We start from the raw sequence: 57,671 nt of genomic DNA, 5'->3' as shown, positions 1-57,671 counted from the left end.
TGCTTCTTTGAATTGCTCAATCCTTTTTTGAAAAAAAGCAACAAATTTTACAATCTCAACCTTCTCTGGTCGAAGTAGAGAATCAAATACTTCAAGTGTAAACTCTTTTTCTTGTTCAATCATCAAGTCCAATACTTTTGACGCATCTTGTTTGAGCGTACTTAATATTCTATTGGCCTGTAAAAAATTCGGGAACTTAGAGGTAAACTCCCCCACTTTTGCATTCCAAAATTTAGGTGCAGTACTGTAAGGTGTTTTATAGAATTTAGACCTCCTATTAATAGTAACTCTAAGATTAATTGGGTAAGTTCCATCACTTAATTTTGTCTTTTTTAATACAATTTTTAAACTCGTTTTCATCATAAATAATTTTAAAGTACAACATACGTACAACAAATCGGTACTTATCGTGCAAATAGATGAAACAAAAATATTTTAAAAATCTTGCAACTAGCTAAAAATCAGTCGATTTGAAATAAAATGCAATTAAATACAACATTCATTTCTCCGGCTCATAATCAGTAAGTCCCTGGTTCGAGCCCAGGTGGGACCACAAAAAGCATTCTTAATTGAATGCTTTTTTTTGTTAATAGTAATTTTTGATATACATCTATCACAAATATCAAGGTAGTTTCTTTTTATTTATTCATACTATCTATTGTCTCTAAAACCGTATTTACCCAATCCGTATCTTCTATAGACACAATGATAGTATTAAATCCATACTGCTTTCCTTCTCGTTGTACTCCTAAAGAGTCGTCGATATGAATATCAATTCCAAACTCTGGTGGATACTTAGAGATTCTCTTAGCTTTACTACCTAATCTACTCTCGTGTAACTGTTGATTAACTACAGTCCCCACAGAAAACCCATAAGCCCAAAACATACGTTTTATCTTAGTCTTGCTCCGATATGAAGTCGTATAGACGCAAACCTCATATCCTCTATCTCTTAAAGTTTTAAGCAATTCAAGAGTTCCTAACCGCAGTCTTTCTACGCCAAAGATTCGAGTCATTAACGTCTCTTTTTCTAATGGAAATCTACTATTAGAAATCAGAGTATCATCTAAATCAAAAGATATTTTCATTTACTTACAAAATTAAAAAATTACTTATATATAAAACTTCCCCCTCTTATTGCGATTTAGGTTAACAATTCATAGCCTTTTATATCCGATTCTAAATATCCGATTTCCATAATGCTATCCTTTGTATACAATCCTATTCAACATAAATTATCATATTATACCTTCTACTCCAAAAGTATGTTAAGATAAAAGTATAGTAAATAAAATAATCCACATCAATATTCCCAGTCATCATCACATGTAATGTAGAATTATTATAAAAGTAGTATCTATATTTATATAGTCTACGCTTCTAATATTTAAAGCATTTCACCGTTGATATAAAACTTAATTAGAAACAAATAATCTAAACAAATATTCACCAAAAGTATCTATCAAACACTCATCAAATATACTAATATCAATAAACTTTTGCCCGGCTAGATATATACTTTAAAAACACTTTTAATAACAAGTTACCCATAATAAGCTCTTTCTTATAAAAAAGTAAATTAACACATTAAATAATTGTTAATATGATAATTATCACAGAATACTTAACGAAATAAGTTGACTTTTCCTACCTTACATTTTTTAATAAATATTACATGAAATTTAAACCAATCCATTCATTTCATATTCCAGTAATGGGACTAGCCTATACGATTGATAGTCCTGTAAGAGTTGCGCAATATGGTTTATCTTCTACTATATCTGTAATGGACGATGAATTAATAGAACGCATGAATCGTTTTTACTGCGAGAAATTTGAATTGCCTTATCAAGAAATCTCTAAGAAGATTGAGGATTTTAGAGCAAAGCGTATTACAGCTTATCTAAACACATTAGATACAATTGTCAAAAACAAATTTGAAAACCTAAAAAGAAGTATTCTAACTAGCAAAAAGGAAATTGAAGAGTATATTGATATGTTACCCAACCTTTCGGAGGTAAGACAAAATATGCAAAAACATATCGACGAGAAGTTGTCTTTTGACAATCTAAAATCAATAGTTGAAAACTATCTTAATCCAGGAGAGATCGACGTTAATATAATGACAAAGGTCGATCGTGAAAATTTTGACAAGAACGAAGCTCTACCAGCCAAATATAATGATGCACATGCAGCTCTACGAGGTTTTGCACTAAGTAATTTGAATTCGTCAGTAGTATTGTCTGCTGGTATGAATCCAAGATTATTTAGTTACTTCGAAGAATTTGAAGCTTTTTATCCTACCTCAACAAATCAATTAGATAAAAAGATTATATTAAAAGTTAGTGATTTTAGATCTGCATTAATTCAAGGCAATTTCTTAGCAAAGAAGGGTCTTTGGGTATCTGAGTATCGCATTGAATCAGGTCTTAACTGTGGTGGTCATGCATTTGCAACCGATGGTTTCCTGATGGGGGTAATTCTTGATGAATTCAGACAACGTCGCGAAGAGTTAATTGATTCTACACACGGCATTCTTTGTAAAGCTCTTGAGCTCAAAGGAAAACACATACCTTCTTCGCCTTTAGAGTTAAAAATTACCGCTCAAGGTGGTGTAGGAACGTCAGAAGAACACGATTTTTTAATCAATCATTACAAACTTGACTCTGTAGGATGGGGATCTCCATTTTTACTTGTACCTGAAGCCACTTCTGTAGACGAAGCTACTCGTAGATTATTAGCTAATTCAAAAGAAGAAGATTTATACCTAAGTGATATTTCGCCTTTAGGAGTACCATTTAATAGCATTAAAGGAACAACAAATGATCTTTTCAAATCACAACGTATTACGAGTAATAAAGCAGGAAGTTCTTGTCCTCGAAAATATTTAGCATTAAATAAAATGCACTCTGACGAAGGAATATGTACAGCTTCTAGAAAATATCAAACTATAAAAATAGAAGAACTCAATTTAGAAAAAGAACATTTAACACAAGAGCAATATCAGGAGGCTTATAATAAGATAACTGAAAAAGCTTGTCTATGTATAGGTTTAGCAAATGCATCACTATTAGATCACAACCTGCCTATAAAAGGAGAGGCTCAAGGAGTAGCAATTTGCCCAGGTCCTAATATCGCTTATTTCACAAAAGAAGTTTCTTTAAAGAAAATGATTAATCATATTTACGGTAGAGATAATGTGATTGATACTACAGACAGACCTAATTTTTTAATTAAAGAATTGAGAATGTACATTGACCATTATAAGAAAGAGCTAAAATCAGTGCTTACAGATAATACCCCCATAAAACAGAAAAAACTGCAAAAAACAAAAGAAAATTTATTAGCAGGTATTAAATATTATGAGGAATTATTCACTAATGAAACGCTCTACTTTTCTAATAGTAAAGATTGTATTCTAAAAGAATTAGCATCAATAAAAACAGAATTATCAAAAAAGTTACTTCTACAATAAGTATCTGAATAAAATATAAAACTCCCTTTGCGAATTTACACACAAAGGGAGTTTTTTTTATTTATGTAGTCATTCTATCTATCAGAAAGTCATAAAACTTATCACTTAACGGACAAGCAAATAAGTCAAAAACATGTACTGCACCAGGCACAACCCATAATTCGGTAGGGACACCTGCCCTATATAATTCTTGTGTGTATGCTATAGCTTCATCCCTTAATGGATCAAGCTCACACGCAACAATTGTGGTCTGAGGTAATTCCTCAAAAGCATCGAAATTCAACAAATCAGCATAGCGATCTGATTTTGTTTTATAATCTTCTCCATAGAAGTGAATCCACGCAGCATCTGCATAAAAAGTATTCCATAATGGACTATCTGAAAATTCAACCATAGAAGGGCTATCCATTCTATTAGTAATAACTGGATACAACAGAAATTGATGCTTTATGTTATTTATCTTATTATCTACTGTCATCTGCACTACTGCCGCAGCTAAATGAGCACCAGCACTTCCTCCAAATAAGGTTATTCTTTCACTACTGATGCCTAATTCTTGTTCACCATCTGACATAATCCACTTTAATGCATCAAAACCATCTAAAATTGGTATAGGAAAAGGATATTGAGGAGCTAGACGATAATCAACTGAGACTATAGTTGCCCTTAAATCTCTTGTCATTTTAAACATTAAATCATCTACTTGTTCAGGAACACCAAATACATATCCACCACCATGAAAATATAGAATAACATTTTCCCTTACTGCTTCTATATGTTGATAAATATGCAAGCGTATATCATACTCATCATAGGAACTAGAAATAAAAAAATCCTTTACTACCAGACCTTCAGGACATTTCTAAAAATTATTCTTAGAAAAAGCAAGACGATCGTCTCTAATGATTTCAGGATGATATCTAAAATCATCTCTATCAAATTCCAGAGGATAGGGAAAACTATCTAAACTCTGTTTTAGGCCTTTGTCAATTCTATTTACATCCATTTATTATAACTGTTCCATTGTATATCCAACAAAATAACTTCATTTACTACAAAAAATTAGGTAACCACTAAATTATTTTTCAATAGTAAGATTACCATTATTTTCATTCACATCCCAAACCAATTCACCATTATACCATATTTTACTTTTTCGTATTGTATTATTATCTGGTCTTATTACCTCCATTTCTATCTTATCAACTTCACTCTTTGATAAAGATAAATAAACCTCCATTCTATTGATATCAGTTGTTTGATGTAATTGACGTATATTAATATGATAGATTTCCTTTCCACCTTCATTGTATGAATCTATAAGTTTATCATTACTTTCTAAACCTAAATTCATTTTTTGGGTTTCATTAATTATATAAAACAACCTTATATTCTCATGTTTATAAGCGTTTTCATTCATAGGATTTAACAAATCTTCACCAGATTTATTTTGCATTCTAAAACTAAATGCTAAATCTACAAAAGCATTAGGAGGGTCTACCTTATCATCTGTATTACAACTAACTACAGCATATATTATCAAGAACAATGTTACAATACGTTTCATTTCTAGTTATTTATTTTGGTGTAATTTCAATTTAATAATAGGTGAAAAAAAAATGAATTTATATACAAATTTAAGTTACCTAAAGTACAAAAATCAAAACCAATAAAAAGATAAAATACAGTAATAACACCTATTAATTACATTGTTGCTAAAAAATGACAACCTATATTGTCATAAATACAAATAACATTAACTGTATCAATAGTGAATAAGACAATTCTCCTACTTACTTTCAAGCCAATGAAAACGGGACTTGCGAGAGATTGCTCCAACACCGCTTCAACACTTCTTCAACAATCCCTTATATAGCGGCGTCTTGTTGAAGGAATGTTGAAGCGGTGTTGAAGAAGTGTTGAAAAAATGGTTAACTATCATCAAACTTTTATTATATGATTTCAATATTAATATAAGGGGAAATCGATAGACAATCACAGTTAAGACTTCTCAATTGATCAAAAGTTTATTGCTATTTCAGTTATCTCTAACAAACAATAAACAAATAATAAAATCGTTATAGTTGTACGGTAAATAATATTTATATATTTATTTTTGAATTGATTCTAGAATACAATAAAGAATTACATTGTGTTTAAAAAGAGTTATTTAAATTGTATTAAATTTGCAAGTAAATTATCGGAATAAATAAAAAAGAATTCTATAAAAAAATTGAAATGAAAAAAATTTTACTACTATTTCTAATCTTATCATCTGTTACTTCGTCTTATGCACAAAAGAAGTCTAAAAAAGATGATAAAAAAGCTGAAATAAAGATTGAGTATGTTGATATTAAACAAATCTTAGAAAACAAAGAAGGTTTAAATTTATCTCAACATCAGGTAACAGCTTTAAATATTAAGAATGAATATATCAAACGTGATCTTGCTAAACTTAACTCTAAAAAGACAATGGAGAAAGTTGAAAAAGACATGCATGAAAGAGAATTAAAAAAATCTTACGATCTTTTTATTAAGAAAACGCTTAATAATGATCAGTTCAAAGAATGGACGATTATAAAAAAGGAACTCCTTCAAGAAGGTCAAGAAGAGTTAACTCTAAAAGAAGCACTCAAAAAACTTGACGTAGAATATAAAGCTGAAGTAAAAGAAATCTATAGAAAATACAAAACAAATCGTAAGATCTATTATGCTCAACGCAATATTGCAAAGAAAAATTACGAAACTAAAAAAGTAAAACTAATAGAGAAGTTTGAGAAAAAAGATCAAGACCCAGAAGAAGAAGAAAAAATATTAAGTCTTGAAGAAATAGCAAACTTGTATAAAGAATACGACGAATATTACGGAGGACAATCACAATCTACCCCTCTTGACTATCTAGATATCAAGGAGGAATATAATGATGAAAATCCTGAGTCAACAACTACAGAAGAAATTTATTATAATGAAGAAGGAGATTATTAATCTCCTTTTTTTTGACCTTTCTAGAACTACTATAGTATAATTTAATACTAAAATGTCCGAATTTTACCAAAATGTAATCCATATAGTTGTATTGGTATTGTTTTTTTTTGCGAAATTTGCACAAAAATTATACTATGTCTTATATCAATAGAGTACTAGGTGGGAAATGCCCTAACTGTGGCAAAGTCAAATTATTTCATGACAAAGGAAATCCTTTTACTTTCCGCATGCCTAAAATGACACACGAATGCAGTTCATGTGGATATAATTTCCATAGAGAAACTGGTTTTTACTTTGGAGCCATGTATGTAAGTTACGCTCTTACGGTTGCAGAAATGGTAGCAGTAATGGTACTTAGACTTATAATCAACTATTTATTTGGCACCAATATCACTATGTTTCACGCATTTATAGCAATTGTGATAGTTATATTTGCACTTTGGACTTTTAATTATCGTGTTGCACGTATTATGTATTTAAATCTTTTTTATAAAAAAGAGTAGGTTTATTAAATAAAAGTTCTTTATATTTGCCCCACTTGAAACAAAAACGGGTGTAGTTCAAGGGTAGAATAGCGGTCTCCAAAACCGTTGATGGGGGTTCGAATCCCTCCACCCGTGCATATTAAAAAAGCTCCTTTTTAAGGAGCTTTTTTTATTCATATCGCTTTTGAAATTCTTTAAGGGTACAACCAGATTTCTTCTTAAATACTTTTGAGAAATAAGAATAGTCTTCATAACCTAGATAATTAGCAATATCATTAAAGCTTTTATCTGTATACATCAACATTCTTTTTGCTTCCAAAACTACTCTATCCAGAATAATATCTGTAGTAGTTTGGTTAACCTGTGTTTTACAAATGCGATTTAAATGTTTCTGAGTCATATTCATCCAATCAGCATAAACAGCTGCAGATTTTTCTTTCCTAAAATTCTTCTCTAGCAGATCTTCAAAAAACTGAAAGTGATTATAATAAGGGGCGCTTTGCTGTACTCGTAATGATTCACCTTGCGCTAATACGCGATTAATCTCTATATAAAAAAGCGAAAGTAGATTTACTAATACTTGATTGCGTTTCCACAATTGAGAGGCTACTTCTAAAAGCATCTTCTTAAAAATATATTCAATCTCATTGCGTAAAACACCATCAATATATAATCCATTAGGTGCGTATATTGATCGAAATATAGGATATTCACGCACAGTTTCTCTTACAAAATAAAGGTCTAAGAATTCTTGAGTATGAAAAAAAATATATCCATCAATGTCAGCTGATAATTGCCAACTATGTGTTTGACCAGGAGCAAGCAGAAAAACACTTCCAGGACAAATATCATAACTATTAAAATCTATCTCATGCTTGCCACCCCCCTGCGTAAAAATCATGCAGACATAAAAGTTATGTTTATGGGGTTTATCGATGTGCTCATGATTGCTTATTAAATGTTTAGGAATTGTATTTGCATAAAAATCTTTTCCTAATTGATCTTTATTTAAATCATCCATTTGCAATACAACAATATCTCCCATAATATAAATTTATTATACAAAGATAAAAGATGTTTTAAACAACAGTAAAAACTAATCAACAAGAAAGTATTATCATAAAAATAGCCTAACAGCTTTCATTACTACAAAACTCATTTTTATTTCACTGATAAGAAATATAAAACAACAAATTATTTGTATTTTTATCCTTTTACGATGAATAATTAAAAACGCATCTATCAAACAATTAATAATGAAATATCAAATATTTTTATTTATAGCCATCACTCTTGGGATGACTTCTTGTATGCAACAATCTAATAATAACCTATCTGAACTAGACAAGAAATCATCGAGAGAAGTAAGCTTATCGTCAAAAGTGGTTGGAGATACAATTTATCATATTACATCGCAAAAAATATGGGCTGATGGCGCACTTATAGCAGAAAAAACAGATACAATTAAGACTGTAAAAGAAATAAATAGCTGGGGAGATTCTGCTCCAACCTCTTTGATAAAAGCTCCAATATTTGTTACAGTAGAATAATAGTAATTATGAAAAAAAGTAGTAAAGCAGTTACACTAGTTTTAATCTCTGCAACATTAGCATCATGTGCAAAAGTGTCTAAAGAGGAAGAAAGGCAACGCGTTTTTATGAGGGCAGATAACTCTGCACCATATACAGAAGTGACTGATCAATACGAGCAACAGCGACGAAGTGGTGGTATGGGAATGGGAAGTGCACTACTATGGTACATGGCCTTTAGACCGATGATAGGAGGAGGAATGGGATATACTAGTAATGGTATATCTACACAATCTAATGTAGGCAAAAACACTGCAAAAGCAAATGCAGTAAAAACTCAAAAAACAGCAAGAGGCGGCTTTGGTACGACTGCCAAATCACAAAGTGCTTCTTCATAAACTGAAAATGAATATAAAATACTTAACAGTAGACAAAGACTGGGAAAAGCGTCTCGAAAATAATGGTTTTGGTTATCACACAGATGAGAATAAGACACCTTATTGGGTAGAGAATTACTATTATAGCATTACAGAAAATTTTGCAAATGAAATATACGAAGCGACTGCAGAACTATGGACGATGTGCCTAGAAGCAGTTGACTATGTAATATCAAATAAACTTTACGACGAATTTCAGATCCCCTTATTCATACAAAACCATATTGAAAATTCATGGGAAAATGATTCACCAAGTATATATGGTCGATTCGATTTTGTTTATGATAAGAAACTAAACCAATTGAAAGTTTTAGAATTCAATGCAGATACACCTACTTCCCTATTTGAAACTGGTGTAATACAGTGGCAATGGATGCAACATTATTTTTATAAGAGTGTAGACCAGTTTAATTCAGTTCACGATCAACTAATTCATTCATGGAAAGAATTAAAACCTTTCTTAAAAGGAAATACACTGCATTTCAGCTGCATGCGTGAAACACTTGAAGACTTAACTAATATAGAATACCTTAGAGATTGTGCAATTCAAGCTGGTATCAACACAAAATTGATATACATAGATGATATTGGATGGGATGGTGAAACATTTACTGACTTAGAGGATGAAATCATTACTAATATTTTTAAATTATATCCTTGGGAATGGCTAGTTTATGAACCTTTTGCTTTACATATCCCCAATGATATGGCACAAGCTAACTGGATAGAACCATCGTGGAAAATGATATTATCGAATAAAGCTATTCTACCAATCTTATGGAAGCTTTATCCTAATCATCCACTACTATTAGAGGCTTATTTTGACGAACCTAATGGGATGACAAATTATGTAAAGAAACCATTACTCTCTAGAGAAGGAGCAAATATTACACTATATAAGGATAATGTAATAACAGAAGCTACTCCAGGTGAGTATGGTGAAGAAGGATATATATGCCAAGCATTAGCTAATCTCCCTCATTTTGATACAGGTTATTCCATCATTGGAAGTTGGATTATCGGCCAAGAACCATGCGGAATTACCTTTAGAGAAAGCGATAAACAAATAACAACAGATAAAAGTAGGTTTATACCACACATAATAGAAGATTAACTTAACGACCGATTTGTAACTTAAAAACAATCGGTCGTTTTTAATTTAAATAACAATGACACCTGAATTTATATACGATAAAAAATACGATAACATTACTTTTGAAGCTAATGGCATATCATTTAGAGAATTTGAAAACTGTGTATTTACAAACTGTGATCTCACTCAATGTTCTTTTTTAGCGACCATGTTTATAGACTGTGAGTTTATAAACTGTAACTTTAAAGAAGCTGAATTAAATCTAGTTGCATTGCGAAATGTCAATTTTGAAAATTGCAACTTGACTAAAGTTAACTTTGCAATGATTGATCAGACAATTTTTGCATTCACGATGAATAACTGTAACCTAGAATTCACACAATTCTATGGTCTAAAATTGAAGAAGCAAATTTTTTCTAATTGCAGTCTTATCAGTGCTGACTTTATGGATTGTGATTTAACAATGGCAATGTTTGACAACTGCAATCTTCATCGTGCTGTTTTTACAAAAGCCAACTGTGAGCGAGCAGATTTTTATACAAGCTATAATTACGATATCGATCCAGAGCATACGAAAATTAAGAAAGCTATATTCTCAAGAGATGGATTGGCAGGATTATTGACCAAGCATCAACTTGTATTGAAATAAAAATAGTAAATATTGAAAAAGAAAAACTAATTTAGTTTCCTATAACACTAAGTAACAGATGAGAGTATCTAAAAAACAAATATTTGGAGGGACAATTATATTAATTATAATTGTTATTTATTTTAGTGGAGAGCAACTTTTAAATTATTTTATTAATAAACATCTTCCACAAATTATAGCGGAGAAAAACGATACTCCATATAATTTGACGTATAAGAAGGTTAACTATTCCCTTGCTCTTAGAAGATTAATTGTTAAAGAAGTCGCTATTTCACCAAAAGATACTATTGATCCAAGAAAAACCACCATAAAAGGAAACTTAAAGGCTATTGAAATCCAAGGTGTAGCAATATGGGAACTAATAAGAAAACATAATTTAAGAGCAAATAAGATTGCATTACTAGCCCCAGACATTACTGTATGGAAATCTAAAGATTCGCTATCGAGTAATACTCCTCATAAAAAGATAGAAGTAACAAATAGTATTGACATATCTAGTATTGTGGTAAAACAAGCTCACGTTTTGCTAAAAGATGCGAAAACAAAAGACAGGCTCAACGAGGTCTATAATTTTTATGCAGATATTCAAGGTGTTTATTTTGGAGCTGAAACAAAAGAGAAACCGATTCCGTTTACCTATGAGAAATATCAGCTCTCTTGTGACTCTATTTATAATAGACTTAATGATAAATTAAACTTTACTATTGGTAATATTGAGATTACCCCGAGCTATTTTAATGCCGCTCAATTAAAGATTACTCCATCTGCCAACACATCTAAGCAAATAGATGGTGAAGATGCTAATATAGTAAACTTAAATATTCCAAATATTAAATTAGAAGGAACAGATTGGGGATATAAAAATGACAAAGATTTTTACTTAAAAATATCTTCTATCATTTCTAACTCAGCAGAATTTGAAATTCTAAGTAAAAAAAGCAAAACACAAGAAGAAATAGAAAAAGCAGAAAAAACAATTCTACCACCATTAGTCCCTTTTGATTTAAATATAGATAATATATCTATTCGCAACTTTAGCTTAAATTCTTTAGGAATATGGGACACAAAAAACACTACAATATTATTCAATAAAATCACTAATAAAGTAAATGACAAATTTACAATTGAAAAGATTGAAGTAGAAGGACCAACAATAACACATACACCTTCAAATACACCAAAAAAAGACATAAAAAAACAAAAACTAAAACAAATATCAGATCATATATCAGTTGATTCCTTAGTATTAAAAAACGCTAATTTCATTGTACATGATGCTAAAGAAAATAAGTCAACTATTGAAATTAATGCTATAAATTCTACTATTGAAAGTATTGAAATTAATGCCTTAACTACGTCTAATAAGATCCCTTTTACTTATGGAAAAAGTACTTTATCCACTGGTAAATTTCATTATGACACTGGTAAATATTATGATTTGTACTCTGATTCAATAGTTGTAGATAATAATAATTTAAAAGTAACGAACTTCATACTTAAGCCCAAATATAGTAGAGCTAAAATGGTAAGTATGTTTAAATATGCCGACGATATTTTTACCTTAAATACAAAAGAAATCAGTATTGACAATTATAAATGGGGCTTCGATGAAAGTGGAGAATTTTATTTTAATACTAAGCTAATCTCAATTGAGCATCTAGATGCTAACATATTTAGAGATAAAAACCCTCCACACAATCCAAGTATAAAACCGCTCTTTAGTAAAAAATTGAGAGACTTAAAATTTGCAATGTTTGTTGATGAACTTCAGATTAAAAAATCGAAATTAGTATATGAGGAATTAGATGTAAAGTCTGTTGCTCCTGGTAAAATAACATTTAGCAATTTTAATGCGACGATTAACAATATAGCAAGTGGCTATAAACAAACAAAATTACCATTGACTACAATAAAGGTAGATGCTAGTTTTATGAATGCTGCTCCCCTACATGTCGATTGGAGTTTTAATATCCTAAATAAAAAAGACCAATTTAATATTCGAGGAACTATTAATAATTTTCCAGCGACAGCAATGCAACCCTTTTTACAACCTTATGTAAAAGCTTCTACAGACGGAACGCTTGACCTTGTAAAATTTAATTTCAATGGGGACAACAAAACAGCCAGAGGTACTTTTGAAATGAAATATGAAAACTTAAAAGTAACTTTATATCGCAAAGATGGAAAAGCTAAGAAAAAAGTATTATCTGCCTTAGGGAATCTATTTATAAGGGATTCTACAAAAGGAGAAGTAAAAACTAAAAACATTAAGGAAGTCGAAAGAGTTGAAGACAAGTCATTCTTTAATTATTTATGGCTTTGTGTACTTCAAGGTCTAAAACAAACAATACTGTAAAAAATAAAACAACATAAACTTTATATATAATGAAAACAGCATTAATCACAGGAGCTACATCTGGTATTGGAAAAGCAACAGCAGAAGCTTTAGCTTCCAATTATAGATTAATTCTTTGTGGAAGAAGAACAGATAAACTCAATGAGATAAAAGAAAACTTAACTAAAGTTACAGATGTTCATATCTTAACTTTTGATGTCAGTAATAAAGAACAAGTTTTTAATGCTATTAACAGTTTACCTGTAGAGTGGCGACAGATAGATGTATTAATTAACAATGCAGGTAATGCACATGGTTTAGCATCATTTCAAGAAGCTAATATAGAGGATTTAGAAGCAATGATTGATATCAATGTGAAAGGAGTAATCTATGTCACTAAAGCGGTTCTACCTCTTATGCTACCCATCGGAAATGGTCATATCGTAAACCTTTCATCTACTGCAGGAAAAGAAACCTATCAGAATGGAACTGTTTACTGTGCATCTAAATCAGCTGTTGAAGCCCTATCCACAGGAATGAGGTTAGATCTTGTTACAAAGGGCATCAAAGTAACTAATATTGCTCCAGGAGCAGTTGAAACTGACTTTTCCCTAACAAGATTTAAAGGTGATCAAGAAAGAGCAGCTAAAGTATATGAAGGCTATCAACCCTTGCAAGCACTAGACATAGCGAATGCTATTCATTATGCTTTGATGCAACCAGAACACGTACAATTATCAGATATAACTATCTATCCAAAGGCACAAGCTAGCCCTACCGTATTCAACAAAAAAATACAATAATTTATTAATGACCAAAACTGTTTTGACCTAAATTTGTACCATCAAACAGCTATAAAAAACAAGTGTTTTAAAATGAAAAGATTAGTAACAATTTGCCTTTTTATGGGGATAAATTGTAACATTAGTTGGGCAAACAAATTATTCTTATCCTCAATTTATAAGGACTTAACTGAGAAAACGGATACAATATTTATAGATTTAAAAAATGATCCAGACTTCAAGTTTAAAAACAACTTAAGATGGTATCAAGACTCAGAATTAGCTTTATTTGGCATTAAAGATAATAGTGGTAAATTATTTATAGAACCTATGTTTACCCAGATTGAATCTTTTATTGATGGAATATCTATTGTTACTTACGACGACTTGCAAGGAGCAATAAACAATAGGGGCGAAATAGTCATCCCATTTCAATATGAAGAACTACAAACGAGTAGTGAATTTATGATTCCATTTTATGAAAATGGCAAGTGGGGATATTTTAATACTTTAGGGGAACAAATAATAGAACCTATTTATGAATATGTAGGTGGTTTTTCTGATGGCTTATCATTAGCATCTCAAAATCAATTATTTGGTTATATTAATAAGAAAGGGAAAGTCGTAATACCTTTCCAATACGATTATGCTAGCCATTTTGAAAATGGTGAAGCGAAAGTAGAAATTAAATTTAAAGCCTTTACAATTAATAAAAAAGGAACAAAAATAGCAGATTAAAAAAGGGAGATGAATTTCATCTCCCTTTATAAAAACAACTAACTAAAAATAAAATTTAATTAATCTTAGCTATCTTATAATCCATTATATTTTACTCCCACTGAAAACCATCTTCCTGGCATAGGTACAGCTCCTGCTTCTATATATGTCTTATCAAAAATATTCTGAGCATCTAGATAAAAGCTATATTTATTCATTACATAATTAACTCTGATGTCAGTTAACCAATAACTCTTGTAACTAATACGCTCATTAAAACGGTTAGCAATAGTAGCACTAAAATTATTATATCGATAATTCACAGAACCTACAACTTGATGTTTTAAACTTTCTATCGCATATTTAGATATCTTGTCTATTTCTTTATTCTCTACTTTTGGAGAAAGATAAGTATAGGAAGCTCCCAAATTCCATTGTGAAATTTCATTACCAATAGTATATTTTAATGAAGTATTAATTCCCTTTGTTTTATTTTTTGAAGCGTTATATGACTGATATGGCACTGTAATATCCTCTCTAATCCAATCAATAAAATCAGTAATATCTCTATAAAAAGCAAAAGCTTCAGCTTTAAACTTATTATTACTGTATTTAGCCCCTAACTCTATTTGATATGCCTTTTCTGGTTCTAAATCAGGATTACCTATATTTCCAGGTCTTTGATCTAAATAAAGGTCAGTAAAAGATGGAATTCTACTAGCTGTTCCTGCATTAAATACAACTTTCCAATTCTGATTAACAGCATAACTTGCATCAATACCAGGAAATACTTCCCAACCATATTTAGTATTATAATTTACATATGCTCCCAAGTTAATATCTAACTTATCGAAATATTCCTTTTGAAATTCTGCATATAGCCCATAATTACTTTTACTGTGATCTCCAATATTAGTAGAATTTATTTCTTCATATCGCATTTCTCCACCAAAAGAAAACTTACCAATATCTGCTAGATATTCACCTCGTAAATTAGAAGTAATAGCATGTGAGTAGTGTCTACTTCTCGCTACATCTAATTTATGTCTAAAATAACGATAGTCATCAAAATTATAACGATAAGCAACACTAGGTAACAAAGTGAAACGTTCTCCTAAATAATGACGTGAACTTATGTTAAACATTGTAGTAGATACAATCTCTTTTGATTCCTTATCTCCCGGAGCAGCATAAAAACCATTTGCACCAAAAGAACTTCTAGCATATCCACCTAATACCATTATTGCATTATTATCATTTGGAACAAAATTTCCCTGATAGAACATTTTATTATTATGATGGGCTGTATTGTAACGATAACCATTTCCCGAATCATGACTCCCAAAAAGCATGTGATTGTCTTTCTCTCTTACTAAAGTACCTCCTACTTGTATACCTCTGCTATTAAATACTTCTCCATGATCACCATCTTTATCCTTTTTAAAGCTACTCCCTACATAGGTATGAGCAAATAGTCCATCTTTCTTAGGATTTTTAGTTACAATGTTAACCACGCCTGTCAAACTATTTATCCCATAAAGTCTTGCTGATGGTCCTCTGACAATTTCAATACGCTCTATAGCTTCTAATGGTATAGGTATGTTTAAGCTATTATGCCCTGTTTGTGGATCAGAAATTTTTTGTCCATTTAATAATAAAACATTCTGTTCAAAACTACCACCATCAATACTTAAATCAGCTTGCGTACCAAAAGGTCCTCTCTGTCTAATATCAACTCCAGCAGCATAACTCAATAATTCATTAACAGAGGCAACTGGCAATTGTGCAATCTCTTGCTGACCTATAACTGTAATATTCCTGTTCTTTAATGTGCTAGGCAATTGTAATCGTTGATTATAAATTACAATTTCCTCCATATTCAACTGTTGCTCTTTATTATCTGAATCGTTAGTTTGTGCAAATACACCTAATGTGGCGAATAATGCAACTTGGCTTAGAAAAATTTTCTTCATCTACTTTTAAATAATTAAACTTAATATAGTACTAAGTAATGTAGTACATTGATTTGTTGTCTATTGTAGAGCAAAACTACATAGGAATATTTCTGTCATTATAGTCCGGTTATAAAATAGACAACATACCGGTTATAATTGTATTCTAAAAACTATCGGAAATAATAGTAGCGTTCTATAATTATTAAGCTATCAGTTAAAAACCACAACGCTTAAATATTGTAAAAGAGGTCGTCTTGACCTTTGTAATATAAAGAAAGGCAATAGAAACTTGTACTGTCAACCAAACAAAACTTACAATTATAGATATCATATACTCCATTTGGATAGTATTGAATTAGATATAGTTCCCCACTAGTTACTTCCAAAAAGAGGATTCAAATCAAAAACCATTTCATGAAGTAGTTAAGGCAATATTATATAAATGAAAAAGGCAACGTGATTTCATCTTATTATCGCTCATCCAATTCATTACAGCCGTTTTCTTTTTAAAATTTTTGAAAGATAATCATTTAATTATTGAGAGGTCTTTTTGAATAGAAGTGCATAAAACGATTCATGGAATATTTAATTCCACATATACCTCAATTACTATAGAGGATATGATTTTTTCAAGACTTCTTCAAGACTTCTTCAACAAATAGCCTTCTATATGGAGTAATCATGGGGCATTGTTGAAGAAGTGTTGAAGGATTTAGCTCTAATGCCTGTAAACACTGACCTTAACAAGCACTACGATTTTACCTTAAAATGGCTATTTTTAATGTAACGTATTGTAATTTAAGTAGATATATTTTTTAACATTTAAAAAAAGTGAGGTGTTTTTTTGTTATGTACACGATGATTAAATGGCACATTATTGAGTTGGATAGCATGAAAATTCAAGGCTTATATTGTTATAGAACTAAAGGAATTTCAGAAAACTAAAAAATTAAGATGAGTTCAAAACATACTATAATCTCTTATCTAAAATAAACTGCATACACACAATATAGAATAACACTAAATAAGTAGTTTATGTCTTACTGCAATTCAAGAGCATCGCTGATAACTATTAATAAAACAGTGGATTTCAAAGACTTTAAATAGATTAAAAGAATACTAAAATACTGATCAATAAAGCTATAAATATACATCTGTCAACTTGTCAGTTCTTATAAAAAAATCTATATTTGCCCTTTAAAATACAAACTCCCTTTTAACACTATTATGGAAAAGGTAATTGATGAAAATAAACAAGGTACAAGTCTAGAGCTAACAAAGAAAGTTACTAACACTAAGAAACTTTTTATAGAAAGTTATGGGTGTCAAATGAACTTTTCAGACAGCGAAATTGTAGCTTCAATTCTGTCAGATGCAGGATACAACACGACAACAAATCTAGAAGAAGCTGATTTAGTATTGGTTAATACTTGTTCAATACGTGACAAAGCAGAGCAAACAGTACGCAAACGCCTAGATCAATATAATCAAGTAAAAAAGAAAAATCCAGGAATGAAAGTAGGTGTTCTAGGTTGTATGGCCGAACGACTAAAAAGTAAATTCTTGGAAGAAGAGAAGATTGTAGATATGGTAGTAGGTCCTGATGCCTATAAAGATTTGCCAAATCTACTAAAAGATGTAGAAGAAGGAAGAGATGCAATCAACGTTATTTTATCAAAAGATGAAACATATGGCGATATCTCTCCAGTTCGTTTACAAAGTAATGGTGTAACAGCATTTGTATCAATCACAAGAGGTTGTGATAATATGTGTACATTCTGTGTTGTACCTTTTACAAGAGGTCGAGAGAGAAGTCGTGACCCTCAAAGTATTATTGAAGAAATTAAAGATTTAAACGAAAGAGGATTTAAAGAAATAACTCTATTAGGTCAGAATGTGGATAGTTATCTATGGTATGGTGGAGGATTGAAAAAAGATTTTGATAAAGCAACTGAAATGCAAAAAGCAACAGCAATAGACTTTGCTCAACTTCTTGACCAATGTGCAACTGCTTTTCCAAAAATGCGTTTTAGATTCTCAACATCTAATCCACAAGATATGCATATCGAAGTAATCGAGGTAATTGCTAAGCATCACAATATCTGTAAATACATCCACCTACCTGTACAATCAGGAAGCACACGTATTTTAGAAGAAATGAATCGTCAGCATACTAGAGAAGAATATATTGCATTAGTTGATAAAATTTACGAATTAATTCCAGATATTTCTTTATCTCAAGATATGATTACTGGATTCCCTACAGAAACAGAAGAGGATCACAAAGACACATTATCATTAATGGAACATGTGAGATATGACTTTGGGTTTATGTTTGCATATTCTGAAAGACCTGGTACGCTAGCTGCTAGAAAACTTGAAGATGACGTTCCCGAAGAGGTTAAAAAACGCCGTTTATCAGAAATCATTTTTACACAAAACAAAATAAGTTTAGAAAGAACACAACGTTTTGTAGGTCAAACTGTAGAAGTATTAATTGAAAAAACTTCTAAACGCTCTGATAAAGAATGGTCAGGAAGAAACTCTCAAAACACAACAGTTGTATTCCCGAAAGAAAATTATAAAGTCGGAGATTTTGTATTAGTAGAAATACAAGACTGTACATCAGCAACCCTAATCGGTAAAGCTGTAGGCTATTCGCCAATGCAAGAATAATATATTAATCTTCTATAAAGAATTAATAAGGAATGGAAAATGTTCAAGCTGTCAAACAACGATTTGGAATAATTGGTAACGATCCGAAACTCAACAGAGCAATTGAAAAAGCAATTCAAGTAGCTCCCACTGATATTTCTGTTTTAGTAACAGGTGAAAGTGGAGTGGGGAAAGAAAGTATTCCAAAGATTATTCACTCATTATCACACCGAAAACACGGAAAATACATTGCCGTAAACTGTGGAGCTATTCCAGAAGGAACAATTGACAGTGAGCTATTTGGACATGAAAAAGGGGCTTTTACAGGAGCTGTTGGTTCACGTGAAGGTTACTTTGAAGAGGCAAATGGAGGTACAATCTTTTTGGACGAAGTAGGAGAACTTCCTTTAACCACACAAGTACGATTATTAAGAGTGCTTGAAAATGGTGAATATATTAAAGTAGGTTCTTCAAAAGTTCAGAAAACAGATATAAGAATCATTGCTGCTACCAATGTCCACATGACAGAAGCTATTGAAAAAGGTAAATTTAGAGAAGATTTATACTATCGTTTAAGCACTGTAGAAATAACTTTACCACCGCTAAGAGAACGTGGTGAAGATATACATTTACTTTTTCGAAAATTTGCCTCCGATTTTGCACATAAATATAAAATGCCTCCGATAAAACTATTACCGGAGGCTGCTGCATATCTAATACGTTATAGATGGGATGGAAACATAAGACAACTAAGAAATGTTGCAGAACAAATATCTGTCTTAGAACAAGATCGTACAATATCGTTACCTATTCTACAATCTTATTTACCTAATCACGATAGACAAGTCCCTTCTGTTATAAATGGTAAGAAATCTGATTCAGATTTTTCTAATGAACGTGAAATACTTTATAAGGTATTATTCGAAATGAAAAATGACCTTAATGATGTAAAGAAATTGACATTAGAATTATTAAAGCACGATAAAAATCACGTACAAGAAACTAATCCTGGACTGATTCAAAGAATATATGGTCAGAAACCAGCAGCAGATAGCAAAGAGATAACAGAGCCTTCTGATATAACAGAATACAACATTGTTCCTTTACATGAACATATTAACGCATCTAAGTCCTTACACCCTTCATTTCAAGATGAGATTAATAATGACGACGATGACGATGATTATTTAGTAGCTGAAACAGTGGAAGACGAACCTCTTAATCTAGAAGAACAAGAAGTAGAATTAATTAGAAAAGCCCTTGACAGAAATAAGGGCAAAAGAAAAGCTGCTGCAGATGAGTTAGGAATCTCTGAACGTACTCTATATCGAAAAATCAAACAATACAACCTATAATTATGAAAGTTAAATATCTATTTTTTGTATTAATTACGACATTGACACTTGGTAGCTGTAAATATTATAACTTTACAGGAACAGGAAAAATAAATGCAGACTCATTTCAAGTAAATTATTTTCAGAATAATGCAGAGCTTGTTGAGCCAGGTATTGAAAGAACCTTCACATTAGCTCTTCAAGATCTGATTCAAAATCAAACAAGTTTAAGTTTGACAAATGAAGGGGCTGATTTAATTTATGAAGGTGAGATAGTAGATTATAGAATATCTCCTATGACAGCAACAGCTGATCAAAGGGCTGCTCAAAACCGTTTAACTATCACAATTAACGTGCGTTTTATAAATAAAAAAGAGCCTGAGAATGATTTTGAGAAACGTTTTTCTTTCTATTATGATTATGATGCTAATACACAGCTTATGGGGGCTAGCTTAACAGAAGCATTAAACGTTATTTATGAACGTATTACACAAGATGTTTTTAATGAATCATTAGCAAAATGGTAATCAAAAAGAAGTAAGTTTGAATACAGAACAAATAAAATATTTACTACATAATCCAGAATATGTTGCAGGTAATGATGCAGTAATTCTGAAAGAATTGCTATTGGAATATCCCTATTTCCAATCAGTAAGAAGCCTCTATTTAAAAAGCTTGTATCTTCAGAAAAGTTCTTTATATAATTCAGAGCTAAAAATCACAGCTGCACATACACTTGATAGAGATATATTATTTGAATTTATTACTTCACAAGAATTTATCTCTTATAAACCAATACAGCTAGATTCAGAAGAAGAAATTGAAACGCAACCAATATCTTCACTAGAGATAAAACAAGACGATATATTACCTTCTAATCAACAAAAAGAAGATATAACTATCGTAAACCAAACAGTAGAACAAGATAATACTGATAAAATAACAACAGAGGAAAATCATTCTCAAGAAGAGGAAAATTCAATAAAAGAAATTGAAGAAAAACTTAATATTGGAAAACCTTTAACTTTTTCAGAAGATGAAAAATTCTCTTACCAAGAATGGTTAAAACTAGCGCAACATTCCCCTATTGAACGAGAAAATGGAACTACTTCAACAGAAAAAGAAAAAAATCTGAAGAAGAGAAACAAAAAAAATTAACATTAATTGACAAATTTATAGAGACAAATCCTAAAATTGTCCCAACAAAAAAACCACTGTCAGCTCCCGTAAACATTGAAAACTCGGTACAAGAGAACAATAGTTTGATGACAGAAACATTAGCAAAAATATATTTAGAGCAACGGAAATATCAAAAAGCAATACAAGCTTATGAGATTTTAATTTTGAAATATCCAGAAAAAAGTAGTTTCTTTGCAGACCAAATATTAGATATTAAAGCGTTACAACAACATAATAGTTAATAACCATGAACACATTTACAATATTTTTAGTACTAATCGCAATTGTTTGTTTCTTACTAGTCGTAGTAATTATGGTACAGAATCCAAAAGGAGGAGGTTTAGACTCATCATTTGGTGGCTCTACTGTTGTTGGTGGAGTAAAGAATACAAACGATTTCTTAGATAAAAGTACATGGACATTAGGAGCAGTATTAATTATCCTGATTTTAATGTCAAGCTTAAGCTTTAGTGGAGGAGCAAGTGGAGATTCTAAATTATTAGATCCTAATGCGTCTGTAGACATGCCTTTAATGGATGCCCCTACTCAAGAAGCACCACAAACAACTAATGGTGCGTCAGACAATGACAATTCTACAGAAGCACAACAATAAGTCAATAAATTTTATATCATAAATGGATGCCAGCTGTCAAGCTGGCATTTTTTTTTACCTAAAACTGCCATCTAAAGATTTGGCACGCTTTGTGAATAATCTATAACCGTTATAAATAAAAACTAAATTCAATTTCATAATCATAAACTATTAAAATTATGTCATTAAACATTAAACCACTTTCAGACAGAGTTCTTATTGAACCATTGCCAGCAGAGACTAAGACTGCTTCAGGTATTTTTATTCCAGATACAGCAAAAGAAAAACCATCTAAAGGAACGGTAGTTGCAGTAGGAAACGGTACTAAAGACCACGACATGACTGTTAAAGTAGGTGATACTGTTCTTTACGGTAAATATGCTGGAACAGAGTTAAAATACGAAGGTAAAGATTACCTAATTATGCGTGAGGACGATATTTTAGCTATTGTTTAAACAAATTGAATCATTAACAACTAAATTAGAAAGAAATGGCAAAAGATATTAAATTCGACATTGAAGCTCGTGAAGGTTTAAAACGCGGAGTAGATGCATTAGCAAATGCTGTAAAAGTAACATTAGGTCCTAAAGGAAGAAATGTTATCATCGGAAAATCATTTGTTGCACCAACAGTAACTAAAGATGGTGTATCAGTTGCAAAAGAGGTTGAATTAGAGGATACATTAGAAAACATGGGAGCTCAGATGGTTAAAGAGGTAGCTTCTAAAACTAATGACCTTGCAGGTGATGGAACTACGACAGCAACTGTATTAGCTCAAGCAATCGTAAAAGAAGGATTGAAAAACGTAGCTGCAGGAGCAAATCCAATGGATTTAAAACGTGGAATTGATAAAGCTGTTGAAGTAATAGTAGAAGACCTTAAAAAACAATCTCAAGAGGTTGGTGGATCAATGGATAAAATCAAACAAGTAGCTTCAATTTCAGCTAACAATGACGATTTTATCGGAGAATTGATTGCACAAGCTTTTGAAAAAGTTGGAAAAGAAGGTGTTATCACAGTTGAAGAAGCAAAAGGAACTGAAACATTAGTTGAAGTTGTTGAAGGTATGCAATTCGACAGAGGATATTTATCTCCATATTTTGTCACTAATTCAGAAAAAATGGAAGTTGAATTAGACTCTCCATATATCTTACTATACGACAAGAAAGTATCTTCTTTAAAAGAACTTCTTCCTATATTAGAGCCTGTAGCACAATCTGGTAAACCATTATTAATTATTGCTGAAGATGTTGATGGAGAAGCATTGTCAACTTTAGTAGTGAATAAATTAAGAGGTGCATTAAAAATTGCTGCTGTAAAAGCTCCAGGATTTGGTGATAGAAGAAAAGCAATGCTTGAAGATATTGCAATCCTTACTGGAGGTACAGTAATTTCAGAAGAACAAGGATATTCATTAGAAAATACAACTTTAGAAATGCTTGGTACTTGTAAACGTGTAAGCATTGATAAAGATAATACTACTATCGTAAGTGGAAGTGGTGACCCTGAATTAATTAAAAACAGAGTTAACCAAATTAAAGCTCAGATGGAAACAACTACATCTGATTACGATAAAGAAAAACTTCAAGAAAGATTAGCTAAGTTAGCTGGTGGAGTAGCTGTACTGTACGTTGGAGCTGCTTCAGAAGTTGAAATGAAAGAGAAAAAAGACAGAGTTGATGATGCGTTACACGCTACTAGAGCTGCTGTAGAAGAAGGAATCGTAGCTGGTGGTGGTGTTGCATTATTAAGAGCTAAAAATGCATTAAGCACAATCAAAGCTGAAAATGATGACGAAGAAACTGGTATCCAAATCGTAGCTAAAGCAATTGAATCTCCTTTGAGAACAATTGTAGAAAATGCTGGAATGGAAGGTTCAGTTGTCGTTGCTAAAGTTCTAGAAGGTAAAGGTGACTTTGGTTACAATGCTAAAACAAACGAATATATTGATATGTTACAAGCAGGTGTAATTGATCCTAAGAAAGTAACTAGAGTAGCTTTAGAAAACGCTGCTTCAGTTGCAGGAATGATCTTAATCACTGAATGTGCATTAATAGATATTAAAGATGAAAGTGCTGGAGCTATGCCAATGGGCGGAGGTATGCCAGGAATGATGTAATCTTATATCCTTATAATACAAAAGGTCGACAGTGATAGCTGTCGACCTTTTTTTATACGTTTAATTCAAGGAAAAACCTCTTGCTCGTCCTTTCGATTCTTAAATATAAATAATAGGCACACATAAGTAAAATGAAAAAATCATCTATGAGTTAATGAGATCAATACATCGCTATAAAGTTTCTTAACTGCTCCTCATAAGAATTTAAAATGATTACTTTCTATAGGTAATATAGATGTTTAAAGAAAAAAAGGCTCTCTCTTCTTTTTTGGTACTTCTATAAACAATCTTCAATGCTTATGAAATAAAAAAGGCAGTAAATAATCAATATTTACCGCCCTTACCTTAGTGTTTTATCTCTTTTTAATTCTATAAAAAGTTTATAATCTATTCCAAGTAGTTACAAATTATAATGTACTGATTTCTTTTAATTCTGCAATTGTCTCTATTGGTGTTTCTGATTTAAAAACAAAACTACCAGCAACTAATGCACTAGCTCCTGCCTCTACTAATGCTTTAGCATTTTTACTAGTTACTCCTCCATCAATTTCAATAATAGCAGAAGATCCCGTAGCATCAATCATTGCTTTTAATTTTTTTACTTTATTGTATGTATTCTCAATAAAACTCTGTCCTCCAAATCCTGGATTTACACTCATAATAAGTACTAAATCTAAATCTTTAATTACATCTTCTAATACATTGACATTTGTATGAGGATTTAATGCTACACCTGCTTTCATCCCTTCCGCTTTTATAGCTTGAATCGTTCTATGCAAATGGTTACATGCCTCATAATGTACAGTTAAAATATCAGCGCCTAAATCTTTAAATGTTTTAATGTAACGATCAGGATCGACTATCATCAAATGCACATCTAAAGTCTTTTTTGCATGCTTTCCTATAGCCTCAAGTACTGGCATACCAAAAGATATATTTGGCACAAATACACCATCCATTATATCAATATGAAACCAGTCAGCTTGGCTTGCATTTATCATCTCAACATCGCGTTGTAAATTACCAAAATCAGCAGCAAGTACTGACGGTGCAATCATTGTATTCTTCATAATATTGTGTTGTTTAAGCAAAGATAAAACTAATTTTAGATAACAAAAAAATACTCTTGCCAACCAATGTTAACAAGAGTATTTTTATTATTCTAAAACTTGAGCTTCAAAAAGCTCTGAGAAGTATTTAATAATTTTTTCTCTTACTTCATCCTCATCAACATAATCAACTCCTAACTCAACGTTTAAAGAGGTGACTCCTTTGCCTTTAATTCCACAAGGAATAATATTGTCAAAATAGCCTAAATCAGAATTTACATTTAGAGCAAAACCATGCATAGTTACCCATCGTGATGCACGCACTCCCATCGCACATATCTTACGTGGAAATGGAGTTCCGATTCCTAACCACACGCCAGTTTCGCCTTCACTACGACCTGCTTCTATTCCATAGTCATTTAACACTAATATCATGGTCTCCTCTAGCAAACGTAAATATTTATGAATATCGGTAAAGAAATTTTCCAGATCTATAATTGGATATCCAACGATTTGCCCAGGTCCGTGATAAGTAATATCTCCACCTCTATTTATTCTATAAAAAGTAGCACCTTTAGCCTTTAACTGTTCTTCATTTAAAAGTAAATTTTCAATGTGTCCACTTTTTCCAAGCGTATAAACATGAGGATGTTCTACGAATAAAAAGTAGTTCTCTGTTGGCTCCTCTGTTCCTTCTCTTCTATTTCTAACTTTAACGTCTAATATTGATTGAAAAAGTTGTTCTTGATAATCCCATGTATCTTTATAGTCTTTCTCACCAAGATCAATTAACTTAACTTGCTTATTCATTATAAAAAAGTTATTATTTACTATATTTTGGATTGTTTAAAATAACTAATGCGCCAATTACCCCAGGTACCCACCCTGCCATAGTTAAAAGTGCAACAATAAGTATTGATCCACAGCCTTTATCCAAAACTGCAAATGGTGGCAAAAAAATAGCTAGTAAAACTCTCCAAATACTCATACTAAATATATTTATCTACAAATTTCGACAATTTTTAGTAAAGAAAACAATGAATTTGGTCGCTTCTTTTAATGACGTTACAAATTATTCAATAACTATAAGAATTAATTAGTATTTGCTTCATTACTAATTGTCGCATTTTCAAAGATTAGCTATATTTGCCTTTTAAATTAATTTACAGTTATTATGCAACTTTCAGAACAAGAAATCATCAGAAGAGAAAAGCTGAGCAAATTACAAGAGCTTGGTGTGAATCCCTATCCTGCAAATCTATTTCCAGTAGACCATACGTCGAAGCAAATAAAGAACGATTTTGAAGAAGGTAAGAAGGTTATCGTGGCTGGTAGATTAATGTCTTCAAGAATTCAAGGAAAAGCTTCTTTCGCAACTATTCAAGATAGTGAAGGTAAGATACAATTATATATCAATAGAGATGAACTTTGTCCAGGTGAGGACAAAACTTTATACAATGAAATCTACAAAAAGCTTATTGATTTAGGCGATATCATTGGAGTTGAAGGAGAGTTGTTTACAACACAAGTAGGAGAAAAAACAGTTCGTGTAAAAGGATTGACTTTATTAAGTAAATCTTTACGCCCTTTGCCTCTTCCAAAAACAGATGCAGAAGGGAATACATTTGATGCATTTACTGATCCTGAATTGCGCTATAGAATGCGCTACGTAGATTTAGTTGTAAATCCACAAATTAAAGAGACATTCATCAAACGTACAAAATTGTACAAAGCGATGCGTGAATTCTTTAATGACGCAGGATATATGGAAGTTGAAACTCCTGTATTACAAGCAATACCAGGGGGTGCAGCTGCACGTCCATTTACCACACACCACAATGCATTAGATATTCCATTATATCTAAGAATTGCAAATGAATTATATTTAAAAAGGCTAATAGTAGGTGGTTTTGATGGAGTATATGAATTTGCTAAAAACTTCCGTAATGAAGGAATGGACAGAACACACAATCCTGAGTTTACAGTTATGGAGATCTATGTAGCTTACAAAGATTATAACTGGATGATGGATTTTACTGAACGTCTATTAGAACATTGTGCTGTTGCTGTTAATGGTTCTACAAAAGCTACTTTTGGTGAACACGAAATAAACTTTAAAGCTCCTTTCAAGCGTATTACTATGGCAGACTCTATTAAAGAGTTTACAGGTTTTGATATTACTGGTAAAACAGAAGATGAGATCCGCAAAGCTGCCTTAGAAATGGGTATTCCTGTTGATGAGACAATGGGTAAAGGAAAACTTATCGATGAAATATTTGGTGAGAAATGTGAGGGTAATTATATCCAACCAACATTCATTACTGATTATCCTAAAGAGATGTCTCCATTGACAAAAGCGCATAGAGATAATCCAGAACTTACAGAACGTTTTGAATTAATGGTATGTGGTAAGGAGATTGCTAATGCATATTCTGAACTTAATGACCCTATCGATCAAAGAGAGCGTTTTGAAGCACAAATGGCTTTAGCTGACCGTGGTGATGATGAGGCAATGTTTATTGATCAAGATTTCTTACGTTCTTTAGAATATGGGATGCCTCCTACATCAGGAATGGGTATTGGAATGGATCGTTTAATTATGTTCTTAACTAATAATCCTTCTATTCAAGAAGTTCTTTTCTTTCCACAAATGAGACCTGAGAAAAAGGCTCCAAGTGTAGAATTAACAGACGAAGAAAAAATCATTGTTCAAATTTTAGAAAACAATGACAATAAAGTTGAAATTAGTTCTTTAAAAGAACAAGCTGCTTTAAGTGGTAAAAAATGGGATAAAGCGATGAAAGGGTTAGCTTCTCATAATTTAACTAAGGTAGAAACTGAAGGTGATTCAAAATATGTCATCTATCAACATTAATATAATAAACTAATCTAGTTATAATAGAAGCCCCAATAAGAAACTTATTGGGGCTTATTTATTAAAACTCAGGATTATTAATAAAATCATAATCTGTCAAAGTGTGTAAAAAGGCTATTATAGCTTTCTTCTCCTCTACAGATAAAGGAATTCCTAATCTCTTTGTTTCTTTATTTCTTAACTGTGAATCTAACGAAGGCGAATCTATCACTCCAGAATCATAAAAGTCTAGAACATCTTCTAAAGTAGCAAGACTACCATCATGCATATAAGGTGCTGTAACAGCAATATTTCTCAAAGAACTCACTTTAAATTTATAACGATCTTCTTCTTCACCAGAAACTTCTTCTCTTCCTTTATCATTTAATAGATTATTTATGGGTAATCCATTATTTATAAAACTATTATCTGTAAACAAATCACTGCTGTGACAAGATGAACATTTCTGACTGAACAATTCAAGGCCTTTTCGTTCTAAATTGCTTAGCTTACCTCCTTTCTCTTTCCTAATATATTTATCGTACTTAGAATTACTTGATATTAATAGCGTCATATATTGTGCTAGTGCTTTAAGCATACTTGTAGAGGTTATCTTAACATCATTATAAGCAGCTTTAAACATTTCTTGATATTCCGTATCAACTCTTAATTTATCAAGTATTGTAGGCAATGTTTCTCGCATTTCAATTTCATTATGAATAGGCACAATAGCTACCATCTCAAGATTATTAGATGCACCATCATAAAAATATTCAGCATTAAATGCCATATTTTGTATAGCAGGTGCATTGCGCTTCCCAATATGTCCATCTATTCCCACACTAAATATTTTACCTCCATCAGAGAATGCATATTCTTTAATATGACAAGATGAGCATGAAATTGTATTATCTTCTGAAAGTCTTGTATCATAAAATAGTTTCTTTCCTAATTCAAATCTAGATGATGATAATTGATTCCTATCAAATTGATAGGTTAACTCTGGGAAATTAGAAGGTTTGTCCCAGTCTATAACATCTTCAACTTTATTTGCAATATCGCTACATAATTCATCATCAGTACAATTACTAAAGAGAAAGCCAACAAGAACAGCAAAAGTAAAATTCTTAATACTCATAATAAGATTTAAAAAGAAGTACTACGGAAATAGAAATTCTCCGTAGTTTTTAATTGAATTATAAAGTTTCTTGTTATTCTACTTTTTCTATTTCGAACATTGTCAAAGCATTATCCATTATTTGTGGAGCCTTCACAGCGTCCACCATGATAACTGCTTTTTCTTTTAGAACTATTTTGTGTGTACTATCCAAAAGCTTAGAAACTTCTACTCCTACTGTAACAATCGGTGACTTTTTATTACTTACTTCAATAGTCTCCTTACTTGCTAATTCTCTAGATTTATAGTTATCTAATTTACTGCCGTGACTTCCTATATGGAAAGAGAAGCCACCTCTGTCTCCTGAATTTTCATACTCTCCTTGAAAGTTAATAAATTTATATCCTGTAATCCATCCCCAGATTAAATCATGTTTAGCACATAAATCCCAAAAATCCTGCTGTTCCTCCTGTCCTCTTAAGTACTTCTCTTGATCAACTCCTACACCAAATTTTACTTTCGTATATCTTCCAGCAGGTACATTTTTTAGTACTATTTGCATATCATTGGTTTCAGAATCTATGATAAAGTAACTATCATTTTTTGTATAAGTGAATACTTTTCCTTTATTGTCCGTCAATTGAAAATTGCTAATAATATATTTTAAAAAAGTAACATTTATTTCCTCACTATTGCCATTAGCTTTATACGTTTGTCCATATTCTAATTCTTGACCATACATTTTATGCTCAAAATTGAAAATAATATCGTTACTCCCTTCTAATTCTACTTCCTTTGTTGAATTATCGTCACTACTACATGATGTAAATGAAAATACAGAAATTAATAATACTGCTATATAAGATAATATTTTGTTCATTGTAATTATTTTTATAAGTTAAATATTGATAATAAAAGTCCTTTCCGATATGCTCGGAATAGGTAAAAAACTGACAAATAATTACTTATAAAATTGGAGGCTCAAATACGGAAGCACTAAAAAGAAATTTATAAAGATTAAAATAAAAAGGAACTATATTCTTCTTTCTATTTATAACATAAAATCTTTTAAAATATGCCTCATAGTTCTGTGAAGCAATAAACTCATATAAGATAGTAGGCTTTTCTGACTGAAATGGTGACTTATGAGATAATGACTTGTCGAGTTCTTTTGCTAGATGACACTTACCATTACAATGCATTTCTGGATTATCAATATTCTCACACAATACAGTAGATATATACTCATAATTAACCATATATTCCACCACAGGCATTACTGGGCGAAATATAAAAACAATAGTTAATATGATATATATATTTTTCACGTCACAAAAATAAAGAGAGGTTACTATAAATTTTAAAAACTTGATAGTTATAATCTATCTATTCACACTTCTTGTAATAAAAGGCTTGATTATCTAAATCAAGTAAATGATTTTCTATAATTTTCAGGAGTGATCCCCTCTTGTTTCTTAAAAAAAGTTACAAAATAAGAAGTACTCTCAAAGCACAACTCGCTAGCTATTTCATTAATATTATAAGTGGTAAATTGCAGTAGTCTTTTAGCTTCAACAATAATACGTTGCCTAACAATTTGACCAGCAGTAACACCTCTATCTTGCTTACATAGTTTATTAAGGTAATTAGGAGTAACACAAAGTTTTTCAGCGTAAAATGAAGGTGTCTTAGCCTCTTTAAAATAAACTTCTACTAAATCTAAAAAAGCCAATACACGCTCGTTTGATATCCCCTTACCTTTCTCACAAAATAGATTAGTAATACTTTCATTATACTGCAATTCACACAATAAAATGTTTAAATAAGATCTAAGTACTTTATGTTTAGTTTGTCGAGTCGATTGATATTCAGCTTTCATAAAATCTAAAAGCAAATCAATTTTTTCTCTTGAACTACTATCTAAGACCTGCAGAGATGAGGCATTAAGTTGTAAAAAATCAAAATAATTTAATACATTATCATGATAGCGCTTAGAAAAAAAGCAATCTTCAAACGCTACAAGTGTTCCTTTAAAATTGCTTCCAAAGGACATTTTGACTATATCATTTTTCTTTATGACGTAAATACATCTTTCGTTATCAATAAATTCACAGGCATTAATTGTTACCGAATAATCTTTTTTATTTGCTATTAATAGCATATAAATATTTGAACGAAACTCGCTAGATAATACTGGATAATTATTATCGAAATTATCAATATCAGCAATGAAAAAAGAAGATTGATTATTAGTAAAATAATTGATTGAAAAGGATTTTATAATCTTAGATGACATAATAAACTTTTAATTAATACATTACATAAATAATTTTACCGCTGTACAATAAATACGCAGGTAAATAATATAAAAAGTATAATATTAATTAAACGAGGGGAGGTCGTAAGTTTATAGTAACAAACACAGCACTGATAGATTCTTTATAGATGTCACTAACCTTTTTTATATTTGATACTATTATTTTATGAAGTTCTATATGTAATACCGTATCAAAATACATTAATGAAAAAGCAATATCACATACTTTTTTAATTGCGTCTTTACCTTGTTCTTCCTTAACTGCTTGTGCTAATTGCTTCATTAAATAACATTGTCCGTTACAATGCATTTCAGGAATATCTTTATTTACACATAGCACAGTAGATATATACTCATAATTAACCGCATAGTCAATTAAGGGTACTACAGGTCTAAAAACCAATAAAGTCACTATGATAAATAAAAACTTCTTCACACTACAAATATACAACCAATAAAACATAAAAAAAGCGTTACTAAAAATAGTAACGCTTTCTATATTAATTATCCTAAATAAGTTTTTAAGATTTTACTTCTCGAAGTATGTTTTAATCTGCGAATAGCTTTTTCTTTAATTTGTCTAACTCTCTCACGTGTCAAGTCAAACGTCTCTCCAATTTCTTCAAGTGTCATTGGATGTTGATCGCCAAGACCAAAATATAAACGTACAACATCAGCCTCACGAGGTGTTAATGTTTCTAAAGCTCTTTCTATTTCAGTACGTAAAGATTCATGTATTAACTCTCTATCTGGGTTAGGTGACTCTCCAGAACGCAAAACATCATATAAATTAGAATCTTCACCTTCTACTAGAGGAGCATCCATTGATAAATGACGTCCTGAGTTTTTCATACTCTCTTTTACATCATTTACTGTCATATCAAGTTCTACAGCAATTTCTTCAGCTGAAGGTGGACGCTCATTAGATTGCTCTAACAAAGCATACATCTTATTAATTTTATTAATAGAACCGATTTTATTCAATGGTAAACGTACAATTCTTGATTGCTCAGCTAAAGCTGACAAAATAGACTGACGAATCCACCATACTGCATAAGAAATAAATTTAAAACCTCTTGTTTCATCAAAACGTTGAGCCGCTTTTATTAAACCTAGGTTTCCTTCATTAATTAAATCGGGAAGTGTCAATCCTTGATTTTGGTACTGCTTTGCTACAGAAACCACAAAACGTAAGTTTGCTTTAGTAAGTTTCTCCAAAGCTCTTTGATCACCTGCTTTAATTCGTTGAGCTAACTCAACTTCCTCATCAGCTGTAATCAAATCTACTTTACCAATTTCTTGCAAGTATTTATCCAATGATGCCGTCTCACGATTGGTAACCTGCTTGGTAATTTTAAGTTGTCTCATATTATTTCAATCCTTTTTTCTATTATATGTACTGTCACATTAGTTATACGTAGACTTCCGTCAAAAAGTTACAACAGTAACACTTTATTTATCTACTTTAACATATAATTACCAATTACCTCATTTATACCTTACAAATAGAGACACTATTCCTCATTACTAATGCTCTTAGTAATTATTGATACGACTTAATTCTTTTTCATCCATTTCTACCTCATCTAGATAACGTTCTAAACTATCATCTAATTCTTTCATCCATTCTGTGTGATGTTCCTCAGCAGTAACACCTGTCATAACGGATGTATAAACTTTATCACGATAGCTTAAGACATCTTCTTCCTTATCATTCATCCAACTTTTAAACATTAAAGCTACTTTGTCCAAATCAAAGCTTGGATAATCAGTCATCTCAATAAGTTCTCTAATGTATTCCGTTTGAAAATCTACATGCTCATAACCTGTTAGTGCTTTACTTTCTTCCTCCATCCATTTTGCTATATCGACATCCCTTTTTTCTTTAGAAGGCAAATCTATACGGCCTAACATATAATCTCTAGCAAACCAAGCTTGCGCATCAAACATATTAAACGTATAATATTGGTCTTGCATTCCCAAGTAGATTAAGCGCTCATTCTCATTAAATATTACTCCTTTATATAAATTGCCTGGATACAAACTATTTTTAGTTTTTAAACGTAAATTATCTGGTAAGAACGGAAACTTGTGTTGATAACCTGTGCACAATATTACAGCATCAAACTCTTTTGAGGTTCCATCTTTAAAAAAAGCTTTATTATCTTCAAAGTGTGTTACCAGTGGGCGTTCTTCTATCCCCTTAGGCCATTTTGCTCCAATAGGATTCGTACGATAAGCGATAGTTACAGATTTACTACCGTGTTTAAAACATTGAACACCGATATCTTCCGCAGAATAGCTACTTCCTATTAATAAAATATCCTGATTAGCAAATTGATCTGCCCCTCTGAAATCATGCGCATGCATTACTGTACCTGGAAAATTATCTATCCCTTTAAAATATGGCATATTTGGTGTAGAAAAATGTCCTGTACCAACCACTAGATAATCAAAAGTTTCTTCAAAAGTTTCATTGTTTACTAAATCATCAAAAACAACTCTGAATTGTTTTGTTTCCTCATTATAATCAACCCATCTAGCTACGGTATTAAATTTAATATAGTCACGTGCTTTACTTTGTTTAATACGTCCTTGTATATAATCAAATAATACTTCTCTAGGAGGATAGGATGATATAGGCGCTTTAAAATGATCCATAAAAGTATAATCTGCAAACTCTAAACATTCTTTAGGACCATTAGACCATAAATACTTATACATACTTCCGTGTAACGGTTCACCATATTTTCCTACTCCTGTACGCCAAGTATAATTCCACATTCCACCCCAATTATCTTGCTTCTCATAACATTTAATTTCTGGTATTTGATTACCTTTTTTTTGTTCCGACTCAAAAGCTCTTAACATAGCAAGCCCACTTGGACCAGCTCCAATAATTCCTACTTTAAAATTTGACATAAATACATAATAATTTTGTCCTCGTTTATTTTTACAAAAAACGAAGAAATTAATAAAATGGTTGTTACTGAATACTCAGCCGAGATAAAACAATAGCTATTGTTTTACAATGGACACCTATTATTAATAAGTGCTAAAAATGAAAAAAGTATAACGTCTTATACTTTTTATAAGGTTGGATTATTAAAAAAATCCAATATGAGATGGAGACGATTTAAGTAGCTTTATTAGCCATTAAATAACAAATAGAAAAAGTCTCCTTTTAGTAACGTAGCTAATATAGTAATTTTTAATTACTTATCAAAAAAAACAGTTCATTTTATCAATGACATTAACATATTAGTGCATCATAAAATAACATAATGCGACTTATATGTAGGGGTAAAAAATTAATATACTAATTGATATAAGCAAAACAGGCTACCTAAAATAGGTAGCCTGTTATATTAAAAATAATTTTTAATTACTTTTTATCTTGACTATTGTCAACTTTTGTTGATGTATCATCTTTTTTCTCTTGACGAGGTGGACGAGGCATTAAAGCCTTACGAGATACTTTTGGTTTTCTTGTTTTAGGATCAATACCTAAATATTTTACTTCTAAAACATCTCCCATTTTTAATACATCAGAAACATTTTCAATACGTTTCCAATCTAATTCTGATACGTGTAATAGAGTTTCTTTACCTGGTACAAACTCTACAACTGCACCAAAATCAAGCATCTTAACCACTTTAACTTTATAAACTTCTCCTTCTACAGGAACAAATATAGTGTTAGCAATTGAAGCAATAGCTTTATCCATACCTTCTTGGCTAGTACCTAATACTTCAATAATACCATGATCTCCTTCCTCATTGATAACAATTGTTGTTCCAGTTTCTGCTTGAAGCGCTTGAATATTTTTTCCTCCTGGTCCTATTACTGCACCAATAAAGTCTTTTGGAATCTCTATTGTAATAATTTTTGGAGCTTTAGGTTTTACTGTTGCATTTGGTTCAGCAATAGTATCTACTAAAATACCTAAGATATGCATACGTCCATCATGAGCTTGTTTTAAAGCTTGCTCCATAATATCGTAAGCTAAACCTTCAATTTTAATATCCATTTGACAAGCAGTGATACCTTTATCAGTTCCTGTTACTTTAAAGTCCATATCCCCTAAGTGATCTTCATCACCTAAGATATCAGACAATACTGCCCAACGACCAGTTTTTGCATCAGAAATAAGTCCCATTGCAATTCCCGACACAGGGCGTTTAATTTGAATACCTGCATCCATTAATGCTAAAGTACCTGCACAAACTGTTGCCATTGAAGATGAACCATTAGATTCTAATACTTCAGATACTAAACGAATTGTATAAGGACAATCATCTGGTAACATAGTTTTCAATGCACGTTGTGCTAAATTTCCATGTCCCACTTCTCTACGAGACACACCTCTTAAAGGTTTTGCCTCACCAGTTGAAAATGGAGGGAAATTATAGTGTAAGTAAAATTTTTCTTCTCCTTGTTCACTAGGAAGATCAATAACATTAGCTTCTCTAGATGTACCTAAAGTAACAGTTGCTAATGCTTGTGTTTCTCCTCTAGTAAAAATAGATGAACCATGTGTAGAAGGTAAATAATCAACTTCACACCAGATTGGTCTAATCTCAGTAGTCTTACGACCATCAAGACGAATACCTTTATCTAATATTAAATTACGTACAGCCTCTTTTTGAGTTTTATTAAAATATTTGCTAATTAAATCTGCTTTTTCTGCTATTTCCTCTTCTGAGAATAATGCTAATACTTCTTCTTTAACAGCAGCAAATTTTTCGCTTCTTTCATGTTTAGCACTAGCGTGAGACGCGATATCATATAATTTATCATAAGCAGCAGTATGGATAGCAGAAGCTATATTCTCATCCTCCTCTTCACCTTCATACTCACGATACTCTAAATTTAATGCAGCACGCATTTTTTCCTGAGCTTCGATTTGACCTTTAATTGCTTCATGAGCAAATTTAATAGCTTCAATCATTTCAGCCTCAGAAATTTCTTTCATTTCTCCTTCAACCATCGCAACAGAATCTTTAGAAGCTCCAATCATCATATCAATGTCAGATTCTTCTAATTGCGCTCTAGTAGGATTAATAACGAATTGTCCATTTACACGTCCAACTCTTACTTCAGAGATATAGTTATAAAAAGGGATATCCGATACTGCAAGTGCAGCTGAAGCAGCTAAACCAGCTAATGCATCAGGCATAACATTTTCATCATGAGACATTAATTGAATCATAACTTGTGTTTCTGCATGATAATCATCTGGGAAAAGTGGTCTTAAACAACGGTCTACAAGACGCATTGTTAAAACTTCTTGATCGCTTGGACGAGCCTCACGTTTAAAAAAGCCCCCTGGAAAACGTCCAGCAGCAGAAAATTTTTCTCTGTAATCTACAGTTAATGGTAGAAAATCAACACCAGGGTTCGCTGTACGAGCTGAAACTGCTGTTGCAAGCAACATACAATCTCCCATACGCACTACTACAGAACCATCTGCTTGTTTTGCTAATTTTCCAGTTTCGATTGAGATACTTCTTCCATCTCCTAAATCGATAGTTTCTTTGGTTACCTTAGGAATCATAATTAATTAATACTTTAGGGTTTCTGTCTCTCCGAAGAGAGACATTAATAATTGTGTGTTGTGTGTTGTTGTGTAGTTGTATGAAACCCAATGAAAAACCAGACTTTTTCTGCTAAAAGGCTAAAAAATAAAAAGAGGCGCACAAGGGCACCTCTTCTCTATTGATTATTTTCTAATATTCAATACTTTAATAATCTCACGATATCTATTAATTTCAGTTTTCTTTAAATAGTCAAGAAGTCTTCTTCTTTTACCTACTAAAAGAACTAAAGAACGCTCAGTGTTATAATCTTTACGATTTTTCTTTAAGTGCTCAGTTAAGTGAGATATTCTATAAGTGAACAATGCGATTTGCCCTTCTGCAGATCCAGTGTTAGTTGCTTCTCCTCCATGTGTAGAGAAGATTTCAGCTTTTTTCTCTTTTGTTAAATACATGCCAATATTATTTAATGATTTTTATGCAGAATCATAGTACTTCTATAATTCGATGCAAAGGTAATTTTATTTTTCAAATTCCATCTATTAAATGAATATTTTTTTTCTACTTCAAAGAACAATATACACTTCACGTTAAGCATAAAGCTTAGACACCTCAATATTCAATGCTTCTAAGAATAATTTATCCTCATTGGTAAAAGCATTCTTGGTATGAGAATCTATATCTATCTGACCTATATTTACACCATTAACAAATAATGGTACTACAATCTCTGATTTTACAGTTATACTACACGCTATGTAATTATCTTGTGCTAAAACATCATCTACAACAAAAGTTTCATTACTGACAGCAACCTGTCCACAAATTCCTTTTCCAAAAGGTATGACAGTGTGTTCTGTAGCTTCTCCCACATAAGGACCTAAGTGTAGCGTTCTCGTTTCTTCTTTTGCAAAATAAAACCCTACCCAATCATAATATACTATAGAGTCATACAATAACTCACAAACTTCCTTAAGTTTATCATCATTATCTAAATCACTACGACTCAAAATCAATTTTGCTCTCTTTAATATAGCATTATAATCGCTTTCCATATATAACTTTAATATTCTTTATGTACTAATGTACAAAAAATAGCTCCAACAATGAAGTGCTATTTTGCTTTTATTACTAATAGCAACTATTAAAAGTCAAATCCAGAATACATCTGTAAAACAAAAAACATAAAATATTACATGAATTAATTAATTCACTCTAAGCAAGAAAGCACGTATAGTAATATAATTCTCAAAAAAGTTTAATGAAATAAGCCAAATTCAAGCTACAAAGAAAAGAAAATAGGAACCATAGTTAGAAATAGAACTATTAACAATAATTGTAAAGCTATAGTAGTACGAGACAATGTATTTTGGGTAGTGATGCCGCAGTGATGCCGCTATGATCCCGCAGTGATGCCGCAAAAAGTACATATTATAGCGGCATCATTGTGGTATCAACTTGGAATGAATGTGCTATCAATATTAATTCTATTGTCTAAACTACCTTTAATTTTAAAACTAACGATGCTATTTTCAAAAACAGAAAAGAATCCAAAATAAAAAAGCACTAATGCATAACATTAGTGCTTTCCTCAAACAACAATATGTAATTTTGTAGCCAAACTCACAAACCACAAAATCAATTTTCCTTTTTATAGCAATTTTTTTACTCGTATAACTTTAATAAATATTTTATTAAATCAGTAGTTGTTAACATTCCTACTAATACACTGCCGTCTAATACTGGAAGTGCTCTAAAATCTTTATCGACTAATATTTCAGCAGCATCTTTAATATTATCATCTGCTTGGATAGTTATCACTTTTTTCACCATCACCTGTTCTAGTGAAAACATATTATATACCGTAGTATCAATTACTGTATCATTTTCATCTACTGTATCAGCTAAACTTATTTTCAATAAATCCGTATAACTTAATATTCCTACTAATGTATTCCCTGATACTATAGGTAAATGACGAATCTTATGTTTCTTAAACAATTCTTCTGCTTTTGTCAAAGAATCCGTAAGATTTAAAGTCACAATATTTGAAGTCATAATAGTCGAAACGGGTACTCTCTGCCTCATATCATAACCTTTATTATTATAGTACAAATGTAATTGTGCTTATTTACTTAAAATATGATTTTTATCAGTAATTACATATTTTTTACATTTTCACTTCACAAAAAACAGAATTAAACGATTACTTGATGATTATTAGCTCATTACCCTATCTTCAATAATAATATTTTTAGTTTTTATTAACAAGTAAAATTGATTTTACACCATCTATAAAGTAAAAAAGATAAATTCTAATGAAACTTATGATTTAATTATACGCAATAAGCGACTTCCTATGTATGAATAATAATAGTGAATAAAACAAAAAGGCTAATCAACTATAATTGTTAATTAGCCTTTTCTCGCGTCCGTGGGAGGTTTCGAACCCCCAACCCTCAGAGCCGAAATCTGATATTCTATCCAGTTGAACTACACGGACAACCTTATTTATTATTTAGATAAAAGTGACTTTACTACAGTAGAAATCGTCTTACCATCAGCCTTACCAGCCAATTCCTTAGATACAATTCCCATTACTTGCCCCATAGCTGCCATTCCTTTATATTCTCCTTCAGTAATAATTTTTGAAACTACCGCTTCTACTTCTTCAACAGAAAGTTGTGCAGGTAGAAAAGCCTCTATTATTTTAGCTTGAGCAACTTCAGGTTCTACTAAATCAGTTCTACCTTGCTCAGTATAAATAGCTGCACTATCTTTTCTTTGTTTAACTAATTTCTGAAGAATTTTTATTTCATCTTCTTCAGTAATTTCAGTTTGAACACCTGATTGAGTTTGGGCTAATAATAACTCAGACTTAATCGCTCTAAGTGCTTCTAACGCTACCGTATCTTTAGCTTTCATAGCATTTTTTATAGCTTCTGTAATCTTAGATTGTAAACTCATATCAAATTTTTTATTTGATGCAAATATATGAAAAAGCCTGAAAAAAGTGACTTTTTTCAGGCTTATAAATTTATAATAAAATCAAATAATTAATCTACATTATCATGTAAAAAAGAATTATTAGATCTTAATTTATTTTCATTACTACTATCAACTCCAAATGAAGTTCTTGATTTTTGTACTGAATCATCTACACTTTCCAAATTCACACCTGATCTTTTATAAGCAGGTTGAGCTTCTAAATCATCAATCTGAGCATTAGTTGCAGTACTACTATTAAATTTGTAGTTAAAATCTTTCATTTTTCTACGGCGTTCAGCTGATCTACTTCTTAAAGCAAATTCCTCAATACTCATTTCAACAGGATTCACTTCATCTGATTCATCAGTCTCTACATTTGATATAACTTCTTCTTCTATATTATTAGTTACTTCTTGACTTGATTTCACACTTACTCTAAACTCCTCTTCTATTTCTTCTTTATGTTTAGATGTAGGCTTAGCCGCTTTCAATTCCTCCTCTTTGTCACTATAATCTTCTAGAGTAAAATAGATAATTTCTTCTTTCTTATTATCATTGAAGTTTCCATTGGTATCTACAATAGTATTGTGCGTTTCCTCTTCTACATCGTAAGCAACTGTTTCTACCACACGTTGTGTAGCTTTTACAGTATCTTCAACACGTTTTGGAGCTACAATAACAAACTCTGGATCTACTACATTAATATCACGAATATCACGTACTTTATTTACAGGTTTATCAGATGATTCATTAGGAGTTTGAACTACTGTTTTTTTTAAATTTTCTTGCGGACTAACAATTTCAAAAAAAACATCCAAATCTTTTGCTTTTTCTAAATTAGCTTTAGGTTCTGCTACTGGCATATCTGCAGCAAAAGTTAGATTAGTTTGCCCTCCTTCATTAGATGAAAAATCATCTTCATTTTCCTCTTCGTCAAATGCTTCATCTTCTAAAGCAAAAACTTTACGTTCCTCAACAATAGGTGCTTGTGCCTGTTCTTCTTCATTTTTATGTAAAGGCTGATCTGGAGTAGAGTAAACAAATGAATTAGTAGTGCTATTTAAAGATAAATCTCTAACCACTTTTTGCTCTTCTTCAAGGGCGTGTATAATAACTTTTGGTTCACTTGTAGTAACAATTGTTTTTTGTTGCTCTATATTAAATCCAGTTGCAATAATTGTTACAGAAATAGCTTCACCTAATGTTTCATCCTCACCAACTCCCATAATAATATTAGCATTATGTCCAGCCTCAGTTTGAATGTGATCATTAATTTCACCTATTTCATCTATGGTAATTTCAGAAGTTCCTGATACAATTAATAACAATACGTTTTTAGCACCAGAAATCTTATTATCATTAAGCAATGGAGAATCTAATGCATCAACAATAGCATCTTTAGCTCTGCTTTCACCTGAAGCTGTAGCAGACCCCATAATAGCAGTACCGCTATCAGATAATACCGTTTTTGCATCTTTTAAGTCAATATTTTGTGTATAGTGATGTGTAATTACCTCTGCTATACCACGTGCTGCTGTAGATAAGACCTCATCTGCTTTGGAGAAACCAGCTTTGAATCCTAAATTACCGTAAACTTCACGTAATTTATTATTATTGATAACAACAAGAGAATCCACTTGTTTACGCAATCTTTCTACACCTTTTAAAGCTTGTTCTTGTCTAACCTTCCCTTCAAATTGAAAAGGAATAGTAACAATACCAACAGTAAGAATATCACGCTCTTTGGATAATTGTGCAATTACAGGAGCTGCTCCTGTACCTGTACCACCACCCATACCTGCAGTAATAAATACCATCTTAGTATTAACATCAAGCATCTTCTCAATATCTTCAATGCTTTCTAAGGCAGATTGTTGTCCAACTTCAGGGTTAGCCCCAGCTCCTAAACCTTCAGTTAAATTGACACCTAACTGTATTTTGTTTGGAACAGGACTGTTTTCTAATGCTTGTGAATCAGTATTACAAACAATAAAATCTACTCCTTTGATTCCTTGTTTAAACATGTGATTTATAGCATTACTACCTCCACCACCTACACCTATTACCTTTATAACGTTTGATTGGTTCTTTGGTAAATCAAACTTTATTCCTCCGAAATCTGTATTCTCCATATACGTATCGTTTTATTCTTGCTTTTCAATAAATTCCTTAATCTTTCTAACAAAATTCCCTAAGAAACTGCGTTCAAATCTGTCCACTGTTGTTGCAGATTTATCATTGTTTTCCTTAGTAGAAACCTCATGATCATATTGAAACTTTGTTTCAACTTGTTCAATTGGTTTCAGTTCCTCTTCTCTAGGTGCTTGATAAGCTTGTTGCTCTATTTTTTTCTCTTCTTCTTTTTCTTTTTTCTCTTGCTCTTTAATTTCGTCAAAAGAAATAGCACCTTTTATTTGATTGCGTTGACTTTCCATAACCAAACCAACAGCTGTAGCATATAAAGGACTAGAAATTTCTGGATTAGAATCCCCAGCCAAATGCTCGTTAGGATAGCCAATACGAGTATCAATTCCTGTAATATATTCTACTAACTGTTTTATATGTTTTAGTTCAGAGCCACCACCTGTTAAGACAATTCCAGCAATTAATTTCTTTTGCGGATTCTCATAACCATAGCTTTTTATTTCTGAAAATACTAATTGTATTATTTCATCTACTCTTGCGTGAATAATCTTAGATAAATTCTTAAGCGAAATTTCCTTTGGTTCTTTACCTCTCAATCCAGGTATTGAAACAATCTCATTATCTTTATTTTCACCTGGCCAAGCTGATCCAAATCTTAACTTTAATATTTCTGCTTGTCTTTCAATAATTGAACAGCCTTCTTTTATATCTTCTGTAATAACATTACCTCCAAACGGAACGACTGCTGTATGTCGAATTATACCATCCTTAAAAATGGCTAAATCAGTTGTTCCACCACCTATATCAATTAAAGCAACACCAGCTTCTTTTTCTTCTTGACTTAAAACTGCCTCTGCTGAAGCTAGAGGTTCTAGTGTAATACCAGATAATTCTAATCCAGCATCTTTAATACAACGACCAGCATTTTTGATTAATGCTGCCTGCCCTACTACAACATGAAATGTCGCTTCTAAACGACTTCCATACATTCCAATAGGCTCTTTTATACCAGGCTCACCATCAATCTTAAACTCTTGAGGTAATACGTGAATAATTTCTTCACCAGGAAGCATATTCAATTTTTGTACTTGATTGATTAATTGTTCAATATCCTTATCTCCTATTACTTCATCAGGATTTTGTCTACTAATGTAATCACTGTGTTGAATACTTCTTATATGCTGGCCAGCAATTCCAACAACCACTTTTCTAATCTTACATTCTGCCTCCGCCTCTGCTTCTGCAACGGCGTGTTGTATAGATTGAATCGTTTGCGTTATATTATTCACTACACCACGTTTAACTCCTAGACTCTTTGCTTTTCCAAGACCAAGAATCTCGAGTTTCCCATACTCATTCTTTTTTCCAACCATCGCAACAATCTTTGTTGTTCCGATATCTAAACCAACAGCTATATTTTCTTTTTCCATATTCAACTTACTATTTGGTACAAACCACTTGCTGGGTAAACTTTAGGTTTATTGTTTTATAATTATCAAAGTCAACTTTTTCTTTAAATCCGTATTGTACAAAAGCTTTATAATTCGCTAACTTTCTTTCCATTTCATCAAATGTTCCAAACAAAATGTCATACTTATTTGTACGACTAAACAACATTATTGTTTCATCTCCCTTAATAGTAACACCTGTTATATCTTTCTTCAAAAATTCATCATTATTCAAAACTTTGAGCATCTTCATTAATTCTCCTTCATTTGCTTTTGTAATAACTCCCGTTACTAATGGAACTCGCTCTGTATAATTACTTGAAAGAGGCATTTTTTTTACCATTATCATCTAAATAATAACTTTCATTATCTGTAATAACTCTTCCAATCGCCGTTTTCTGCCAAACATCAACTTTTAATTTACCATCCACAGTTACATAAACGTCTGCGTCTCTGACTAATTCATTTTTAAGTAGAGCATTTTCCAAATTATTCAAATCTAATATAGTTCTATTAATCACGGAAGTATTTGGAAAGTTTTTTTTTAACCAAATTGCGAACTTCCATTGGAGTAACAAAATGTCTATCCTCTCCTTTAAAAACTACGTCAACGTCATCTATACTTCTATTATCATTTCTTTTATTACTAAATGAATACAACAAAATAGCAATTGCACATACACACAATATGCGAACATCTATCCATTTAATTCTATTTAGTATTTTTTTCATTCTTTATGCTTTTAAACCTTCTTTTATTCCTTTAACCATTTCACCAATATCTCCTGCCCCAATTGTCATCACAACATCTGCTTTTGAATTCTTAATAAAATCAAGCAATTCATCTTTTGTTACCAATGTTTTGTTTTTCGATGTAATTAATTCAAGTAACTTAGTAGATGTTATACCTTCAATAGGCAATTCTCTTGCTGGATAAATATCTAATAATACAATATTGTCAAATGTTGATAATGCTTCGCCAAACTCTATCATAAAATCACGTGTACGAGAATATAAATGTGGCTGGAATATTGCTAAAATATTTTTATCACTATACATTTCATGTACTGCTTGGCTTACTGCTTTTATTTCTGTAGGATGATGTGCATAATCATCAATGTAAATCAATTCTTCATTTCTAATTTGATATGAAAATCTTCTTCTTACACCTTTAAAAGAAGCTAATCCCTCAACTAATTTCTCTTTATCTACACTATAGTCATATGCCATTGCAAATGCAACAAGTGCATTTGATAGATTATGATGTCCTGGTAAGCCAAATTTTACATCACGAATTATTTCAATAGGGGTTATTATATCAAATATGTACCACCCGTCTTTTATTACAATATTGTCTATACGATAAGAACAATCTTTATGAAAGCCAATTTTGATTCCTTCTATAGCAACATTTTCCGTCACAAATAGCTTGTTCTCTTCTTCCACCTTATTAGCAAAATCATTAAACGAAACTAGCATTTCCTCTGCCGTTCCAAAAATATCTAAATGATCAGCTTCTGTAGAAGTAATACATGCTACATTAGGATTCAACTTTAAAAAAGAACGGTCAAATTCATCTGCTTCTACTACTGTTACACTTGTTCCACTACCAATTAAATTGGTTTGATAGTTCTCAACCACTCCTCCGACGAATGCTGTAACATCTATTCCAGCTTGAAATAACAAATGTCCTAATATACTTGTAGTTGTTGTTTTACCATGAGTTCCAGCAACTGCAAAACAATAAGTATCTTTAGTAATAATACCTAAAACTTCAGCTCTTTTTTTGATTTGAAAAGAATGCTTTTTAAAATATCCCCATTCACTATGGTCACTAGGTATTGCTGGAGTAATAACAACAAGGGTATTACTCGCATTTAAATATTCACTATTTATAAGATCAACATTGTCTTCATAATGTATATTTATACCTGCTGTTTCTAATTCACGAGTTAACTGAGTTGGAGTCTTATCATATCCACCTACATTTTTTCCTAAAAACTTAAAATAACGAGCCAAGGCACTCATCCCAATACCTCCTATACCAATAAAATAAACGCTCTTTATTTCCTCAACTAACATATATTTACTTTTTTATTAAAGCTATTATTTGATCAACAATATCTTTTGTTGCATTAGGTAAAGCCAATTTTTTAAATTGTTTTCCTAATTCTATCATTTTATTATTATCTAAAACTAAATCACTAAAAATCCTTTCAAACTGATCTAGCTCATTTTCTTTAATCATTACTGCACCACCATGCTTTACAATGCTGTTAGCATTCTTTGTTTGATGATCTTCTGCCACATTAGGTGACGGTATAAAAATAACAGGCTTACCTATTATTGCTAATTCAGAAACTGATGAAGCTCCCGAACGTGATATAATTATGTCAGCACATGCATAAGCCAAATCCATACGATCAATAAATGGAGCTACTTTTATATCTGTACTTTCTGATTTTTTATACTCGTCGTAATATAACTTTCCACATTGCCATAAAATCTGTATTCCCATCCGATTAAAGAACGGAATCTCTTTTTCAATAAGTTGGTTAATTCGTCTAGCACCTAAACTTCCTCCTAAGACCAATAATACTTTTTTTGTTCTATCAAGACCAAAATACTGAAATGCCTCTTCTTTTTTATCTTCAACCGTTAATAAATCTTTGCGAACGGGATTTCCTGTTTTTAGCACATTTTTACCTGGAAAAAAGGAAGCCACCTCGTCATAGGCAACGCATATACATTTTGCTTTCTTACCTAAGAAACGATTTGTAATTCCTGGATAAGAATTCTGTTCTTGTACAACTGTCGGTAATCCCATATCCGAAGCCACTTTCACTACAGCTCCACTTGCATATCCTCCAGTACCTATAACCACATCAGGTTTGAATCTTTTAATAATCTTCTTTGATTTCCATAAACTACTAATTAGTTTAAACGGAAATGATAAATTATCTATTGTCAATTTTCTTTGTATCCCTGAAATCCACAACCCCTCTATAGGATAACCAGCAGCAGGTATTTTTTCCATTTCCATCCTTCCTTCTGCACCTACAAAAAGGATTTCAGCATCAGCATAACGAGACTTTAACTCATTTGCAATTGCTAATGCGGGATAAATATGTCCTCCCGTTCCTCCTCCACTTAATATAACTCTTGGTGCTTTCATCATTATAACTCTACTACTTCTTTTTCAGCTAATGCTTCTTTTAATCTTTCTTCTTCTATTTTTTTAAGCTCCTCTTGCAGACGCTCTTCTTTATCTTGCTTTTCTAACTCTTGTTGCTGAATCTCTTGCTCTTTCTTAGTTACACTTAAGATAGCTCCCAGTGCAAAACATGTCATCCAAATTGATGTTCCACCACTACTAATTAATGGTAAAGTTTGTCCCGTTGTTGGAAGTAACGATACAGCAACTCCCATATTAATCAATGCTTGAAACGTAAAAAAGAAACCAAGTCCAATCACTAATAGTTTACCAAACAAAGTGGGTGCCCTATGTGCAGCAACCAAAAACCTAAAGAATAATAATAGATAAACAAATAATACTGCTAATGCTACTATTAAACCATACTCTTCAACAATAATCGCATAGATAAAATCGGAAGATGATTGAGGTAAAAAATTCTTCTGAACTCCTTTACCTGGTCCCACTCCAACTATTCCTCCTAAAGCAATAGCCATTTTTGCATTCTCTACTTGATATAAATCTTTTGTCCCATCATCTGGACCTGCAAATCGATCTATACGACTAATCCAAGTATCAACACGGTTAGGAAACATACCTGGAAAAGCTTTTGCAGTTAATACAAAAATCCCCATAAATACAATACCTAATCCTATAATAGACATTAAGTATTTTAGAGGATATTTACCTACGAAAACTAAAATACACACCATCAAAAAAATCAATGCTGCCGTCGAAAAGTTTGCCGGTAATATTAGTCCTACAATAATCAATACAGGTAGCCATAATTCTAAGAAAGATGGCCAAAACTCAACCACACTATCTTTAATTTTAACTAAATATTGAGCTACATATATCAATAGAATAATGGAGGCTGTAGAAGATGGTTGAAACTGAAACCCTAGAATACTTACCCAACGACTCGCATTCGCTCCTCCTATCGTAGTCCCCTTCATAAGAGTATACAATAGCACCAACCCTATAATTGGTAATCCAAAGACTCCTATAGCTCTGAAATATTTATATTCCATTTTATGACTAAACCATAGAACTCCTAGACCAACGGAAATATGAACTAAATGTTTCAGTAAGTAATATCCTGTCTGTTTACCTGTTCCTACAGTATATACAAGATTTGTACTTGCACTATATACAGGCATAAACGAAAAGAAGGCCAATAGTATTACTAAAGCCCAAATCGTTTTATCGCCATATAAATGTGCAAACAACTGTTTCATATTTATCTATAAATTATGTACTTCTTCTTTAAATTGAGTCCCTCTATCTTCGTAACTTTTGAATAAATCAAAACTAGCACAAGCAGGTGAAAGTAAAACTGTATCTCCACTTTCTGCTAAACTTTGAGCTATTTTTACAGCATCCTCCATCGTTTGCACTTCTACAAATCCATCTACCACATTTTCGTATGCTTCACGTATTTTAGAATTGTCAATACCTAAGCATACAATACTTTTGACTTTTTCACGTACTAATGCCATTAACTCATTGTAATCATTCCCTTTATCAATTCCTCCTACTATCCAAACGGTTGGAGTTTTCATACTTTCCAATGCAAAGAAAGTAGCATTAACATTAGTAGCTTTCGAATCATTGATATACTGAACATTGTCAATCTTAGCTACTTTTTCTAATCGATGTTCTACACCTTGAAATTCAGAAAGACTTTCACGAATCTTTTCTTTTCTAATTCGCTTCAATTGAGCAATAGTCGTAGCAGCCATTGCATTCTTCACATTATGCAATCCTTCTATACCAAGATCCTCAATAGGTAAAATAATCGTTTCCTTATTCATAGTGACAACAATATTTTTATCTTCAACATAAGCCCCTTCTTCTAACTTTTGAGTTAATGAAAATGGAACTCTTTTTGCTTTGATTTCATGTTTTTGCAACCATTTCTGAATTTCTACATCATCATAATCATAAATGAAATAGTCATCATCAGTTTGGTTCATTGTTATTCTAAACTTAGAATCAATATAATTTTCATATTTGTAATCATATCTATCCAAGTGATCAGGGCTCAGATTTGTTAATACAGCTATATTAGGTCTATAAGATTCTATTCCATCTAATTGGAAACTACTCAATTCTAAGACATAACATTTTTCAGGATCACTTGCTACCTGCTCTGCATAACTATCTCCGATATTACCCGCCATACCTACATTGCACCCTCCATCTTTTAAAAGCTTATAGGTTAACATTGTAGTAGTCGTCTTACCATTACTACCAGTAATAGCAATAGACAGTTCTTTATTAAAGGAATATGCAAATTCAATCTCTGAAATTATCTTTATTCCTTTCTCTTTTATTTTTTTTATAATTGCTGCCTTATCAGGAATACCTGGGCTTTTAACAATTAAATCAGCATTTAAAATCACTTCTTCGCTATGTCCACCCTCTTCCCATTTTAGCTGATGTGATTCTAATACTTCTTTATAACTATCTTTTATCGCTCCAAAGTCAGATAGAAATACGTCATACCCTTTCTGTTGAGCCAAAATTGCAGTCCCTACGCCACTTTCTCCTCCTCCTAATACAACAATTTTCATATTATCTCAATTTTAATGATACTAAACAAAACACTCCTAGCAATATTGCTATAATCCAAAAACGAGTAACAATTTTACTCTCATGATAACCTTTCTTTTGAAAATGATGGTGCAAAGGTGACATTAAAAAAATACGTCGTCCTTCTCCATATTTACGCTTAGTATATTTAAAATATGATACCTGAAGCACCACTGATAAATTCTCTATCAAAAAGATTCCACATAATACCGGAATCAATAATTCTTTACGCACAGCTATAGCCATTACAGCAATAATACCTCCAATAGTTAAACTACCTGTATCCCCCATAAAAACCTGAGCTGGATAAGTATTATACCATAGGAATCCTATCAATGCACCCGCAAATGCAGAAATAAAGACTGTCATTTCCCCTGAATTAGGTATATACATTATATTCAGGTAATTAGAAAAAATAACGTTACCAGATACAAAAGCAAATATTCCTAATACAAACGTGGAGATAGCTGATGTTCCTGCTGCCAACCCATCTATTCCATCTGTTAAATTTGCACCATTCGAAACAGCTGTAATAATAAAAATTACAATAGGTATAAAGATTAACCAGGCATAATTCTCAGCACCTTCACCTAACCAACTTATTAATACACTATAATCAAACTCATTATTTTTAAAAAAAGGTATAGTAGTAGCAGTTGACTTAACATCATATTTACTAACAGCCGCTTCGACCATTTGTAAATTTGATGGTGTTTCTCTTACTGTAACACTAGGACTAAAATAAAGTACCGATCCAACAATTAAACCTAAGCCTACTTGCCCAATAACTTTAAATCTACCTTTTAAACCATCTTTATCTTTCTTAAATACCTTTATATAGTCATCTAGAAAACCAATAGCTCCCATCCAAAGAGTTGTCAATATCAACAAGAGCACATAAATATTATCTAATTTTGCAAACAATAAAACCGGGATCAAGGTTGCAAGAATTATGATCACTCCTCCCATTGTAGGTGTACCTGCTTTCTCTTTTTGTCCTTCTAATCCTAATTCTCGAACAGTTTCGCCTACTTGCATTTTTTGCAGCGCTCTAATAATTCTTTTTCCATATATTATAGAAAGTAACAGTGACACTATTACTGCCATACCAGACCTAAACGTAATGTATTGGAATACACCCGCACCAGGTATTTTAAAATAACTTTCTAAATATTGAAATAAGTAATACAACATAATCTTTCTCTCTTACTATTTTTTATTGTTCTAAAAATTCGGTTACAACTTCTAAATCATTAAAATGATTCTTCACTCCTTGTATATCTTGATAATTTTCATGTCCTTTTCCTGCTATCAAAATAATATCTCCTGATTTGGCTTGTTGGCAGGCTAATTTTATTGCTTGCTTACGATCTTCTAATACTATTGTTTTCATAACATTCTGAAATTCTACTCCCTTTTCCATATCATCTAGGATGGCTTTAGGGTCTTCAAAACGTGGATTATCAGAGGTAAATATCACTTTATCACTTAGCTCAGAAGCAATCTGTGCCATCTCTGGTCTTTTAGTTTTATCTCTATTTCCACCACAACCAACAACTGTTATTAACTGTTCATTATAAGTTCGAATAGAATTAATTGTTTCTATAACATTTTTCAAAGCATCTGGTGTGTGTGCATAATCTACAATAGCAGTAACTTTATTTCGAGAAACTACATATTGAAAACGACCTTCTACACTCGTAAGCTTACTTATTTGTAATAAGACTTCTTCTGATGGAATACCTAATTCTATTGCTACTGCATAAACAGCTAACAAATTATACCCATTAAAAGCCCCTATTAATTGTACCCAAATTTCTTGTTGATTTATCTTCATCAACATTCCTGAAAATTGACTTTCTAGAATTTGACCTTTATAATCAGCCATATTCTTTAATGCATAAGTCTTAATTTTAGCCGCAGTATTCTGCGTCATAATTAAGCCATTTTTATCATCGATATTAGTAATGGCAAATGCTTGACGTTTTAATTGGTCAAAAAATACTTTCTTAGCATCGCGATATTCACTAAAAGTTTTGTGATAATCTAAATGATCATGACTTAGGTTTGTAAATACCCCACCTTTAAATTCTAATGCACTAGTTCTTTTTTGTACAATTCCATGAGAACTTACTTCCATAAAACAAAACTCACAACCAGCTTCTACCATTTCATTCAAATAGTAGTTTATGGTAAGTGAATCTGGTGTCGTATGACTTGTTTCAAACTTTTCATCTGCTACTAAAATTTTCACAGTTGACAGCAACCCTACTTTATATCCAAGGTTTGTAAAAAGGCGATAAAGCAATGTAGCTACCGTAGTCTTCCCGTTTGTCCCTGTTACTCCAACTAATCTTAATTTAGAAGAAGGGCTGTCATAAAAATTATTAGCTATAATCGCTAAAGCTAAATTTGCATCTTCTACACATATATAAGTAATACCACTTATTATCTCACTAGGTAAATGCTCACATATAATTGCTATAGCGCCACTCTCAATTGCAGAAGTGATAAAAGCATGCCCATCAACTACATTTCCAGAAATAGCAATAAATAAAGTATTCTTCGAAACTTTTCTAGAATCAAATGCGACAAAATCTATAGGAGAATCAGTTGACCCAACTACAGATTTAATAGCTACTTTATATAATATGTCTCTTAATATTTTCACGATAATTCTAATATCACTTTTTTATTCTTATCTATTTTTTGTCCAGAAGGAATGGATTGTTTTTTTACTTTCCCAATTCCTTTTATCTCTACTTTCAATCCTAAATTCTCTAATAACGGTAGTGCATCCATGGCATACATTCCTCTTACATCAGGCATTACTTCATCCGTCTCTGCACCTTTTGTATAAAAATCTAAATAACGATGTTCTACTTCTTCGGGTACAATGTCAATTCCATCAATTGCAGTAGTAATTGGCAAATCAGTATATATTTTTTGAGCTATCTTTTTAAACACTGGTCCAGAAACATCTGCTCCATAATAACTCTTAGTACGATCAGGCTTATGAATAACTACAATACATGAATACTTTGGATCATTAGCAGGAAAATAACCTGCAAAAGAAGAAGAATAATACATATCCTTACCTTTTCCTCCACCATAGTTTACCTGTGCTGTACCAGTCTTTCCTGCCATAGAAAAGTTCTTTGAGTAAAGTTTTCTTCCTGTTCCTCTTATTACAACATTCTCCAATATGGCATGAACTTGTTGAATTACTTCTGGTGAAGCTATTTGTGGATTCAAAACCTCTTTCTCAAACTTTTTAACTGTTTTATTAAACTCTTTTACCTCTGATACAAATTGTGGTTTTACCATCTCTCCATTATTTGCTACAGCGTTATACAACATCAAAGTATGCATTGGTGTAACAGAAAGTCCATATCCAAATCCCATCCATGGTAATGATAAACCACTCCAACCTTTTTTCCCAGGTTGTGGAACATAAGGAATACCTTCTCCTTTTAATGGTAAATCTAATGGTTTGTCCATCCACAGTGTACTTAAGTAATTTGTGAACTCACTTGGATTGTCCTTAAATCCTTCATTAATAGCCTGAGTAATTACTGTATTAGAAGATTTTTCTATCCCCTTCGCTAGCGAAATCTTACCATATCCACCCCATTTAGAATCGCGAACTCTTGCATTGTAAAATTTCACAACTCCATCTTGCGTATCGTAAATACGGGCAGTATCCGTTTTCCCTTTCTCTAACAAAGCAAGCAATGATGCTAACTTAAATGTTGAGCCTGGTTCATGTTTTTCAGCTATAGCGTAATTTATAGTTTCAAAATAGTTTCCTGAAGCTCCTCTACCTAGATTTGATATAGCTCTAATAGCCCCTGTCTTCACCTCCATCACAATAACACAACCATGATCTGCACTAAAATCTTCTAAAGCTTTCAACAAAGCATGGTGAGCAATATCTTGTATATACACATCTATAGTAGAGACGATATCTTTCCCATCAATAGGATCAACCTCGTTCTCATCATTAATAGGCTTCCATTGATCTTTTCCTAAACTCTGCATTTTGCGCTTACCGTCTATTCCATTTAGGTAATCTGAATAAGCCCCCTCTATTCCAACTCTACCAACAGTATTATCTTCATATGTACGTTCATAACCAATTGTTCGCTGAGCAATTTTACCAATAGGATGCTGACGTACAGTCTTTTGTAATGAAATAAAACCACCTTTAAAAGGCCCTCTCTTAAATAAAGGAAAGTTTTTAACTCTTACATATTGTGTATAGCTTAAATCTCTAGCGATTAAAACATATCTACTATTGGTAGCTCTTCCCTTGCGTAAAATCCCTTCATAATAAGATGTTGGTTTATTAAACATCTTTCCTAAAGAATCAGCCAAGGGTCTGACATTCTTGTCAAAATCTTCTTTACTTGGTGCTACTCCGTCAAATCGAATTTCAAAGACCGGTACAGAAGTAGCTAATAAACTACCATCTGCAGAATATACATTACCCCTATTTGCAGGGATTAATTCTTCTTTAACTCTATTTTTATCTTTAGCCTTAGCTCTTAACTCTTTTCCCTCTACACTTTGTATCTTCACTAGTCGATATACAATCCCACCTGCCATCAAGAGAACTAGCGCAGATATGATATAAATATTTACATAAATATTTTTATTGTCTAACGCCATAATCTTCCCCAAAAACTAGTTTTCGTTTCTTCCTTATTCACTTTAATCTTTGTCGGTGGAGTCTCTGATGGAAAAATACCTTGCTCTTCAAGAGTTTTAGTAATTGTTGATTCCATCTTTAATTCCATCAATTCTGATCGAGTATCCACAAATTCTGCTCTTAACATTTTCACTTCATGATTCAGAGCAGCTATTTTAAACACCTTTGCTTCATAAGCTTGAGTGTTCCAAATTAAAATTAAACACAGAACAATAACATAAATAATAAAAGCCCAATTCTTAGCTGAATCCTCATTAACAAGAATTTTAGCTTTTATAATATCAACTGGACTAGCTATTGTTTTTTTCATTTTTTCTCTGCTACTCTTAATTTTGCTGATCGAGCTCGGTTATTAATCTTAATTTCTTCCTCACTAGGAATTATCAATTTTCCTAATTGTTTCATTGGAACTTCAAATCTTCCAAACATATCTCTCTCTGGTTCTCCTTCAAACATTCCATTCTTCATAAATCTCTTTACCAACCTATCTTCTAAAGAATGATAAGAAATAATACTCAATCGACCACCTTCTTTCAATACTTCAAGACTCTGCTCTAGCATTTCTCTCAGTACCTCTACTTCCTTATTCACCTCTATACGAATCGCTTGATATATCTGAGCTAAAATTTTCGCACTTTTATGCGCTGGTAAAAACTTAGCTAAAACAATTTTCAATTCATCCGTATTCTTTATTTCCTTATCCATTCTTGCCTTAACAATAGCATTTGCAATTGCTCCTGCATTTTTTAGTTCACCATATAAGCTCAAAATGCTTCTTAGCTCTCTGACATCATAATCATTCACTACGTTATAGGCTGATATCTCCCCTTGTTTATTCATTCTCATATCCAGCTCTCCATCAAAACGAGTTGAAAAACCACGTTCAGCAACATCAAACTGATGAGATGAAACTCCTAGATCTCCAAGTATTCCATCAACTTCACTCACTCCATAAAATCTCAAATAACGCTTAAGCAATCTAAAATTTTGATTAATAAGTGTAAAACGATGGTCATCAATAGCGTTTTCTAAAGCATCTTGATCTTGATCAAAAGCGTATAATCTTCCATTCTCGCCAAGACGACTCAAAATTTCTCTTGAATGTCCACCACCACCAAAAGTAACATCAACATAAACCCCATCAGGTTTTATTGCCAAACCATCCACACTTTCATTTAACAAAACTGGTCTATGATAACCGTATTCTTCTTTATTCATCAAAACTTATATTACTCATTACATCTTGCGCTAAATCTCCAAAATCAAAATCATCTTGATTCAGGGTAGCTTCATATTGATTTTTATCCCATATTTCAATAATATTGACTTTTGATGAAAAGACTAGCTCTTTTGAAATATTTGCAAAATCGATTAAATCTTTTGCAATCAAAAGACGTCCTGCGTCATCAATATCAACATTTTTAACCCCGGCCATAAAGCGTCTAATAAACATATCATTCTTTCTATCAAATGGATTTAGTTTACTAATCTTCGTCATCATTTTATCCCACTCCGCCATTGGCCATAATTCTAAGCATGATTCAAAAACAGAACGTTTTAAAACAAAACCTTCTGCCATAGCAGGAAGCTGCTTCTTTAAAGAAGCAGGCACCAAAACTCTGCCTTTAGCATCGATTTTGCATTCATATGTTCCTATAATTGAAGCCAAATCACACTTATAATTAATATTATAGCAAATGTAATTATTTTTTTACCACTTTTTACCACTTTTACCCACTTTGTTGATAAGTTTTCGCTGTTAAGTGATTTTAAAGGGTTTTCGCGAGTAATTATTTGATTTATAACCTTTAATTTTTACATTTTAACTATCGCCTTCATCTAAAAAGCCTCTTAAAAACATCAAATTCTAAGAAAAAAATTGAATGAAAAAAGATGTTTTTACACTCAAAATTTTACCATATAAGATTTATTTGATTTTTATACTCTTCAAAAGAAAGTTTGTCGCTTAGAAAACCGTATATTTGTGGGAATTTAAAAATCGCATTTAAAAACTACATGGAGCGAACTTTAAAAGAAGATGGAAAATTCCGTTATGTAGAAATTGGTGAAGGAACTCCAATTATTATTTTACACGGATTAATGGGAGGCTTAAGCAATTTTGATGGTGTTGCAAACTATTTCCCAAAAGAAGGTTACAAAGTGGTTCTTCCTGAACTACCGCTATACACAAATAGTATCCTAAAAACAAATGTAAAAGCGTTTGCTAAATTTGTAAAAGACTTTATTGAAAAGATTGGTTACAAAGACGTTATCTTACTTGGAAACTCTTTGGGAGGGCATATTGCATTATATTTTTCAAAAATGTATCCTGATCTTTTGAAAGCGATGATATTAACTGGTAGTTCTGGTTTATATGAAAGTGCTATGGGAGATAGCTATCCTAAACGTGGAAATTATGAATATATCGAGAAGAAAGCACAAGATGTTTTTTACGATCCTAAAGTAGCCACAAAAGAATTAGTAGATGAAGTATTTGCTACTGTAAACGATAGAATGAAACTTATTAAGACTTTAACTATCGCTAAAAGTGCAATTCGACATAATATGTCTAAAGATTTACCTAAAATCCAAACTCCTACTTGTCTTATTTGGGGGAAAAATGATAAGGTTACACCTCCTGAGGTGGCTGTAGAATTTAATGAACTTTTACCTGATTCAGACTTATTTTGGATTGATCAATGTGGTCATGCAGCAATGATGGAGCATCCTGATGAATTCAATGTAATTTTACATGATTGGTTAAAAAAAAGAAATTTATAAAAGATGAAAATAAATACTGCTGAGTTTGTCGTAAGTAATTCTGAGGCTAGTAAATGTCCTAACGAGCCTATACCAGAGTATGCATTCATTGGAAGATCTAACGTAGGTAAGTCTTCTTTAATCAATATGCTTACAAACTCGAAATATTTAGCAAAAACCTCATCTAGACCAGGTAAAACACAATTAATTAATCACTTCAAGATTAATTCAAATTGGTATTTAGTTGATTTACCAGGTTATGGTTATGCAAAAGTAAGTAAGAAAACAAAATCTGTTTTCCAAAAATTCATTACAGATTACTTTGAGAAAAGACAACAATTAGTTAGTGCTTTTGTACTTATTGATATTCGACATGAAGCTCAAAAAATAGACTTAGAGTTTATGCAATATTTGGGCGAATCTGAAATACCTTTTAGTATTATTTTTACAAAGGCTGATAAAGTAGGTAAACAAAAAGTTCATTCTTTAGTAGCAGCTTACAAAAAAGCAATGCTTGCTAATAATTGGGCTGAAATGCCTCCTTATTTTGTCACCTCATCCGAACATAAAACTGGAAGGGATGACGTTTTAGATTACATTGACGAAGTCAACCAAGAAGTCTTTAAGAACCCTAAC

General features: G+C 31.8%; 56 protein-coding genes, 2 tRNA genes and 1 pseudogene (1 of these 59 running past the window's edge). 21 read left to right on the top strand and 38 right to left on the bottom strand.

Annotation, left to right across the window (positions count from 1 at the left end; genetic code table 11):
- Both RH98_RS00275 and RH98_RS00270 read right to left on the bottom strand, forming a co-directional pair.
- Window positions 1–360, bottom strand: partial view of a site-specific integrase gene (locus tag RH98_RS00275; protein WP_010249210.1) — the start only. Its footprint begins 867 nt before the window's first position; the window shows 360 of its 1,227 coding nt (coding positions 1–360); its start codon is at window positions 358–360; the stop codon falls past the left edge of the window.
- 278 nt (window positions 361–638) lie between these two features.
- Entirely contained in the window at window positions 639–1,088 is a 450-nt protein-coding gene (locus tag RH98_RS00270) for an HAD family hydrolase (protein WP_010249208.1), read from the bottom strand.
- A gap of 587 nt (window positions 1,089–1,675) precedes the next feature.
- Between RH98_RS00270 and RH98_RS00265 the strand changes: the two genes are divergently transcribed.
- Window positions 1,676–3,475: a hypothetical protein gene (locus tag RH98_RS00265; protein ID WP_010249206.1), complete on the top strand. Its 1,800-nt coding sequence runs from the start codon at window positions 1,676–1,678 to the stop codon at window positions 3,473–3,475.
- Between the two features lie 61 nt (window positions 3,476–3,536).
- Here the strand turns inward: RH98_RS00265 and RH98_RS00260 are convergent, their stop codons facing one another.
- The 3 genes from RH98_RS00260 to RH98_RS00255 form a co-directional block, all read right to left on the bottom strand.
- Window positions 3,537–4,268: an alpha/beta hydrolase gene (locus RH98_RS00260; RefSeq protein ID WP_010249205.1), complete on the bottom strand. Its 732-nt coding sequence runs from the start codon at window positions 4,266–4,268 to the stop codon at window positions 3,537–3,539.
- A gap of 69 nt (window positions 4,269–4,337) precedes the next feature.
- Entirely contained in the window at window positions 4,338–4,481 is a 144-nt protein-coding gene (locus tag RH98_RS15710; protein ID WP_158427097.1) for a hypothetical protein, read from the bottom strand.
- A gap of 72 nt (window positions 4,482–4,553) precedes the next feature.
- The gene (locus tag RH98_RS00255; RefSeq protein WP_010249203.1) at window positions 4,554–5,042 is read right to left on the bottom strand and encodes a hypothetical protein; all 489 of its coding nucleotides are present in this window, start codon (window positions 5,040–5,042) and stop codon (window positions 4,554–4,556) included.
- 671 nt (window positions 5,043–5,713) lie between these two features.
- On the opposite strand from RH98_RS00255, the gene RH98_RS00250 reads away from it, so the two are divergent.
- The 3 genes from RH98_RS00250 (at window position 5,714) to RH98_RS00240 (ending at window position 7,080) form a co-directional block, all read left to right on the top strand.
- Complete coding sequence (locus RH98_RS00250) at window positions 5,714–6,460, top strand: hypothetical protein (protein ID WP_010249200.1); 747 nt, start codon at window positions 5,714–5,716, stop codon at window positions 6,458–6,460.
- 134 nt (window positions 6,461–6,594) lie between these two features.
- Window positions 6,595–6,963, top strand: a complete 369-nt coding sequence (locus RH98_RS00245; RefSeq protein WP_010249198.1) for a DUF983 domain-containing protein — start codon at window positions 6,595–6,597, stop codon at window positions 6,961–6,963.
- Window positions 6,964–7,009: 46 nt separating this feature from the next.
- Window positions 7,010–7,080: transfer RNA gene (locus tag RH98_RS00240), tRNA-Trp, on the top strand.
- A gap of 34 nt (window positions 7,081–7,114) precedes the next feature.
- Here RH98_RS00240 and RH98_RS00235 read toward each other — a convergent pair.
- On the bottom strand, window positions 7,115–7,990 hold the full coding sequence (locus tag RH98_RS00235; protein WP_010249197.1) for an AraC family transcriptional regulator: 876 nt from the start codon (window positions 7,988–7,990) through the stop codon (window positions 7,115–7,117).
- A 211-nt stretch (window positions 7,991–8,201) separates the two neighbouring features.
- Here RH98_RS00235 and RH98_RS00230 point away from each other — a divergent pair, with 211 nt between their 5' ends.
- The 7 genes from RH98_RS00230 (at window position 8,202) to RH98_RS00200 (ending at window position 14,508) form a co-directional block, all read left to right on the top strand.
- Window positions 8,202–8,495, top strand: a complete 294-nt coding sequence (locus RH98_RS00230; protein ID WP_010249195.1) for a hypothetical protein — start codon at window positions 8,202–8,204, stop codon at window positions 8,493–8,495.
- Window positions 8,496–8,503: 8 nt separating this feature from the next.
- Window positions 8,504–8,872 carry a hypothetical protein gene (locus tag RH98_RS00225; protein ID WP_010249192.1) on the top strand — a complete coding sequence of 123 codons (369 nt, stop codon included), beginning with the start codon at window positions 8,504–8,506 and terminating at the stop codon, window positions 8,870–8,872.
- A gap of 7 nt (window positions 8,873–8,879) precedes the next feature.
- Complete coding sequence (locus RH98_RS00220; protein ID WP_010249191.1) at window positions 8,880–10,025, top strand: glutathionylspermidine synthase family protein; 1,146 nt, start codon at window positions 8,880–8,882, stop codon at window positions 10,023–10,025.
- A gap of 55 nt (window positions 10,026–10,080) precedes the next feature.
- A complete protein-coding gene (locus RH98_RS00215; protein WP_010249189.1) occupies window positions 10,081–10,653 on the top strand; it encodes a pentapeptide repeat-containing protein in 573 nt (190 codons plus the stop codon).
- Window positions 10,654–10,711: 58 nt separating this feature from the next.
- Window positions 10,712–13,009: a DUF748 domain-containing protein gene (locus RH98_RS00210; RefSeq protein ID WP_010249187.1), complete on the top strand. Its 2,298-nt coding sequence runs from the start codon at window positions 10,712–10,714 to the stop codon at window positions 13,007–13,009.
- Between the two features lie 29 nt (window positions 13,010–13,038).
- Window positions 13,039–13,791: an SDR family NAD(P)-dependent oxidoreductase gene (locus tag RH98_RS00205; protein WP_010249185.1), complete on the top strand. Its 753-nt coding sequence runs from the start codon at window positions 13,039–13,041 to the stop codon at window positions 13,789–13,791.
- Between the two features lie 72 nt (window positions 13,792–13,863).
- A complete protein-coding gene (locus tag RH98_RS00200) occupies window positions 13,864–14,508 on the top strand; it encodes a WG repeat-containing protein (RefSeq protein WP_026038639.1) in 645 nt (214 codons plus the stop codon).
- 74 nt (window positions 14,509–14,582) lie between these two features.
- Here the strand turns inward: RH98_RS00200 and RH98_RS00195 are convergent, their stop codons facing one another.
- Window positions 14,583–16,460 carry a TonB-dependent receptor plug domain-containing protein gene (locus RH98_RS00195; RefSeq protein ID WP_010249180.1) on the bottom strand — a complete coding sequence of 626 codons (1,878 nt, stop codon included), beginning with the start codon at window positions 16,458–16,460 and terminating at the stop codon, window positions 14,583–14,585.
- 1,209 nt (window positions 16,461–17,669) lie between these two features.
- Between RH98_RS00195 and miaB the strand changes: the two genes are divergently transcribed.
- From miaB to groL, 7 genes and pseudogenes are all read left to right on the top strand, one after another.
- On the top strand, window positions 17,670–19,118 hold the full coding sequence (miaB, locus tag RH98_RS00190) for a tRNA (N6-isopentenyl adenosine(37)-C2)-methylthiotransferase MiaB (protein ID WP_010249178.1): 1,449 nt from the start codon (window positions 17,670–17,672) through the stop codon (window positions 19,116–19,118).
- 32 nt (window positions 19,119–19,150) lie between these two features.
- Complete coding sequence (locus RH98_RS00185) at window positions 19,151–20,452, top strand: sigma-54 interaction domain-containing protein (RefSeq protein WP_010249176.1); 1,302 nt, start codon at window positions 19,151–19,153, stop codon at window positions 20,450–20,452.
- Between the two features lie 2 nt (window positions 20,453–20,454).
- Window positions 20,455–20,958 carry an LptE family protein gene (locus RH98_RS00180; RefSeq protein ID WP_010249174.1) on the top strand — a complete coding sequence of 168 codons (504 nt, stop codon included), beginning with the start codon at window positions 20,455–20,457 and terminating at the stop codon, window positions 20,956–20,958.
- Between the two features lie 31 nt (window positions 20,959–20,989).
- Window positions 20,990–21,852, top strand: a pseudogene (locus tag RH98_RS00175) (tetratricopeptide repeat protein).
- Between the two features lie 5 nt (window positions 21,853–21,857).
- Window positions 21,858–22,223, top strand: coding sequence for a preprotein translocase subunit SecG (secG, locus tag RH98_RS00170; RefSeq protein WP_010249172.1), 366 nt, complete (start codon window positions 21,858–21,860; stop codon window positions 22,221–22,223).
- A gap of 158 nt (window positions 22,224–22,381) precedes the next feature.
- A complete protein-coding gene (locus RH98_RS00165) occupies window positions 22,382–22,657 on the top strand; it encodes a co-chaperone GroES (protein ID WP_010249170.1) in 276 nt (91 codons plus the stop codon).
- A gap of 35 nt (window positions 22,658–22,692) precedes the next feature.
- Window positions 22,693–24,321 carry a chaperonin GroEL gene (gene groL, locus RH98_RS00160; protein WP_010249168.1) on the top strand — a complete coding sequence of 543 codons (1,629 nt, stop codon included), beginning with the start codon at window positions 22,693–22,695 and terminating at the stop codon, window positions 24,319–24,321.
- Window positions 24,322–24,728: 407 nt separating this feature from the next.
- Here the strand turns inward: groL and rpe are convergent, their stop codons facing one another.
- The 3 genes from rpe to RH98_RS15350 form a co-directional block, all read right to left on the bottom strand.
- On the bottom strand, window positions 24,729–25,391 hold the full coding sequence (gene rpe / locus RH98_RS00155) for a ribulose-phosphate 3-epimerase (protein WP_010249166.1): 663 nt from the start codon (window positions 25,389–25,391) through the stop codon (window positions 24,729–24,731).
- An 87-nt stretch (window positions 25,392–25,478) separates the two neighbouring features.
- Window positions 25,479–26,180, bottom strand: coding sequence for a lipoyl(octanoyl) transferase LipB (lipB, locus tag RH98_RS00150; RefSeq protein ID WP_010249164.1), 702 nt, complete (start codon window positions 26,178–26,180; stop codon window positions 25,479–25,481).
- 13 nt (window positions 26,181–26,193) lie between these two features.
- On the bottom strand, window positions 26,194–26,358 hold the full coding sequence (locus RH98_RS15350; protein ID WP_010249162.1) for a YqaE/Pmp3 family membrane protein: 165 nt from the start codon (window positions 26,356–26,358) through the stop codon (window positions 26,194–26,196).
- Window positions 26,359–26,544: 186 nt separating this feature from the next.
- Between RH98_RS15350 and lysS the strand changes: the two genes are divergently transcribed.
- Window positions 26,545–28,245, top strand: a complete 1,701-nt coding sequence (lysS, locus tag RH98_RS00145) for a lysine--tRNA ligase (RefSeq protein ID WP_010249159.1) — start codon at window positions 26,545–26,547, stop codon at window positions 28,243–28,245.
- A 61-nt stretch (window positions 28,246–28,306) separates the two neighbouring features.
- Here lysS and RH98_RS00140 read toward each other — a convergent pair whose 3' ends face one another.
- From RH98_RS00140 to mraZ, 28 genes are all read right to left on the bottom strand, one after another.
- Window positions 28,307–29,362, bottom strand: a complete 1,056-nt coding sequence (locus RH98_RS00140; RefSeq protein ID WP_010249158.1) for a cytochrome-c peroxidase — start codon at window positions 29,360–29,362, stop codon at window positions 28,307–28,309.
- A 73-nt stretch (window positions 29,363–29,435) separates the two neighbouring features.
- Window positions 29,436–30,221, bottom strand: coding sequence for an MbnP family protein (locus RH98_RS00135; protein WP_010249156.1), 786 nt, complete (start codon window positions 30,219–30,221; stop codon window positions 29,436–29,438).
- A gap of 85 nt (window positions 30,222–30,306) precedes the next feature.
- A complete protein-coding gene (locus RH98_RS00130) occupies window positions 30,307–30,669 on the bottom strand; it encodes a hypothetical protein (protein WP_141629400.1) in 363 nt (120 codons plus the stop codon).
- Between the two features lie 98 nt (window positions 30,670–30,767).
- Complete coding sequence (locus tag RH98_RS00125; protein WP_010249153.1) at window positions 30,768–31,637, bottom strand: helix-turn-helix domain-containing protein; 870 nt, start codon at window positions 31,635–31,637, stop codon at window positions 30,768–30,770.
- Between the two features lie 88 nt (window positions 31,638–31,725).
- Window positions 31,726–32,094, bottom strand: coding sequence for a hypothetical protein (locus tag RH98_RS00120; protein ID WP_193364332.1), 369 nt, complete (start codon window positions 32,092–32,094; stop codon window positions 31,726–31,728).
- A 68-nt stretch (window positions 32,095–32,162) separates the two neighbouring features.
- Window positions 32,163–33,026 carry a sigma-70 family RNA polymerase sigma factor gene (locus RH98_RS00115; protein ID WP_002987652.1) on the bottom strand — a complete coding sequence of 288 codons (864 nt, stop codon included), beginning with the start codon at window positions 33,024–33,026 and terminating at the stop codon, window positions 32,163–32,165.
- 168 nt (window positions 33,027–33,194) lie between these two features.
- A complete protein-coding gene (locus tag RH98_RS00110) occupies window positions 33,195–34,580 on the bottom strand; it encodes a trimethylamine monooxygenase (RefSeq protein ID WP_010249131.1) in 1,386 nt (461 codons plus the stop codon).
- A 463-nt stretch (window positions 34,581–35,043) separates the two neighbouring features.
- On the bottom strand, window positions 35,044–37,215 hold the full coding sequence (locus tag RH98_RS00105) for a polyribonucleotide nucleotidyltransferase (RefSeq protein WP_010249129.1): 2,172 nt from the start codon (window positions 37,213–37,215) through the stop codon (window positions 35,044–35,046).
- A gap of 165 nt (window positions 37,216–37,380) precedes the next feature.
- Entirely contained in the window at window positions 37,381–37,650 is a 270-nt protein-coding gene (rpsO, locus tag RH98_RS00100) for a 30S ribosomal protein S15 (RefSeq protein ID WP_010249127.1), read from the bottom strand.
- Window positions 37,651–37,785: 135 nt separating this feature from the next.
- Window positions 37,786–38,250, bottom strand: coding sequence for an XrtF-associated fRMsr-like GAF protein (locus tag RH98_RS00095; RefSeq protein ID WP_010249125.1), 465 nt, complete (start codon window positions 38,248–38,250; stop codon window positions 37,786–37,788).
- A 610-nt stretch (window positions 38,251–38,860) separates the two neighbouring features.
- Window positions 38,861–39,283 (bottom strand): CBS domain-containing protein, encoded by a 423-nt coding sequence (locus tag RH98_RS00090; protein WP_026038636.1) that lies wholly within the window; start codon window positions 39,281–39,283, stop codon window positions 38,861–38,863.
- Window positions 39,284–39,624: 341 nt separating this feature from the next.
- Window positions 39,625–39,698, bottom strand: a tRNA-Arg gene (locus RH98_RS00085).
- An 11-nt stretch (window positions 39,699–39,709) separates the two neighbouring features.
- On the bottom strand, window positions 39,710–40,162 hold the full coding sequence (locus tag RH98_RS00080; protein WP_010249121.1) for a GatB/YqeY domain-containing protein: 453 nt from the start codon (window positions 40,160–40,162) through the stop codon (window positions 39,710–39,712).
- Between the two features lie 89 nt (window positions 40,163–40,251).
- On the bottom strand, window positions 40,252–42,315 hold the full coding sequence (ftsZ, locus tag RH98_RS00075; protein ID WP_010249120.1) for a cell division protein FtsZ: 2,064 nt from the start codon (window positions 42,313–42,315) through the stop codon (window positions 40,252–40,254).
- 12 nt (window positions 42,316–42,327) lie between these two features.
- A complete protein-coding gene (gene ftsA, locus RH98_RS00070) occupies window positions 42,328–43,758 on the bottom strand; it encodes a cell division protein FtsA (RefSeq protein ID WP_010249117.1) in 1,431 nt (476 codons plus the stop codon).
- A gap of 10 nt (window positions 43,759–43,768) precedes the next feature.
- Entirely contained in the window at window positions 43,769–44,125 is a 357-nt protein-coding gene (locus tag RH98_RS15925; RefSeq protein WP_237717484.1) for a hypothetical protein, read from the bottom strand.
- Window positions 44,091–44,273: a cell division protein FtsQ/DivIB gene (locus tag RH98_RS15920; RefSeq protein ID WP_237717483.1), complete on the bottom strand. Its 183-nt coding sequence runs from the start codon at window positions 44,271–44,273 to the stop codon at window positions 44,091–44,093. Before RH98_RS15920 ends, RH98_RS15925 begins: the two co-directional genes overlap by 35 nt.
- A 16-nt stretch (window positions 44,274–44,289) precedes the next feature.
- Window positions 44,290–44,508 (bottom strand): hypothetical protein, encoded by a 219-nt coding sequence (locus RH98_RS15915; protein ID WP_010249116.1) that lies wholly within the window; start codon window positions 44,506–44,508, stop codon window positions 44,290–44,292.
- 3 nt (window positions 44,509–44,511) lie between these two features.
- Complete coding sequence (gene murC / locus RH98_RS00060; RefSeq protein WP_010249114.1) at window positions 44,512–45,858, bottom strand: UDP-N-acetylmuramate--L-alanine ligase; 1,347 nt, start codon at window positions 45,856–45,858, stop codon at window positions 44,512–44,514.
- A gap of 4 nt (window positions 45,859–45,862) precedes the next feature.
- Entirely contained in the window at window positions 45,863–46,954 is a 1,092-nt protein-coding gene (gene murG / locus RH98_RS00055) for an undecaprenyldiphospho-muramoylpentapeptide beta-N-acetylglucosaminyltransferase (RefSeq protein ID WP_026038635.1), read from the bottom strand.
- A complete protein-coding gene (locus RH98_RS00050; RefSeq protein ID WP_010249109.1) occupies window positions 46,954–48,207 on the bottom strand; it encodes an FtsW/RodA/SpoVE family cell cycle protein in 1,254 nt (417 codons plus the stop codon). Before RH98_RS00050 ends, murG begins: the two co-directional genes overlap by 1 nt.
- A 6-nt stretch (window positions 48,208–48,213) precedes the next feature.
- Window positions 48,214–49,545 carry a UDP-N-acetylmuramoyl-L-alanine--D-glutamate ligase gene (murD, locus tag RH98_RS00045; RefSeq protein ID WP_010249107.1) on the bottom strand — a complete coding sequence of 444 codons (1,332 nt, stop codon included), beginning with the start codon at window positions 49,543–49,545 and terminating at the stop codon, window positions 48,214–48,216.
- A 1-nt stretch (window position 49,546) separates the two neighbouring features.
- Complete coding sequence (gene mraY / locus RH98_RS00040; protein ID WP_010249105.1) at window positions 49,547–50,758, bottom strand: phospho-N-acetylmuramoyl-pentapeptide-transferase; 1,212 nt, start codon at window positions 50,756–50,758, stop codon at window positions 49,547–49,549.
- Between the two features lie 22 nt (window positions 50,759–50,780).
- A complete protein-coding gene (locus RH98_RS00035; RefSeq protein WP_010249103.1) occupies window positions 50,781–52,235 on the bottom strand; it encodes a UDP-N-acetylmuramoyl-L-alanyl-D-glutamate--2,6-diaminopimelate ligase in 1,455 nt (484 codons plus the stop codon).
- Entirely contained in the window at window positions 52,232–54,235 is a 2,004-nt protein-coding gene (locus RH98_RS00030; protein ID WP_010249101.1) for a PASTA domain-containing penicillin-binding protein, read from the bottom strand. The genes RH98_RS00035 and RH98_RS00030 overlap by 4 nt, the downstream gene beginning before the upstream one ends.
- Window positions 54,226–54,585 carry an FtsL-like putative cell division protein gene (locus tag RH98_RS00025; RefSeq protein ID WP_010249099.1) on the bottom strand — a complete coding sequence of 120 codons (360 nt, stop codon included), beginning with the start codon at window positions 54,583–54,585 and terminating at the stop codon, window positions 54,226–54,228. The genes RH98_RS00030 and RH98_RS00025 overlap by 10 nt, the downstream gene beginning before the upstream one ends.
- Entirely contained in the window at window positions 54,582–55,493 is a 912-nt protein-coding gene (rsmH, locus tag RH98_RS00020; RefSeq protein ID WP_010249097.1) for a 16S rRNA (cytosine(1402)-N(4))-methyltransferase RsmH, read from the bottom strand. The genes RH98_RS00025 and rsmH overlap by 4 nt, the downstream gene beginning before the upstream one ends.
- Entirely contained in the window at window positions 55,486–55,944 is a 459-nt protein-coding gene (gene mraZ, locus RH98_RS00015; RefSeq protein WP_010249096.1) for a division/cell wall cluster transcriptional repressor MraZ, read from the bottom strand. The genes rsmH and mraZ overlap by 8 nt, the downstream gene beginning before the upstream one ends.
- Window positions 55,945–56,291: 347 nt before the next feature.
- Between mraZ and RH98_RS00010 the strand changes: the two genes are divergently transcribed.
- Both RH98_RS00010 and yihA read left to right on the top strand, forming a co-directional pair.
- Window positions 56,292–57,056 carry an alpha/beta fold hydrolase gene (locus RH98_RS00010; RefSeq protein ID WP_010249093.1) on the top strand — a complete coding sequence of 255 codons (765 nt, stop codon included), beginning with the start codon at window positions 56,292–56,294 and terminating at the stop codon, window positions 57,054–57,056.
- 3 nt (window positions 57,057–57,059) lie between these two features.
- Window positions 57,060–57,671: ribosome biogenesis GTP-binding protein YihA/YsxC (yihA, locus tag RH98_RS00005; RefSeq protein WP_010249090.1), on the top strand; the 612-nt coding region annotated here is incomplete at its 3' end.

This window comes from Myroides injenensis M09-0166 (assembly GCF_000246945.1).
Classification (GTDB): Bacteria; Bacteroidota; Bacteroidia; order Flavobacteriales; family Flavobacteriaceae; genus Flavobacterium; species Flavobacterium injenense.
The sequence above is the reverse complement of the archived record's forward strand: the minus strand, read 5'-3'. Positions and strand labels throughout refer to the sequence as shown.

What these genes read in the sequence shown, in the direction of transcription:
- ftsA (WP_010249117.1), bottom strand. Translation starts at nt 43,758, where the DNA reads ATGGAAAAAGAAAATATAGCTGTTGGTTTAGATATCGGAACAACAAAG.
- RH98_RS00115 (WP_002987652.1), bottom strand. Translation starts at nt 33,026, where the DNA reads ATGAGACAACTTAAAATTACCAAGCAGGTTACCAATCGTGAGACGGCA.
- RH98_RS00030 (WP_010249101.1), bottom strand. Translation starts at nt 54,235, where the DNA reads ATGGCGTTAGACAATAAAAATATTTATGTAAATATTTATATCATATCT.
- RH98_RS00185 (WP_010249176.1), top strand. Translation starts at nt 19,151, where the DNA reads ATGGAAAATGTTCAAGCTGTCAAACAACGATTTGGAATAATTGGTAAC.
- RH98_RS00110 (WP_010249131.1), bottom strand. Translation starts at nt 34,580, where the DNA reads ATGTCAAATTTTAAAGTAGGAATTATTGGAGCTGGTCCAAGTGGGCTT.
- murD (WP_010249107.1), bottom strand. Translation starts at nt 49,545, where the DNA reads ATGAAAATTGTTGTATTAGGAGGAGGAGAAAGTGGCGTAGGGACTGCA.
- RH98_RS15915 (WP_010249116.1), bottom strand. Translation starts at nt 44,508, where the DNA reads ATGAAAAAAATACTAAATAGAATTAAATGGATAGATGTTCGCATATTG.
- ftsZ (WP_010249120.1), bottom strand. Translation starts at nt 42,315, where the DNA reads ATGGAGAATACAGATTTCGGAGGAATAAAGTTTGATTTACCAAAGAAC.
- RH98_RS15710 (WP_158427097.1), bottom strand. Translation starts at nt 4,481, where the DNA reads ATGGATGTAAATAGAATTGACAAAGGCCTAAAACAGAGTTTAGATAGT.
- RH98_RS00095 (WP_010249125.1), bottom strand. Translation starts at nt 38,250, where the DNA reads ATGGAAAGCGATTATAATGCTATATTAAAGAGAGCAAAATTGATTTTG.
- RH98_RS00080 (WP_010249121.1), bottom strand. Translation starts at nt 40,162, where the DNA reads ATGAGTTTACAATCTAAGATTACAGAAGCTATAAAAAATGCTATGAAA.
- RH98_RS00025 (WP_010249099.1), bottom strand. Translation starts at nt 54,585, where the DNA reads ATGAAAAAAACAATAGCTAGTCCAGTTGATATTATAAAAGCTAAAATT.
- rpe (WP_010249166.1), bottom strand. Translation starts at nt 25,391, where the DNA reads ATGAAGAATACAATGATTGCACCGTCAGTACTTGCTGCTGATTTTGGT.
- groL (WP_010249168.1), top strand. Translation starts at nt 22,693, where the DNA reads ATGGCAAAAGATATTAAATTCGACATTGAAGCTCGTGAAGGTTTAAAA.
- RH98_RS00255 (WP_010249203.1), bottom strand. Translation starts at nt 5,042, where the DNA reads ATGAAACGTATTGTAACATTGTTCTTGATAATATATGCTGTAGTTAGT.
- RH98_RS00195 (WP_010249180.1), bottom strand. Translation starts at nt 16,460, where the DNA reads ATGAAGAAAATTTTTCTAAGCCAAGTTGCATTATTCGCCACATTAGGT.
- RH98_RS00225 (WP_010249192.1), top strand. Translation starts at nt 8,504, where the DNA reads ATGAAAAAAAGTAGTAAAGCAGTTACACTAGTTTTAATCTCTGCAACA.
- RH98_RS15925 (WP_237717484.1), bottom strand. Translation starts at nt 44,125, where the DNA reads ATGATAATGGTAAAAAAAATGCCTCTTTCAAGTAATTATACAGAGCGA.
- RH98_RS00250 (WP_010249200.1), top strand. Translation starts at nt 5,714, where the DNA reads ATGAAAAAAATTTTACTACTATTTCTAATCTTATCATCTGTTACTTCG.
- murC (WP_010249114.1), bottom strand. Translation starts at nt 45,858, where the DNA reads ATGTTAGTTGAGGAAATAAAGAGCGTTTATTTTATTGGTATAGGAGGT.
- RH98_RS00205 (WP_010249185.1), top strand. Translation starts at nt 13,039, where the DNA reads ATGAAAACAGCATTAATCACAGGAGCTACATCTGGTATTGGAAAAGCA.
- RH98_RS00125 (WP_010249153.1), bottom strand. Translation starts at nt 31,637, where the DNA reads ATGTCATCTAAGATTATAAAATCCTTTTCAATCAATTATTTTACTAAT.
- RH98_RS00270 (WP_010249208.1), bottom strand. Translation starts at nt 1,088, where the DNA reads ATGAAAATATCTTTTGATTTAGATGATACTCTGATTTCTAATAGTAGA.
- RH98_RS00220 (WP_010249191.1), top strand. Translation starts at nt 8,880, where the DNA reads ATGAATATAAAATACTTAACAGTAGACAAAGACTGGGAAAAGCGTCTC.
- RH98_RS00135 (WP_010249156.1), bottom strand. Translation starts at nt 30,221, where the DNA reads ATGAACAAAATATTATCTTATATAGCAGTATTATTAATTTCTGTATTT.
- mraY (WP_010249105.1), bottom strand. Translation starts at nt 50,758, where the DNA reads ATGTTGTATTACTTATTTCAATATTTAGAAAGTTATTTTAAAATACCT.
- murG (WP_026038635.1), bottom strand. Translation starts at nt 46,954, where the DNA reads ATGATGAAAGCACCAAGAGTTATATTAAGTGGAGGAGGAACGGGAGGA.
- secG (WP_010249172.1), top strand. Translation starts at nt 21,858, where the DNA reads ATGAACACATTTACAATATTTTTAGTACTAATCGCAATTGTTTGTTTC.
- RH98_RS00010 (WP_010249093.1), top strand. Translation starts at nt 56,292, where the DNA reads ATGGAGCGAACTTTAAAAGAAGATGGAAAATTCCGTTATGTAGAAATT.
- RH98_RS00050 (WP_010249109.1), bottom strand. Translation starts at nt 48,207, where the DNA reads ATGAAACAGTTGTTTGCACATTTATATGGCGATAAAACGATTTGGGCT.
- RH98_RS00090 (WP_026038636.1), bottom strand. Translation starts at nt 39,283, where the DNA reads ATGAGGCAGAGAGTACCCGTTTCGACTATTATGACTTCAAATATTGTG.
- RH98_RS00165 (WP_010249170.1), top strand. Translation starts at nt 22,382, where the DNA reads ATGTCATTAAACATTAAACCACTTTCAGACAGAGTTCTTATTGAACCA.
- RH98_RS00210 (WP_010249187.1), top strand. Translation starts at nt 10,712, where the DNA reads ATGAGAGTATCTAAAAAACAAATATTTGGAGGGACAATTATATTAATT.
- lysS (WP_010249159.1), top strand. Translation starts at nt 26,545, where the DNA reads ATGCAACTTTCAGAACAAGAAATCATCAGAAGAGAAAAGCTGAGCAAA.
- RH98_RS00140 (WP_010249158.1), bottom strand. Translation starts at nt 29,362, where the DNA reads ATGAGTATTAAGAATTTTACTTTTGCTGTTCTTGTTGGCTTTCTCTTT.
- RH98_RS00180 (WP_010249174.1), top strand. Translation starts at nt 20,455, where the DNA reads ATGAAAGTTAAATATCTATTTTTTGTATTAATTACGACATTGACACTT.
- RH98_RS00200 (WP_026038639.1), top strand. Translation starts at nt 13,864, where the DNA reads ATGAAAAGATTAGTAACAATTTGCCTTTTTATGGGGATAAATTGTAAC.
- RH98_RS00215 (WP_010249189.1), top strand. Translation starts at nt 10,081, where the DNA reads ATGACACCTGAATTTATATACGATAAAAAATACGATAACATTACTTTT.
- lipB (WP_010249164.1), bottom strand. Translation starts at nt 26,180, where the DNA reads ATGAATAAGCAAGTTAAGTTAATTGATCTTGGTGAGAAAGACTATAAA.
- RH98_RS00265 (WP_010249206.1), top strand. Translation starts at nt 1,676, where the DNA reads ATGAAATTTAAACCAATCCATTCATTTCATATTCCAGTAATGGGACTA.
- RH98_RS15350 (WP_010249162.1), bottom strand. Translation starts at nt 26,358, where the DNA reads ATGAGTATTTGGAGAGTTTTACTAGCTATTTTTTTGCCACCATTTGCA.
- RH98_RS00105 (WP_010249129.1), bottom strand. Translation starts at nt 37,215, where the DNA reads ATGATTCCTAAGGTAACCAAAGAAACTATCGATTTAGGAGATGGAAGA.
- miaB (WP_010249178.1), top strand. Translation starts at nt 17,670, where the DNA reads ATGGAAAAGGTAATTGATGAAAATAAACAAGGTACAAGTCTAGAGCTA.
- rsmH (WP_010249097.1), bottom strand. Translation starts at nt 55,493, where the DNA reads ATGAATAAAGAAGAATACGGTTATCATAGACCAGTTTTGTTAAATGAA.
- RH98_RS00235 (WP_010249197.1), bottom strand. Translation starts at nt 7,990, where the DNA reads ATGGGAGATATTGTTGTATTGCAAATGGATGATTTAAATAAAGATCAA.
- RH98_RS00230 (WP_010249195.1), top strand. Translation starts at nt 8,202, where the DNA reads ATGAAATATCAAATATTTTTATTTATAGCCATCACTCTTGGGATGACT.
- rpsO (WP_010249127.1), bottom strand. Translation starts at nt 37,650, where the DNA reads ATGTATTTAACAAAAGAGAAAAAAGCTGAAATCTTCTCTACACATGGA.
- RH98_RS00245 (WP_010249198.1), top strand. Translation starts at nt 6,595, where the DNA reads ATGTCTTATATCAATAGAGTACTAGGTGGGAAATGCCCTAACTGTGGC.